This window comes from Quisquiliibacterium transsilvanicum, from assembly GCF_014202215.1.
GTDB lineage: Bacteria > Pseudomonadota > Gammaproteobacteria > Burkholderiales > Burkholderiaceae_E > Quisquiliibacterium > Quisquiliibacterium transsilvanicum.
In genome coordinates, this window is record NZ_JACHGB010000001.1 from 344,847 (window position 1) to 401,368 (window position 56,522).

Sequence of the window (56,522 nt, forward strand, 5' to 3'; positions counted from 1 at the left end):
AGCAGATCCGGGTGAGCACCACGCCCGTGGCGAGCTGCCCCAGGTCGAGGCGACCAGCACCTGGTCGACGCGTCCGTCACCGACGTGATGACCACCGCCTGGTCGACGCGCCCGTCACCGACGTGGTGATGCCCGAAGCAGATCCGGGTGAGCACCACGCCCGTGGCGAGCTGCCCCAGGTCGAGGCGACCAGCACCTGGTCGACGCGTCCGTCACCGACGTGATGACCACCACCTGGTCGAGGCACACAAGCCTCATGCCGCGGCCTTCGCGCGAGCCTTGCGCTTCTGCCCGATGGGGACGACGTTGCGCGCATCGGTGCCCGTCAGCCAGGAAGCCCAGGCGGTGAGGGCGGCGCTCTTCTCGTCCATGTAGTCGTATCGGTCGTAATGGCGCGCCTGGACGCCCCCGAGCCCGTGGGATTGCACCTGCGCGCGAAGATCCTTCGAGATGCCCAGCTTCGCCAGTTGCGTCTCGCAGGTGCGCCGCAGGTCCGCTAAGTCGAAGTCCTGGGCTTCCTTCTTGTCGAGCATCGCGGCGCGGACGTCCTGCAGGAACTTCGACACCGTTCGCACGGTCATCGGCACGCCACCACGCGCCGGGAACATCAGGCCCGTTTCGAGGATCGACGCGGACGCGATTTGCTTGTGGATGGTCTCCGCGGCCGCCTTCCCGACAGGCAGCACGTGGGCGCGTGGGACCTTGCGTCGACCCTTTGGGTCGTACAGGGTCAGAGTCCCGGCCTCCTGGTCGAAGTCCGCCACTTTCGCCCTCAGCAGTTGCGTGAACCTCTGGCCTCCGAGAAGCAGCGCGATCCGGATTGCCAGCGAGGAGGGCGTGTCGGTGGCTTCCAGCCGTTTCCAGAGCGCCCGCAGCTCGCCATCTGAGAGCGCGCGCTCCTTGACGCGATTGAACTGCGTCAGCGCCACCGTACCGGCGACCGGGTTTGTCTCCATGTCGAAACCGATCATCGCGGACGATGCGCTGGCGTCGCTCTCGGCGCGCAGGGCGAGCGCAAAGGCGGCGCGAAGGTAGGCGCGCAGCTTGCCGGCGGTGCGCCCCTTGCCGGCCTCGACCAGCTTGCGTAGGACTTCCGTCGCCTGCTTCCGGGTGAACTCGGCGGCCGGTGCCTTCGCGTAGTCCTGGAACTGCTCGGTCAAGTGCAGTCGGACCATGCCGCGAACATCCTGGGCGCTGTCCTTCTTGCCCTGGGATTCGAGCGCGACAGCATAGGCATCCATGAGGGCCTGCAGCGTGTGCCGGGGGGCTTCCACCACCGCCTGGACCTCCGCGCGATGCTCGCGCTCCTCCGTCGCCTCCTTGACCATCAGGTGCCCGCGCAGGTCGCCACCTGGCACGGTCGCGCGAAGGGCGTCAAGCCGGTTGCACTCGTCGCGTGCGGCGCGCAGCGGAATCTCGGGGGCCTCCTTGCCATAGGCGCCAATCGGGACGTACTGATGCTTCCGGTCCAGGCTGTAACGGAAGTACCAGTGCCCGCGACCTTGCGCGCTCGCCTTCAGCGACAGCGCACCGGCTCCGCGGCCTCTCGGTTCATGGTGCCATTCGGTCCGGTTCGACGCTTTCGCAGCCTTGAGGGCGGCCATCACCGCCGGATCGGTAAACTTCATGCCTTGCCCCTTGTGTAGACCAGCGCGCGCACCGGAAAACCGATTTGCGATTTCAGTCCGGTACGCCTGGGCGTCGGCTCCTGGTCTACACTCGGTCTACACTTCTTGCGCGGTTGCAGGCTCTAGCTTATCGGAGCCTGCCGAAGCCTAGCAAGAGATAAGTGCTTGATTGGAAAGGCGGATTATCTGATTGCGGCGGATTCTGCCGAATTCTGCGAAGTGCTAGAAAAGCCTGTCCCGACGGACTTAAAATCCGGAGGCCGCAAGGCCGTCCCGGTTCGATCCCGGGTCGGGGCACCATCAGCGAGAGAGCGAATGCAGCGTTTCACGGTTCCGGGCAAGGGCGGGCACATGGCCGCGCTGAACTTCGGCAGGGCGAGCGGGCCGATCGACATCGTCTTCCTGCACGCCACGGGGTTCTGCGCGCTGACCTACCGGCGCCTGCTCGAGACCCTCGGGCCGGAGCGCCGCGTGGTCGCCTTCGACCTGCGGGGCCACGGCCACAGCACGCTGCCGGCCCGTCCTGGGCGGCTGACGAGCTGGCACACCTACGCGGACGACGTGATCGGCGCCCTGAAGCATCTGTCCGCCGAGGGTCCGGCGCCGCGGCTGATCGCGGGGCATTCGATGGGCGGCACGGTGTCGCTGCTGGCGCTTGCGCGCGAGCCCGGACTGGCGCAGGCGCTGCTGCTGATCGACCCCGCGATGGTGCCGCAGCAGCTGCGCCGGCTGCTGCTGCTGCCCTTCGCGCCGCGGGTCTGGAGCCGGCGGATGCCGCTGGCCAGTGGCGCGGCGCGGCGTCGCGCGCAGTTCCCGGCCTCCGAGGCGGTGCTGGCCAGCTACTCGGGCAGGGGCGCGTTCCGCACCTGGCTGCCGGGCTTCCTCGAGGATTACGTCGAGGACGGTTTTGCGCGCCGCTCCGACGGCTCGGTGGCGCTGCGCTGCGCGCCCGCCTGGGAAAGCGCCACCTTCGCCGCCCAGCGCCATGACCTGCACGCGGCGATGCGCGCGCTGAAGGCACCCGCCCATCTGATCATGGCCGAGCGCGGCTCGACCTCGGCGCGCGCGCTGCCGGCGCTGCGCGAACACGCGCCGGCGGTCAGCTTCGAGACGGTCCCGGGGAGCACGCACTTCATTCCCATGGAGCGGCCCGAGCTGGTGCGCGAGCGTATGCTGGCGCTCCTCTGAACCCGTCTTGCCCAGGAGCCAAGCAATGAATCCGTACTGGAGCCCGGTCGTCCGCGCGCTCACGCCCTACGTGCCGGGCGAGCAGCCGGTGATCGCCGATCTCGTCAAGCTCAACACCAACGAGAACCCCTATCCGCCGTCGCCCCTGGCCATCGCCGCGATGCAGCGCGAGCTCGGCGACGGCCTGCGGCTCTACCCGGATCCGCAGTCGACGCGGCTTCGCCATGCGATCGCGGCAGCCAACGGTGTGGAGCCGGAGTGCGTGTTCGTCGGCAACGGCTCGGACGAGGTGCTCGCGCACGCCTTCCTGGGCCTGCTCAAGCACGAGGCGCCGCTGTGCTTCCCGGACGTCACCTACAGCTTCTATCCGGTCTACTGCGGCCTGTACGGGATCGCCCACCGGACGGTTCCGCTGCGCGAGGACTTCAGCGTCTGCGTCGACGATTACGCCGGGCCCTGCGGCGGCATCGTGCTCGCCAATCCGAACGCGCCCACCGGCCGCGCGCTGCCGCTCGCCGAGGTCGAACGCCTGGTCGCGGCTCATCCGGAGTGCGTGGTGCTGATCGACGAGGCCTACGTGGACTTCGGCGGCGAGAGCGCCGTGCCGCTGGTCGCGCGCCATCCCAATCTGCTGGTGGTGCAGACGCTGTCGAAGTCGCGCTCGCTGGCCGGGCTGAGGGTCGGTTTCGCGATCGGACAGCCGGGGCTGATCGAGGCGCTGGTGCGCGTGAAGGACAGCTTCAACTCCTACCCGCTGGACAAGGTGGCGATCGCCGGCGCGGTGGCGGCCTTCGAGGATGTGGAGCACTTCGAACGCACCCGCAGCGACGTGATCGCCAGCCGCGAGGCGCTTGCCGCGGAGCTCGCCTCGCTCGGCTTCCAGGTGCTGCCGTCGGCCGCCAACTTCCTCTTTGTGCGCCACGAGACCGAAGATGCCGCGCGGCTGCAGGCCGAGCTGCGCGCGCGCAGGGTGCTGGTGCGCCGCTTCGACAAGCCGCGCATCGAGCAGTTCCTGCGCATCACGGTGGGCGACGCCGCGCAATGCGCGGCGCTGGTTGCGGCGCTGCGCGCGATCCTCGTCAGAGCAGCTTGCTGAGGGCCGGCCAGACGTTCTCGAGCAGCCGTGGCTGGGCGCTCTCGTTGGGGTGGATGCGGTCGGACTGAAAGTACTCCATCCGGTCCGCGACTCCGTCGAGGAAGAAGGGCACCAGCGGCACTTTCTCGGCCTTTGCGAGCTTCGGGAACAGCGCCTGGAAGCGTTCGCCGTAGGCTCTGCCGTAGTTCGGCGGCAGCATCATCCCCAGCAGCAGCGGGCGGGCACCGACCTTACTGGCGGCGCGGATCATCTCGCGCAGGTTCGCCTCGGTGGCGGAGAGGTCGAGCCCGCGCAGCGCGTCATTGGCGCCGAGTTCGATCACCACGATCGCGGGCCGGTGGCGCTCGAGCAGGCTGGCGATGCGGGTGCGTCCGCCCGCGGTGGTTTCGCCGCTGACGCTGGCGTTGGCAACTGCGAAAGGCTTGCCGTTTCCCTTCAGCCGCTCGGTGAGCAGCTCGACCCAGCCCGAGCCGCGGCGCAGTCCGTACTCGGCCGACAGGCTGTCGCCGACGACCAGGATGGTGCGGCGGGCGGGTGAAGCGGCGGGTGAAGCGGCGGCGGGTGCGGCAGCGGGCGCCTCGGCGCGGGTTGCCGCGGATGCGGTGCGCGGCGCGAGCGCGGCGATCGCGATTAGACTTGCGGCGCCGCGCAGCATGCGGCGCCGGCCCTGGCCATCCGGTAGGGTTTCGTACATCGATGAATGGAGCTTCATGTCAGCGATTATCGTCGAGCATCTCACCAAGCGTGTCCGCGACGCGGACGGCTCCCTCACCATCCTCGACGACGTGTCTTTCGAGGTGGGCCAGGGGGCGACGGTTGCAGTGGTGGGTGCGTCGGGTTCGGGCAAGTCCACCTTGCTCGGGCTGATGGCGGGGCTCGACCTGCCCAGCGAGGGCAGGGTGCTGGCCTCCGGCAGCAGCCTGTTCGAGATGGACGAGGATGCGCGCGCCGCCTGGCGGGCGCGCCACGTGGGCTTCGTGTTCCAGACCTTCCAGCTGCTGCCGCAGATGACTGCGCTGGAGAACGTGATGCTGCCGCTGGAGCTGGCCGGCGACCCGCAGGCCGCTGCCAAGGCGCAGGCCCTGCTGGAGCGCGTGGGCCTGGGCGCGCGCCTGGGCCACTATCCGCGCACCCTGTCCGGCGGCGAGCAGCAGCGGGTGGCGCTGGCCAGGGCGTTCGCGCCTGCGCCGCCGCTGCTCTTCGCCGACGAGCCCACGGGCAGCCTGGACGCGGCCACCGGCGAGCGGATCATCGAGCTGCTCTTCGAGCTGAATCGGGAGGCGGGCGCGACGCTGGTGCTGGTGACGCATGACGAGGGCCTGGCGGGGCGCTGCGACCGCAGGCTGACCCTGAAGGCTGGCAGGCTCGCTGGCAAGGGCTGAACGCCGGTCCCGGGCGCGGGCGTTGCAGCCGGAGCAGCCCGCATCCCCCCGCGAAGGCCCCCGCCCGGCCCGAGCCTCAGCCGCGTCCCGACAGCACTCCGCGCAGCCGTTCGATGAGCGCAGCGGATGCCGGGTCGAGGCCGGGAGGCAGCGGGCCGTCGCCGCGCAGCAGCGCCTCGGAGTTCCGTGCCAGCTGCTTGCCCAGTTCCACGCCCCACTGGTCGAAGGAATTGACGTTCCAGAGCCAGCCCAGCACTGCGGTGCGGTGCTCGTAGAGGGCAAGCAGCGCGCCCAGTCGCTCGGGATCCAGGCGATCGAGCAGCAGGGTGGTCGAGGGCCGGTTGCCCGGATGCACCAGGTGAGGCGCCAGGCGCGCGGCTTGCGCCTCGTCCAGCCCCTGGGCGTGCAGGGAGGCGAGCGCCTCCGCGAGGTTGCGGCCGTGCATCAGCGCCTCGGCCTGGGCGATGGCGCTGGCGAGCAGGGCCAGGTCGCGGCCCTGCGGATCGGGCTGCGCCGGCACGGCGAGGACGAACTCCACCGGATGCACGCTGGCTCCCTGGTGCAGCGCCTGGAAGAAGGAATGCTGCGCGTCGGTGCCGGGCTCGCCCCAGGTGACGGCAGCCGTGGGGCCGCGCACCGGCCGGCCGTCGACGTCGACCGACTTGCCGTTGCTTTCCATCTGCAGCTGCTGCAGCCACGCCGGCAGGCGGCGCAGCGCGTCGCAGTAGGGCACCACCGCCTCGCTGCCGCCGTCCAGCACCAGGCGGTTCCACCAGGACAGCAGCGCCAGCAGCACCGGCGCGTTGCGCTCGAGCGGCGCTTCGGCGAAGTGGCGGTCCATGGCGCGCGCGCCGGTCAGCAGCCGGCGGAAGCCTTCGTGTCCGATCGACAGCATCACCGGCAGCCCGATCGCCGACCAGACCGAGAAGCGGCCGCCGACCCAGTCCTCGAAGCCGAAGATCGCTTCGTCGTGCAGTCCGAACACGCGCGCGCCGGCGGGATTCGCGGTGATGCCGACCAGGTGGCTGGCCAGCTGCCCGGCGGCCACGCCGCGCGCCAGCAGCCAGTCGCGCGCGGCCTCGGCGTTGCGGGCGGTCTCGGCGGTTCGCCAGGACTTGGACGCGATCACGAACAGCGTCGAGGCCGGATCGAGCTGCGGATGGAGCGCGGCCCACGCGCCCGGATCGACGTTGGACAGAAAATGCAGCCGCAGCCGGCGGTGCGCCTGCTCGCGCAGCGCCTCGCAGACGAGCTGGGGACCGAGGCTGGAGCCGCCGATGCCGATCGAGACGACGTCGGCGATCGGCCGGCCGGTGGCGCCGCGCCAGCGGCCGGCGCGCACCGCGTCGCTGAAGGCTTCCATCCGGTGCAGTTCGGCGTCGACCGCCGGCATCAGGTCCGCGCCGTCGACCACCAGCGCTTCGCCCGGATTCCTGCGCAGCGCCGTGTGCAGTGCTGCGCGATCCTCGGTGAGGTTGACCCGCTCGCCGCGCAGCATCGCGTCGCGCCGGCTGGCGATTCCCGCCGAGCGGGCAAGGCCCAGCAGCGCATCGAGCTCGGCGCCTGACACTGGCTGGCGGGCGAAGTCGACGCGGATGCCCGCCGCCTCGAGGACGAAGCGCGCGAGGCGTCCGGGGTCGTCGGTGAAGAGCGGGGCGAGGGGGCGTCCGCGCGCGGCCCGTGCCAGGGCCTCCACGCGCTCGAGAAGTTCGGCGTGCGTGTCCATGCGTCCTTATGCCGGCGCAAGCGCCGAGGTGACCAGTGCGGGAAGCTCGGCGGCCGACAATCCGGCCCCCGACGGATGGCTGCGCTGCCAGAGCTCGCCGGCGCTGCCGTGCGCCCAGGCCCCGAGACGCGCGGCGTCGGCGGCCGGCATCCGCTGCGCGAGCAGCGCTGCGATCACGCCTGCCAGCACGTCGCCGGTGCCGGCGGTGGCCAGCGCTGGACTGCCCGCGGCGAGGATGGAGAAGCACCCGTCGGGCAGGGCCATCACCGAGCCGGCGCCTTTGATCAGCGCAGTCGCGCCGGTCTGCGCCGCGAGCGCGAGCGCGTGGCCGATCCGGTCGGACTGGATTTCGCGCGAGGAGACGCCGAGCAGGCGCGCCGCCTCCAGCGGATGCGGCGTGAGCACCGTGGGCGCGGCGCGGGTTGCCAGCTGGCGGGCGAGTGCCGGGTCGTCGGCGACCAGGTTCAGGGCGTCGGCGTCGAGCACCAGCGGCAGCGCGGACCGCAGCGCCCGCTCCAGGGCGTCGCCGGCCTTGGCGGAGCGGCCCAGTCCGCAGCCGATGCAGATTGCGTCGATGCCCTCGTGCCCGGCCTCGAAGCCGCGGGTCATCAGCTGCGGCTGGCCGGGGTCGAAGACCGGTCCGTCCGGGGCGGCCACGAAGACCTTGCCAGCGCCGGCGGCCTGGGCGCCGCGCGCCGCCAGCAGCGCAGCGCCAGCAGTGCCGGCGGCGCCGCCGACGACCAGCACGCTGCCGAAGCTGCCCTTGTGGCTGTCGCGCGCCCGGGGGCGCAGCAGTTTCATTGCGAGCGCGCGTCCGAACAGTTCGCCGTCGGCTGCGGTCTCGTGCGCCAGGCCCAGCCCGGCGACCAGGACGGCGCCGGCGTGATCCAGCGCGGCCCCGGTGTGCAGCCCCGGCTTGTCGCCGATCATCGTCACGGTGAGATCGGCGCGGATCGCCGGCGCGTCCGGGCCGCCGACGATCGCGCCGGTGTCGGCGTCGACTCCCGAGGGGACGTCGATTGCGATCGTCTCGCACTGCGGCGCCTGGTCGAGCAGGCGGACGGCTTGCGCGGCTGCGCCTTCCAGCGCGCGGCCCAGGCCGATGCCGAACAGGCCGTCGAGCACCAGCGGCCGCCGTTCCAGCCAGGCGGGGAGCCCGTCGAGGGCGCCGACGGCGCCGCCGCGGGCGTGCCAGCGATGCCAGACCGCGCGCGCGTCGGCCGCGGACGGCTCGGTGCCGGAGAGCGCCAGCGCGTGGGCGGGAAAGCCTCGCTCGCGCAGTTTCGAGACCGCCAGCAGCGCGTCGCCGCCGTTGTTGCCGGGGCCGACCAGCGCGACGATCGGCGTGGCCCGCGGCAGGCGCCGCGCACTGCGCGCGGCCGCCTCGGCGACCGCCTCGGCGGCGCGCTCCATCAGCACGCCGCCGCCCAGCCGGTCGATACATTCACGTTCCAGGGCGCGGATGGTGGCGGTGCGGAACAGTGCGCTCATCGGGATCGGGCTGCTTTAGTATGCGTGGCACTCGCCGGCAGGCGCCGGCCCATCCAGGAAGCCCCGGTGCGGGGCGCGGACCGCGAGCCCAGCGATTATGACCACGAATCCCAGCCACGACCAAACCTGCGCCGGCCCCTGGCAGTTCTGGATCGACCGCGGCGGCACCTTCACCGACATCGTCGCGCGCCGGCCCGACGGCGGCCTCGAGACCGCCAAGCTGCTGTCCGAGGATCCGGGGCGCTACGAGGATGCCGCGGTCGAGGGCATCCGCCGGCTGCTGCGGCTGGCGCCGGGCGAGGCGATCGATCCTGCACGGGTTGAAGTCGTGAAGATGGGCACCACGGTGGCCACCAACGCGCTGCTCGAGCGCAAGGGCGAGCCGCTGCTGCTGGTGGTCACGCGGGGCTTCCGCGATGCGCTGCGCATCGCCTACCAGAACCGTCCGCGGATCTTCGACCGGAACATCGTGCTGCCCGAGCTGCTGTACCGCGAGGTGCTGGAGGTGGACGAGCGGGTCGGCGCCGACGGTAGCGTGCTGCAGCCGCTTGACGAGCAAGCCGCTGCTGCGGGGCTGCGGGCAGCCCGCGCGCGCGGCCTGGACGCGCTTGCGATCGTGCTGATGCACGGCTACGCGCATCCGGCGCACGAGCAGCGTCTGGCCGCGCTCGCCCGCGCCGCGGGCTTCACGCAGGTCTCGGTCTCGCACGAAGTCTCGCCGATGATCCGCTTCGTCGGGCGTGGCGACACGACGGTGGTCGACGCCTACCTGTCGCCGGTGCTGCGCCGCTACGTCGCCCGGGTGGCGCAGGCGATGCCCGGAGTGCGCCTGCAGTTCATGCAGTCCAGCGGCGGGCTCACCGACGCCGCAGCCTTCCAGGGCAAGGATTCCATCCTGTCGGGCCCGGCGGGCGGCATCGTCGGGATGGCGCGCGTGAGCCAGGCCGCGGGTTTCGACCGGGTGATCGGCTTCGACATGGGCGGCACCTCGACCGACGTGTCGCACTTCGCCGGCGAGTTCGAGCGCGCCTTCGACACCCAGGTGGCCGGGGTGCGCATGCGCGCGCCGATGATGAGCATCCACACGGTGGCGGCCGGCGGCGGTTCCATCCTCCACTTCGACGGCGCCCGGATGCGGGTCGGGCCGGACTCCGCGGGCGCCGACCCCGGTCCGGCCTGCTACCGGCGCGGCGGCCCGCTGACGGTGACCGACGCGAACGTGATGCTTGGCCGCATCCAGCCGCAATGGTTCCCGCACGTGTTCGGGCCGGACGGGGGGCAGCCGCTGGATGCGCAGGCGGTGCACCTGGGTTTCGAGCAGCTGGCGGGCGAGATCGCCGCGGCGACCGGGCGGTCGATGTCGCCGGAGGCGGTCGCCCAGGGCTTCATCGACATCGCGGTGGCGAACATGGCCAACGCGATCAAGAAGATCTCGGTGCAGCGCGGCTATGACGTCACCGAGTACACGCTCACCACCTTCGGCGGCGCCGGCGGCCAGCATGCCTGCCTGGTGGCGGATGCGCTGGCGATGCCGCGGGTGCTCGCGCATCCGCTCGCGGGAGTGCTCTCCGCCTACGGCATGGGGCTCGCCGAGCAGGCTGCGATGCGCGAGCGCTCGGTCGAACGCCGGCTGGACCCGGCAGGACTCGAGCATGCGCGGCGAGCACTGGACGAGCTGCAGGCGGCCGCCGAGGCCGAGTTGCTGGCGCAAGGCGAATCGCCTGCGGCGCTGCACGTGGAGCGCCGGCTGCTGCTTCGCTACGAGGGCACCGACACCGCGCTGCCGGTGGCGGACACTTCGGCCGACGACTGCTCCAGCCTGCAGCAGGCCTTCGAGCGGGCCTACCGCCAGCGCTTCGCTTTCCTGCTGGCCGGCCGGCCGCTGGTGATCGACTCCGCGGTGGCGGAGGTGCTCGGTGCGGCCGGCGAGGGCGGCGGCATGCCCGTCGCCCGCGAGGAGCGCGGCGCGGGCCTGTCCGAAGGCGCCCGGGTGCGGCTCTACGCCGAGGGCGGCTGGCGGGAGGTTCCGCTTTATCCGCGGGAGTCGCTGCGGCCCGGCGATGCGATCGACGGGCCGGCGGTGGTCGCCGAGCCGAACGCGACCACGGTGGTCGACGCCGGCTGGCGCGCGGTGATGAGCCCCGCAGGCGACCTCGTCCTTGCGCGGGCGCTGCCGCGACCGGCGCGGGTCGCCGCCGGCACCAGCGCCGACCCGGTGCTGCTCGAGATCTTCAACAACCTGTTCATGTCGATCGCCGAGCAGATGGGGTACCGGCTCCAGAACACCGCGCACTCGGTCAACATCAAGGAGCGTCTCGACTTCTCCTGCGCGGTGTTCGACGCGCAGGGCGGGCTGGTGGCCAACGCGCCGCACATGCCGGTGCACCTCGGCTCGATGGGGGCGAGCGTGCAGGCGGTGATCTGCGCTCATCCCGAGGGCCTCGCGCCGGGCGACGTCTGGGTGCTCAACGACCCCTACGCTGGCGGCACCCACCTGCCGGACATCACGGTGATCACGCCGGTATTCGACGCGGCGGGCGAGCGGCTGCTGTTCTTCGTGGGCTCGCGCGGCCACCATGCCGACATCGGCGGGATCACTCCGGGCTCGATGCCCCCGGACAGCCGCAGCATCGACGACGAGGGCGTGCTGATCACCGACTTCAGGCTGGTGGAGGCGGGCCGCTTCCGGGACACGGAGATGCGCGCGCTGCTCGAGGGCGCCGCTCACCCCGCGCGCAACCCGGAGCAGAACCTGGCCGACCTGCGCGCGCAGATCGCCGCCAACGAGAAGGGCCGCGAGGAGCTGCTGAAGATGGTTGGCCACTTCGGGCTCGGCACGGTGCAGGCCTACATGGGGCACGTGCAGGCCAACGCCGAGGAGTCCGTGCGCCGGGCGATCGCTGCGCTGCCCGGCGGCAGCTTCGAGCTGGCGCTCGACAACGGCGCGCGCATCCGGGTGGCGGTCAGCGTGGACCGGGCCGCGCGCAGCGCCAGGGTCGACTTCACCGGCACCAGCGCCCAGCAGCCGAACAACTTCAATGCGCCGCTGGCGGTGACCACGGCCGCGGTCCTCTATGTCTTCCGCACCCTGGTCGACGACGAGATCCCGATGAACGCCGGCTGCCTGGCGCCGATCGAGATCGTCGTGCCGGAAGGCTCGATGCTCAATCCGCGCGCGCCGGCCGCCGTGGTGGCGGGCAACGTCGAAACCTCGCAGTGCGTGACCAACTGCCTGTACGGCGCGCTGGGCGTGATGGCCTCGGGGCAGCCGACGATGAACAACTTCACCTTCGGCAATGCGCGCCACCAGTACTACGAGACCGTTTCCGGCGGCTCGGGGGCTGGCGGGATCTTCGATTCCGAGGGCCGGCTGACCGGCGGCTTCGACGGCGCCGCGGTGGTCCAGACCCACATGACCAACTCGCGGCTGACCGATCCGGAGGTGCTGGAGCTGCGCTTCCCGGTGCGGCTCGAGAGCTACGAGATCCGGGCCGGCTCCGGCGGCGCGGGCCGCTGGCGGGGCGGCGACGGCGGGGTGCGCCGGATCCGTTTCCTGGAGGCGATGACTGCGTCGATCCTGGCCAACGGCCGGATCCACCCGGCGTTCGGAGCTGCGGGCGGCGCGCCGGGCGCGCCCGGGCGCGACTACGTGCTGCGCGCGGACGGCAGCGTGCAGCCGCTCGCGCACGCGGACCGGGCGGAGCTGGCGGCGGGCGACGTGTTCGTGATCGAGACTCCGGGCGGCGGCGGCTTCGGGCGGGCGGAGGGCCCGGAAACCTAGTCGCGGCACGTGCCGCGAAGGTGCAACAATGCCGCATCGAACCTGCGGAGCCATCCATGTCCGAGCCCCTGTCCCCCGCCGAGCTGGCCCTGCGCGAGGCCGCACTCGACTATCACCGCGCTCCGACGCGCGGCAAGATCGCCGTCAACCCGACCAAACCCCTGGCAAACCAGCGCGACCTGTCGCTGGCCTACTCGCCGGGCGTGGCCTACGCCTGCACTGCGATCCACCAGGATCCCTCGCTGGCCGCCGAGTACACCTCGCGCGCCAACCTGGTGGGCGTGATCACCAATGGCACCGCGGTGCTGGGGCTCGGCGACATCGGTCCGCTGGCCGGCAAGCCGGTGATGGAAGGCAAGGGCTGCCTGTTCAAGAAGTTCGCCGGCATCGACGTGTTCGACCTGGAGCTCGCCGAGACCGACCCGGACCGCCTGGTGGAGATCGTCGCGGCGCTCGAGCCGACGCTGGGCGGCGTCAACCTCGAGGACATCAAGGCGCCCGAGTGCTTCTACGTCGAGCGCAAGCTGCGCGAGCGGCTGAAGATCCCGGTCTTCCACGACGACCAGCACGGCACCGCGATCATCTCGTCGGCGGCGCTGATCAACGGCCTGGAGCTGGTCGGCAAGCAGATCGGCTCGATCCGCATCGCGGTCTCCGGCGCGGGCGCCGCGGCGATCGCCTGCCTGGACCTGATGGTCGCGCTGGGGGCCGATCCGCAGAAGATCCTGGTCTGCGACTCGCGCGGCGTGATCCACGAGGGGCGCGAGGGCAGGCTGGACGAGTCGAAGACGCGCTATGCGCGGCGCACCGACGCGCGCACGCTGGCCGACGCGGTGCGCGGCGCTGACGTGTTCCTCGGCTGCTCGGCCGCCGGGGTGCTCAGCGGCCAGATGGTGGCCACGATGGCCGAGCGCCCCATCGTGCTGGCGCTGGCCAACCCGGAGCCCGAGATCCGTCCGGAGCTGGCGCTGGCCGCGCGTCCGGACTGCATCGTCGCCACCGGACGGTCGGACTATCCGAACCAGGTCAACAACGTCCTGTGCTTTCCCTACATCTTCCGCGGCGCGCTCGACAGCGGCGCCACCACGATCACCGAGGAGATGAAGCTGGCCTGCGTGCGCGAGATCGCGGCGCTGGCCAAGGCCGAGATCAGCGACGAGGTGGCGGCGGCCTACGCGGGGCAGGAGCTCAAGTTCGGGCCCGACTACCTGATCCCGAAGCCCTTCGACTCGCGGCTCATCCTGCGGATCGCGCCGGCAGTGGCGGAAGCGGCCGCGCGATCGGGCGTCGCGCAGCGCCCGATCGCCGACCTGGCCGCTTACCGGGCCTCGCTGGCGAGCTTCGTGACCCACACCGGCATGCTGATGCGCCCGCTCTTCGAGGTGGCGCGCGCCCGGCCGCGCCGCGTGGTCTATGCCGAGGGGGAGGACGAGCGGGTGCTGCGCGCCACGCAGGTGGTGGTCGACGAGGGGCTGGCGCGGCCGATCCTGATCGGGCACCCGGAGGCGATCGCCGCGCGGATCGCGCGGGCCAACCTGCGCATCGTTGCCGGCCGCGATTTCGAGCTGGTCGACCCCGAGAGCGATCCGCGCTTTCGAGACTACTGGATGGACTATCACCGGCTGATGGGCCGGGGAGGCGTGTCGCCCGAGCTGGCGAAGGCGACGCTGCGCCGCTCGATGACGACGATCGCCGCGATGATGGTGCGCCGCGGTGACGCCGAGGCGATGCTGTGCGGGCTGGTCGGCCGCTACGCCAACCACCTGGAGCGGATCGCCGACGTGATCGGGCTGGCGCAGGGCGCGCGCGGCTACGCCACGATGAACGCGCTGATGCTGCCCGAGCACACCCTGTTCATCACCGACACCTTCGTCAACGACGACCCCACCGCGGAACAGCTCGCCGAGATCGCGCTGCTGGCGGCCGAGGAGGTGCGCCGTTTCGGGCTGCAGCCCAAGGTGGCCTTCGTCTCGCACTCCACCTTCGGCTCCAGCGACCGGCCTTCGGCGCGCAAGATGCGCGCCGCCCGCGAGCTGTTCGCGGCCGCCGCGCCCGACGTCGAGTGCGAGGGCGAGCTGCAGGGCGACGCTGCGCTCTCGGAGGACGTGCGCCGCCGCTTCCTGCTCGAATCGAGGATGACGGGGGCGGCCAACCTGCTGGTGATGCCGAACCTCGACGCCGCCAACATCCTGTTCAACGTGCTGAAGATGACCGGCGGCAAGGGGATCACCGTGGGGCCGGTGCTGCTCGGCGCGGCCGAGGCAGTGCATATCCTCGAGCCCTCCTGCACCGTTCGACGGGTGGTGAACATGACGGCGCTGGCCTCGGCGGACGTGCGCCGAGGCGGGCGCTAGGGCCGGGGGCAGCGAGCCCCCGAGGGTGCGACCCCGTATAATGAGGGTTTGCCCGCGCGGGTCCCGCGCCAGCTTTTCCCCCGAGCCCCGATGCCCGCCTATCTCATTCTGCCGGGCCAACCGGCACATTCCGAGTTCCGCCGCCAGAGACTGCTCGATCGCCTGCAGGCGATCGACGAGCGGGTGGCCGCCGTCCATGCCCGTCACTTCCACGTGGTCTGGGCCGAGCGCGAGCTCACCGGCGACGAGCGGGCCCGCCTCGGCGCGCTGCTGGATTCGACCGCGCCGGGCGAAGGCGACGCGCAGGGCCAGGCGCTGTACGTGGTGCCGCGCATCGGCACCATCTCGCCGTGGGCCAGCAAGGCCACCGACATCGCCCACAGCTGCGGCATGGCGCACATCCACCGGATCGAGCGCGGGCTCGAGTACCGGGTGGCCTTGCGCACCGGCCTGATCGGCAGCCTGCTGGGCGGCGCGCGCGCCCTCGACACGACCGCGCTCGCGAGGCTGGGAGCGTCGCTGCACGACCGGATGACCGAATCCCTGCTGCTGGCGCCGCCGGACCCGGCAGCGATGTTCGCCTCGCTGCCAGGCAAGCCGATGCAGCGCATCGCGGTGGGCGCGCGCGGGCGTGCCGCGCTCGACGAGGCCAACGTCTCGCTGGGCCTGGCGCTGTCGGACGACGAGATCGAGTACCTGCTCGACGCCTTCCGCGAGGAGGGTCGCGACCCCACCGACGTCGAGCTGATGATGTTCGCGCAGGCCAACTCCGAGCACTGCCGGCACAAGATCTTCAACGCCACCTGGTCGGTCGACGGCGAGCGCCGCGACGACACGCTGTTCGGCATGGTGCGCAAGACCCATGCGGCGCATCCGATGGGCACGGTGGTGGCCTATTCGGACAATTCCGCCATCCTCGAGGGCGGTCCGGCGCAGCGCTTCTTCTCGCGCCAGCAGGGCGCCAACGGCCGCTACGAGGCCACGCCGCAGCTCACGCATGCGCTGCTGAAGGTCGAGACCCACAACCACCCGACCGCCATTGCGCCCTTTCCGGGCGCGGCCACCGGCTCGGGCGGCGAGATCCGCGACGAGGGCGCCACCGGCCGCGGCTCCAAGCCGAAGTTCGGCCTCACCGGCTTCACGGTGTCCAACCTGCGCATCCCCGGCTTCGAGCAGCCCTGGGAAACCGCGCAGGACGCCACCGAGCCGCTGGCGCTGCGCGATCCGCTCGCCGCGCCCTACGGAATCCCCGAGCGCATCGCCACGCCGCTGCAGATCATGCTCGACGGCCCGATCGGCGGCGCGGCGTTCAACAACGAGTTCGGCCGTCCCAACCTGCTGGGCTATTTCCGCACCTACGAGCAGAACGTGGGCGGCGCGGTGCGCGGTTATCACAAGCCGATCATGATCGCGGGCGGCGTCGGTTCGATCGACGCCAGCCACTGCGAGAAGCTCGACCTCCCGCCCGGCTCGCTGCTGATCCAGCTCGGCGGCCCCGGCATGCGCATCGGTCTGGGCGGCAGCGCTGCCTCCAGCATGGGCGCTGGCACCAACACCGAAGCGCTCGACTTCGACTCGGTCCAGCGCGGCAATCCGGAGATCCAGCGCCGAGCCCAGGAGGTTCTCGACCGCTGCTGGTCGGAGGGCGACGCCAACCCCATCCTGTCGATCCACGACGTGGGCGCGGGCGGGCTCTCCAACGCCTTCCCCGAGATCGTCCATGGCGCCGGCCGCGCGGCGCGCTTCGAGCTGGCGAGGATCCCGCTCGAGGAAACCGGCCTGTCGCCCGCCGAGATCTGGTGCAACGAGGCCCAGGAGCGCTACGTGCTGGCGATCGCGCCGGAGTCGCTGCCGCTCTTCCACGCCTTCTGCCAGCGTGAGCGCTGCCCCTACGCGGTGGTCGGCACCGTCAGCGCCGACCACCAGCTGATCGTCGAAGGCCCGGATGGCGAGCGTCCGGTGGACATGCCGATCGACGTGCTGCTGGGCAAGCCGCCGCGCATGCACCGCGAGGGCGTGCGGGCCAGCCGGAACCTGCCGCCGGTGGACGCCACCGGGCTCGACCTTGCCCAGGTCTGCCGCCATGTGCTGCGCCTGCCCGCGGTGGCCGGCAAGTCCTTCCTGATCACCATCGGCGACCGCACGGTCGGCGGGCTGTGCTCGCGTGACCAGATGGTCGGGCCCTGGCAGGTGCCGGTGGCCGACTGCGCCGTGGGACTGCGCGATTTCACCGGGCACGCCGGCGAGGCGCTCTCGATGGGCGAGCGCACCCCGCTCGCGGTGATCGACGCCGCCGCCTCGGCCCGCATGGCGGTCGCCGAGACAGTCACCAACATCGCCGGCGCCCCGATCGACGGCCTCGGCAGGCTAAAGCTCTCGGCCAACTGGATGGCGGCATGCGGCGAGGGCGCCGAGGACGCCGACCTGTTCGACGCGGTCGAGGCGGCCACCTCCCTTTGTGTGAAGCTGGGCATCAGCATCCCGGTCGGCAAGGACTCGCTGTCGATGCGCACCGTGTGGCGGGAGGAGGGCGCCGAGAAGCGGGTCACCTCGCCGCTGTCGCTGGTTGCCACCGCCTGGGCGCCGGTCACCGACGTGCGCCGCACGCTGACGCCGCAACTGCAGCGCGACGTCGATTCCACGCTGATCCTGATCGACCTTGGCCAGGGCAGGCAGCGGCTGGGCGCGTCGGCCTTCGCCCAGGTGACCGGACAGCTCGGCAACGATGCGCCCGACCTCGAGGACCCGGCGCTGCTGGCGCGCTTCTTCGATGCCATCCAGCAGCTCAACGCCGATGGCCGGCTGCTGGCCTATCACGACCGTTCCGACGGCGGACTGTTCGCAGCGGCCTGCGAGATGGCGTTCGCCGGCCGCTGCGGCGTTGCGCTCAACGTCGACCTGCTGACCATCGACCCGCACGCTGCCGACTGGGGCGACTACAAGATCCGCCCGGAGCAGGTCTCGGTGCAGCGCGACGAGCTTACGATCAAGGCGCTTTTCAACGAGGAGCTGGGCGCGCTGCTGCAGGTGCGCACCGCCGAGCGCGACCTGGTGATGGGCGTGCTGCGCGAGGCCGGCCTGTCGGCCTTCTCGCACGTGGTCGGCAAGCCGCAGGCGCGCGACCGCATCGAGGTGTACCGCGACGCGAAGTGCGTCTACGCCGAAGACCGGGCGGTGCTGCAGGCGATCTGGTCCGAGACCAGCTACCGGATGGCCGCGCTGCGCGACAACCCCGACTGCGCGCGCGAGGAGTACGAGCGTCTTGCGCTGCCGGACGACCCCGGACTGCGGGTGGCGCCGTGCTTCGATGTCGACGAGGACGTTGCCGCGCCCTTCATTGCGCGCGGTGCCCGGCCGAAGGTGGCGATCCTGCGCGAGCAGGGCGTCAACGGCCACGTCGAGATGGCCGCGGCCTTCGATCGCGCGGGCTTCGACGCCTACGACGTCCACATGACCGACCTCTTCGAGGAGCGTCACCGGTTGGCGGACTTCAAGGGACTGGTGGCCTGCGGCGGCTTCTCCTATGGCGACGTGCTGGGCGCGGGCGCCGGCTGGGCCCGTTCGGTGCTCTTTAACGCGAAGCTCGCCGAGCAGTTCGCGCTGTTCTTCCAGCGGCCGGACAGCTTCAGCCTGGGCGTGTGCAACGGCTGCCAGATGATGTCGGTGCTCAAGAGCATCATTCCGGGCGCCGAGCACTGGCCGCGCTTCCTGCGCAACCGTTCCGAGCAGTTCGAGGCGCGGCTGGCGATGGTCGAGGTGCTCGACTCGCCGTCGATCCTGTTCGCCGGGATGGCGGGCAGCCGGATGCCGGTGGCGGTGGCCCACGGCGAGGGGCGCGTCGAGTTCGCCGGGGAGTCGCAGCGCGCGGCGGCGATCGCTTCGATGCGCTTCGTCGACAACGATGGCAGCGTCGCGACTCAGTATCCGGCGAACCCCAACGGTTCCCCCGAGGGGCTCACCTCCTTCACCACGAAGGACGGCCGCGCCACCATCCTGATGCCCCATCCGGAGCGCGTCTTCCGGTCGGTGCAGATGAGCTGGCGCGACCCCTCGCTCGGCGAGTACACCCCATGGATGCGCATGTTCCGCAACGCCCGCGTCTGGGTGGGCTGAGCACCTGCAACTGAACCTTTCTTGCGCCGGCCCTCGCGGGCCGGCCTGCGGACACCAATGCTATCGACCGTCGGTCTGACCATGCAGTTCGGGGCCAAGCCCCTGTTCGAGAACGTCTCCGTGCGCTTCGGCGACGGCAACCGCTACGGCCTGATCGGGGCCAATGGCTCCGGCAAGTCGACCTTCATGAAGATCCTCGGCGGGGACCTCGAGTCGTCGGCGGGCCAGGTGATGCTCGACCCCAACGAGCGCCTGGGCAAGCTGCGCCAGGACCAGTTCGCCCACGAGGATCAGCGGGTGATCGACGTCGTCATGATGGGCCACGAGGAAATGTGGGCCGCGATGAACGAGCGCGACGCCATCTACGCCAACCCGGACGCGTCCGAGGAGGACTACATGCGCGCCGCCGACCTCGAGGCGCGCTTCGCGGAGTTCGGCGGTTATACGGCGGAGTCGCGCGCGGGCGAGCTGCTGCTCGGCGCGGGCATTCCCATCGACCAGCACGCCGGCCCGATGCGCGAGATCGCTCCGGGCTGGAAGCTGCGCGTGCTGCTCGCGCAGGCGCTGTTCGCCGACCCGGACGTGCTGCTGCTCGACGAACCGACCAACAACCTGGACATCAACACCATCCGCTGGCTGGAGGGCGTGCTCAACGAGCGCGACTCGACGATGGTGATCATCTCGCACGACCGGCACTTCCTGAACGCGGTCTGCACCCACATGGCCGACCTGGACTACGGCCAGCTGCGTGTCTATCCGGGCAGCTACGACGAATACATGTTCGCCGCCGCCGAGGCCCGGGCGCGGATCGCCGCCGCCAATGCGCGCTCGAAGGAGCGCGTGGCCGAGCTGCAGGAATTCGTCCAGCGCTTCGCGGCCAACAAGGCCAAGGCCCGCCAGGCCACCTCGCGCCAGAAGATGATCGTCAAGATCAAGTCCGAGGCGGTCGAGGTCAAGCCTTCGTCGCGGCAGAACCCCTACATCCGCTTCGAGGTGGCGCGGCCGCTGCACCGGGTGGCGGTGGAGGTCGAGGGCCTGGGGCACCGCTATCCGGACGCGCCGGCAGCCGTGTTCTCCGGCGTGTCGCTGATGGTCCAGGCGGGCGAGAAGATCGCCATCGTCGGCGACAGCGGCGCCGGCAAGACCACGTTGCTGCGCACGCTGATCGGCCCGGAGCGCGGCGGCCTCGCACCCAGCTTCGGCAGCGTCAAGTGGGCCGAGAACGCCGACGTGGGCGTGATGGCCCAGGACGTGCATCCGGACTTCGCGTCGGACGCCAACCTCACCGACTGGATCGGCCGCTACACGCAGGCGGGCGACGACGAGCAGGTGGTGCGCGGCGTGCTCGGCCGGCTGCTCTTCTCGGGCGACGAGGTGCGCAAGCCGGTCAAGGTGCTGTCCGGCGGCGAGATGCACCGGATGAGCTTCGGCCGGCTGATGCTGGGCAAGCACAACGTGCTGCTGATGGACGAGCCGACCAACCACCTGGACATGGAGTCGATCGAGTCGCTGCAGCTGGCGCTCGAGAAGTTCACCGGGACGCTGTTCATCGTTTCGCACGACCGCCAGTTCGTCAACGCGGTGGCCAACCGGGTCTGGATCGTCAAGGACGGCGCGATCTTCGACTGGCAGGGCACCTACGACGAGTACCTGGAGAGCCAGGGGCTTTCCTGACGGAGGCGTTCCGTTTCTGTCCGGCCGTGCAGTAGCGCGCGGCCGCGGGCAGCCCGCCGCCCTGCTGGCGTGCGCCTGCCGGCGCATCCGCGCGCCTTTCTCCGGACAAACGCCGATATCCCGCCCCCGCGCCTGCGTCTAATCTCGACCTGGCTCGAAACGAGGGCGCCGCTGGTGCGGCGCCCGCCAACAGGGGACGGGACATGCAACGCAGAAGCATTCTCCGCGCAGGCGCGGCACTGGCGGGCGCAGCGCTCGCCGCACCGGTCATCGGCCAGGCGAAGTGGCCGAGCCGCGAGATCACGCTGATCAATCCGAATGCGCCCGGCGCGTCCACCGATCTGACGGCGCGGATGCTCGCAGTGGCGCTCGAGAAGCGGCTGAACGCCACCGTCATCGTCAAGAACGTGGTGGGCGGCGCGGGAGCGCTCGGGCCCTCGACGCTTGCCGCGGCGGCGCCGGACGGCCACACGATGGGCCTGGTGGCGATCTCCAGCCACATCGCGGTGCCCAACATGATGGACGTCAAGTACAAGCCCTGGGAGGCCTTCGACGTCATCGGCCAGGTGGCGGCGCTGCGATACGGGATCGGCGTGGGCGCCGACTCGCCGATCAAGACGCTCCAGGACCTGATCGCCGAGAGCAAGAAGCGCACGGTCACCTACGCGTCCAATAACGTCACCAACGTGGTCGCGATGTACCAGCTGGCCAAGCTCACTGGCGGCAGCTTCCGCTGGGTGCGCTTCAGCGGCGGCGTCGAGTCGGTGACCGCCGCGATCGGCGGGCACGTCGACGCGGTGATCCAGACCATCGCCGAGATGCGTCCGCAGATGGAGCCCGGCAAGCTGCGCTTCCTCGCGGCGGCGGCGCTCGAGCGCTGGCCGGGCTACCCGGAGGTCAAGACCCTGCGCGAGCACGGCTACGACGCGGTCAGCCACGGGCCCTTCGGCTATGCGTTCCCGGCCGGCGTCGACAAGGGCATCCTCAAGACCATGGAGGCGGCGCTGGCCGACTGCATGAAGGACAAGACGGTGACCGACGGCATCGAGAAGCTCGGCATCATGGCGATCCACCGCGACGGCGCCTCCTACACCGCTTACCTCAAGGAGATCGAGGGCCAGCTGCTGCCGATCCTGCGCGAGACCGGCATGGTGAAGAAGCCCGCATGACCGGGCGGGACGCGAGCCGGCTGACTGCGCTGGGGCTGGCCGCGGTCGCCGGCATCGGGCTGTGGCAGGCGCTGAAACTCGATCGCTGGGGCTTCGACGGGCCCGATGCGGGTTTCTTCCCGCAGGTTATGGCGGGCGTCTGCGTGGTGCTGGCGCTGGTCGTTGCGGCCTGGCCCGGCCGCCCGAACGAAGGCGACGACGGCGAGGCCGACGCAGGCGACGAGGGCCGCGTCGTCACCCGCCGCAGCTTCGCGGTCTATGCGCTGGCGCTGGGCGTGATGGCGGCGGGTGCGATGGGCGTCGGCTTCGCGCCCACCGCGCTGCTCACCACCGTGCTCGTGATGCGCTTCGCCGAGGGTCGGGGATGGCGGGCGTCGCTGGGCTACGGCGTGGCGATGGTGGCGGTGTGCATGGTGCTGTTCGGCTGGCTGCTGCGGGTGGATCTGCCCGAAGGGCCGTTCGAGCGCTTCTTCTACTCTCTGGTGCGGTGAGACCGTGGAAGCACTGCTTGGTGGCTTTGCGGTCGTCCTGACCCCCGACAACCTGTTGTACTGCTTCATCGGCGTGCTGCTGGGCACGGTGGTCGGCATCCTGCCCGGCCTCGGGCCGCTGACCACGATCGCGATCCTGCTGCCGATCACGTTCAAGATGGACGTGACCCCGGCGATCATCATGCTGTCGGGCATCTACTACGGGGTCGCTTACGGCGGCACCGTGACCTCGGTGCTGATGCGCATCCCCGGCGAGGCCTCGTCGGTGGTCACCTGCCTCGACGGCTACGAGATGGCCCGCAAGGGCAGGGCGGGCGCGGCGCTGGGGATCGCAGCGATCGGCTCCTTCATCGCGGGCACCGCCGGCGTGCTGGCGCTGTCCTTCCTGTCGCCGCCGCTGGCGAAGCTGGTGTTCGCCTTCGGGCCGGCCGAGTACGCGATGCTGATGCTCGCCGGCCTGGCGATGGTCACCTACATGTCGGGCGGGTCGCTGTGGCGCGCGCTGCTGATGGCGGCCTTCGGGCTGCTGCTCGGCTCGGTGGGCAGCGACCCGATGAACATGACGCAGCGGATGACCTTCGGCCTGCTCACGCTGGGCGACGGCTTCAATTTGGTGCCGCTGGCGATCGGCCTGTTCGGCCTGTCCGAGGTGCTGTTCATGGCCTCGCGCGACCCCGAAAAAGTGGAGATGGTGGCGCCGCCCAAGGGGCTGCTCGGCTTCCTGCCAAACCGCGAGGAGGCCCGGCGTTCGGTGGGGCCGGTGGCCCGCGGCACGGTGCTCGGCTTCCTGATCGGGCTGCTGCCGGGCGGCGGCGCAGTGATCGCGTCCTTCATGTCGTACGCGGTCGAGCGCAAGCTCTCGAAGAACCCGGAGGAGTTCGGCAAGGGGGCGGTGGAGGGGCTGGCCGGGCCGGAGTCGGCCAACAACGCCGGCACTTCGGGCGCGTTCGTGCCGCTGCTGACCATGGGCATCCCGGCGAACGCAGTGACCGCGCTGCTGATCGGCGCGTTCATGATCCACGGCGTGACGCCGGGGCCGATGATCCTCGAGCGCCAGCCCGAGGTGTTCTGGGGCGTGGTGGCCAGCATGTACATCGGCAACCTGATGCTGCTGATCCTCAACCTGCCGCTGATCGGGCTGTTCGTGAAGATCCTGCTGATCCCGCGCGCCTACCTGGCGCCGCTGATCCTGGTGGTCTGCCTGATCGGCGTGTATTCGTCGAGCGGCAATCCGGCCGACGTGCTGCTCGCGGTGATCTTCGGTTTCGTCGGCTGGTGGCTGCGCCGCACCGGCTTCGACCTGGGGATCGTCATCCTCGCCTTCGTGCTGGGTCCGATCTTCGAGCGTTCGGTGCGCCAGGCACTGGCGATCTCCGACGGCGATCCGAGCATCTTCCTGCGCAGCGGCATCTCCACGGGCTTTGCGGTGGTCGCTGCGCTGATCCTGGTGGCCGGGCTCTGGCCGAAGCGCATCGGGCGGGGCTGAGTTCCGCGCAGGGCTGCGGATCGGCCGGCGCCCGCGGGTTCAGGTCAGCGGGATGAAGTCCGGGTTGTCCTGGTGCTTGCGCTCGAAGCGGATGAAGCTGTAATAGCCGCAGGTGGCGCCGTTAGGGTAGTCGCGGCAGACCGCGGGGCGCGCAGTGTAGACGGTGCAACGGCGCGCCTTGCGGTCGAAGAAGCGGCAGATGCTGCCGTAGATCTCGTCCTTGTGGTGGCGCAGGATGCGCTCGCGGCCGTCGTCGGATTCGTACCAGCGGGTGAACTTGCGCTCGGCTTCCTCGACTGGTACGGCGAAGTGCTTCGCCAGCCGGCGCAGGTCGGCGTCCTTGACCTCGATGCGCGGGTAGCTGCAGCAGTAGCCGGGGCATTTCGCGCAGTCGTACTGGAGGCGGGCGGGCTTGGCTGGCATCGCAGGAATTCAAGGGTTGGGCAGCACGCGAGTTTAGCGGTTCGCCGGGCATCGCGGCAGGAGATGTGCGCCGTGGGCCGGCGTGCAGCGGGGCCGCGCAGCCTGCATCGGCGCAACCTGCATCAGCGCAGCCTGCGCCGGCGCAACTGCTGGCGCAGGAAGCGCGCCGGGGCCAGTGCGGCGAGCAGGTCGGTTTCCACCGGCGCTGCGCCGCCGTCGATCTCGGCCGCCAGGATCTCCGCGGCCAGGCCGCTCCACAGCAGCCCGCGCGAGCCGAAGGCGAAGGCGCCGTACAGGCCTGAAAGCATCGGCAGCGGCAGGCGGTCGTTGCGGGCGAACTCGGCCGCGCGGGAGCGGATCGCGGCCTCGTCGGGCAGCTGTCCGACCAGCGGCAGGCGGTCCCGCGCGACGAAGCGGAAACCGCAGGCGCCTGGCCGGCTGGCGGCGAACAGCCGCTCCGGCTCCGCGTCCTCCGGCGCGAGCATCCGGGACAGCCGGCGCAGGTTGCTGAGGTCGGCCTGCGGGTCCGGCGCCAGCGTGTCGCCGTCATCGAAGCTTGAACCGACCAGCGCGCCGCCGCCGGGCAGCGGGCAGGCATAGGCGTCGCCGCCGAGCACCGCGCGCAAGCCCGGCAGCGCGTCCCGGGCCAGCAGGGTCGTCTGGCCGCGCACCCGGCGCAGCGCGATCGCACCCTGGCCGGCGAGCCGCACCGCGTCGCCGGCGTTGGCCAGCACGAGCACCGGCGCGCAGGCGAGCGTCCCGCCGTCGGTGGCCAGCGCGTGCCAGAGCCCGTCGCGCAGATCGATCCGCGCCACCTCGCAGCCGGGACGGAAGACGATCGCGCCGACATCGGACGGCTCGCTGCTGCCGGACCCGGCAGCGAGGTCGGTCCGTTGATCCTGGTCGGGCGGGGCGCCCGTGGCGGGAGTCGTCCGCGGCTGCAGCTGCGCCTGGCAGCGCGCGGCCGGGTCGGCCGCGTCGCACAGCGGCAGCCACAGGCCGCCGCGGCTGACCCGCATTCCCGTCGCGTCGGCGGCTGCTTCGGCGTCGAGCACCCGGACGAAGTGCTCGGGAAATCCGAGCGCGCGCATGCAGGCGGCCTGCTGCTCGTGCTCGGCGTCCGAGTCGGCCACCTGCAGCTTGCCGATCGGAGCCGGGCCGGGGAAGTGCGCGCGCTCCAGCAGCAGGGCTGCGCGCGACAGTCGCGCCAGCGGGTTGTCGTCGGGAGCGACGTGCAGGTGGTCGGCGACCAGCGGCTGCGCCGATCCTTCCGCACAGGGCGCCGAATGGCGGTCGAGCAGCGCGACGCGCCAGCCGCGCCGGGACAGGGCGGATGCGACCGCCGTGCCTGCGAGGCCGGCGCCCACCACCACCGCCTCGCGCCAGGGCCACGACAGCGGGCCGCTCGGTGGCGAATGTGTGCGCCAGCGCGGCGCGTACTCGGCGACGATCCGTTCGAGCTTGCCGCCGAAGCCGGGCGCCAGGCGTACCTCGAAGCCCGCCTGCACCAGGGCCTCGCGCACTGCGTGCGCAGCGCTGTAGGTGGCCAGGGTGGCGCCGGGCCGGGCGAGCCTGGCGAGCGATTTCATCAGCCCCGGGCTCCACATCCGCGGGTTTCGCGACGGCGCGAAGCCGTCGAGGTAGAAGGCGTCGGCGGCGACCGGCAGGCGGCCGGCCATTCGCTCCGCATCGCCGAAGGCGAGGGTCAGCGTGACGCCGCCGTCGGCGAACCGGATCCTGTGGAGGCCCGGCAGCGGCAGCGGCCAGGCGTCCAGCAGCCCTCGGACATCGTCCCCGTCGGCGCCGAAAGCCGCGAGCGCTTGCGCCAGGCTGTCGGCGTCGAGCGGGTGGAGCTCGACCGAGACGTAGTCCAGGCGCTGCGGCCGCTGGGGGTCGGCGCGCCATGCGGCCAGCGTCGCGAGGAAGTTGACCCCGAGCCCGAAACCGAGCTCGACGATCGCGAAACGGTCGCGGCCCCGCCAGCGTTCGCGCAGGCGGCAGCCGTCGATGAAGACTGCGCGGGCTTCGCCGGAGGCGCCGGCGCGGCTGCGATAGACGTCGCGGTAGCGGGGACTGTAGGGACGTCCGGCGTCGTCGAAGGCGAGGTCTGCGCAGTGCGATGCGGCGGCGAGGTTGGCGAGGTTGGCGGCGGACATGTCGGGGCGGGCCTCGGCCCGGCGCAGCAGCACCGCGGCGGAGCGTGGTTCAAGTCGTTCAGGCGTTCCCCGGGCATCCACGGGGCCGCCGGCCCTCTTATACTCGATCGCATGAACCTGCGCCGGGAGGGGCCATGGGCAACGACGAGGTGGACTTCGTGGTCGTCGGCGGCGGATCGGCCGGATGCGTGCTCGCAAACCGCCTGAGCGCCGACGGGGTGGCCTCGGTGAGGCTGCTCGAGGCTGGAGGCCGGGACGACACGCCCTTCGTCCAGGTGCCGGTCGGTGCGGTGGCCACGCTGCCGCGCAAGTTCCACAACTGGGGCTATCAGACGGTGCCGCAGCCGGGGCTGGGCGGGCGCCGCGGCTACCAGCCGCGTGGCAAGGTGCTCGGTGGCTCCAGCTCGATCAACGCGATGATCTACGCGCGCGGACATCCCAGCGACTATGACCGGTGGGCGGCCGCGGGCAATCCGGGCTGGGGCTGGGCGGACGTTCTTCCCCGCTTCCTGCGGTCGGAGGACAACCAGGTCTTCGGCGCGCCGCTGCACGGTCGTGGCGGTCCGCTGACGGTGTCGGCGCTGCGCACCGCCAACCCGGTCGCGGAAGCCTTCGTCCGCGCGGGTGAGGAGTGCGGGCATCGCCGCAACCCGGACTTCAACGGCGAGGAGCAGGAGGGCGTCGGGCACTACCAGGTCACCCAGCGTGACGGACTGCGCTGCAGCGCGGCCAAGGCCTACCTCGATCCTGTGCGGGGCCGCGCGAACCTGTCGATCGTCATCGACGCCCACGCGACGCGCGTGCTGTTCGAGGGCCGGCGCGCGGTGGGGGTCGAATACCTGCGCGGAGGTCGCCGGGAGGCCGTGCGCGCCCGCCGGGAGGTGGTGCTGAGCGCCGGGGCATTCGGCTCGCCGCAGCTGCTGATGCTCTCCGGCGTGGGTCCGGCCGCGGAGATCGCCCGGCATGGCATCGCGCTCGTGCATGACCTGCCGGGCGTCGGTGCCAACCTGCAGGACCATCCCGACTTCGTCTTCGGCTGGACGTCCGACTCGACCGAACTGATCGGCTTCGAGCCGCGCGGCGTCCTGCGGCTCTTCAGGGAGTTCGGCCGGTTCAGGCGCGAGCGCGCCGGCATGCTGACCAGCAACTTCGCCGAGGCCGGCGCTTTCCTGAAGTCCTCACCGGACGAGCCGGTGCCCGACCTGCAGCTCCACTTCGTCGTGGCCATCGTTGCCGACCACGCGCGGAAGCTGCACTTCTCGCTCGGCTTTTCCTGCCACGTCTGCGTGCTGCGGCCGCGCAGCCGCGGCAGCTTGCTCCTGGCCAGCGGCGACCCGATGGACGATCCGCTGATCGACCCGGCCTTCCTGGCCGACCCCGACGACCTGGAGCGGCTGGTGCGCGGCTTCCGCGTCACCCGCGCGATCCTGGAGGCGCCGGCGCTGGCACCCTACCGCAAGAAGGAGTTGTGGAGTGCCGGCGTGACCCGCGACGAGGACGTGCGTGCGCTGCTGCGCGCGCGCGTCGACACGGTCTATCACCCGGTCGGCAGTTGCCGCATGGGCAGCGACACGGCGGCGGTGGTGGACCCGGAGCTTCGGGTGAGCGGGCTCGAAGGCCTTCGCGTGATCGACGCCTCGGTGATGCCCGACCTGGTCGGCGGCAACACCAATGCGCCGACGATCATGATCGCGGAGAAGGGGGCCGACCTGCTGCTCGGACGGCGCGCCGCCTGAGGGCCGCAGGCCCGGCGTGGCGGCCGCGGTAGCGCCGCACGATCACCAGCCGCCAGAGCACCATCGTGGTCGCGTAACCGGCCGCGCTGAGCAGCGCTGCCGCCATGCAGAGGCCGATGGCCAACGGCTGCCCCAGTTCCTTCATCCAGCCCCAGACAGCGGCGACCGAGAACCAGTCGATGTCGGGCAGCGTGAGCGGCACGCCGGTGGCCAGCGAGCCGAGCTGCAGCGCCACCCACCAGATGGGCAGCGCCGTGATCGGATTGGTGAGCCAGGTGGCGGCGATCGCCGCGGGCACGTGGCCGTGCGCGGCGCCCGCCAGCACCGCGGCCAGCACCATCTGCGTCGGCAGGGGGATGACGCCGACCAGCAGCCCGCAGGCCACGCCCCGCGCGACCGCCCGCCGGTTCAGCGCCCAGAGCCAGGGGCGCGAGAACAGGAAGCCGGCCAGCCGCGCGAAGCGGGGATCGGTGGCGAGTTTTTCTCGGGTGGGAAGCCAGCGCATCTTGTGCCCGGTGGGAAGGAGGATCCTTGGCTGCACGGGTCCCTGGGGCATACCGGCGGCAAACCTGGGGATGGTACCCCGGCCGCGGCCATTGGCGCGGCCGGCGGGTGCCGAAAGGGGGCCGATCGTCGGGTGTGGAAGGCCCGGTGTTCTCATGGAAAAATACGAAAAGCGTTGTGGTTCGATAGGATGCGGTAACCGGATTCTCTGGAGGCTGGCCATGCAGGACCCCCGGATCGCCGCAGAGATCGAGGCGCTGCGCGCTCGATGCGGCAGCACCCGCGAACTGTATCGCGAGGCGTGCGCGCTGCTCTTCTTTCGTCACGGGATCACCCCGACGGCAAACCGGCTCTACCAGTACGTGCGCAAGGGCAGCATGTCGACTCCGGCGCAGGTGCTGTCGGCCTTCTGGGACGAGCTGCGCGATCGCAACAGCGTCCGGATCGACCAGCCGGAGCTGCCAGAGGATCTGCGCGAGGCGGCTGGAGGTCTGGTGGTGCAGCTATGGGGGCGGGCGCAGCGTGCGGCAGCGGAGGGACTCGCGGCGCGGGCTTCGGAAGTGGAGTGGCTGATGGCGCAGATGCGGGCCGAGGCCGACTCCGCCCATGCCCGGGCCGATGCGCTCGAGGCCGAACTCGAGGCGGCGCGCGCCGCGCTCGGACTGGCCGAGGCAGCTCTCGGGCGGGCGCGCGACGATGCGGTCGACGGCGGCCGCGAGCTTGCCACCATTCGGGGTCGGCTGGCCTCGATGGGTGAGATGCTGGTCGACCAGGGCGAGGAGATGCTGCGGCTGCGCGCCGAGCTCGCTGCAGCGCGCGCTGACGAGGGGCGCCGGGGCTGCGAGACCGCTGAGACCGCTGAGACCGCTGAGACCGCTGAGACCGCTGAGGGCGGCGAGGCTCGTAGCCCCACTCCGCGCGCCGCTCGCAGGAAGCGGCCGCTTACATCCTGATACAAAGCAGCGCATCCGCTTGCAGGAGACGGTGCACCGCGGGGCAGGCGGCGACGTTATTGTTTCTGTGATGCACCAAGAGCGGAGAGCGGAGATGAAGCGCAGCGCAGCCAGGCTTGCGATTGCAGTGGGTGTCCTGTCGCTGGGCGCCTGCGCGGTCGTCCCCGCGGATGGGATCTACGCCGAGGGCGTCTACAGGGATGGACCCTACGTCGATTCGTATCCGACCTACGTCGATTCCTATCCGGTATACGTGCGACCGGCGCCGCTGTACCTTCCGCCGCCGCGCTACGTCCGGCCCGGCCCGGTGTACGTGCATCCCGCGCCCTCGCGCGGCTGGTCGCGGCCTGGCTATGCGCCTGGCTATGCGCCGGGTTACGGCGGCCGTCCCTACGGCCATTCCTCGCCGGTACCGGGCGCCCGGCCGCCAGGCGGCTACCCGAGGCATGGAGCGGATGGCTTCGGGCCGGGCCGCGGTCCGGATGCAGGCTTGCCGGGTCGCCCGCCTGGAGCGGATCGTCCGGGCTGGCGCCCGCCGGGCGCCGACCGCCCCGGCGGACGCCCGCCGCCTCCGCACGGCGGGTTCCGGCCCGACGGCGGGCGGGGCCCGGGCGCCGGGGCGCCGGCGTATGGCGCCGGTCCGGGAGAGTCACGGGGCAGGCCGGATTTCGCGCCGAACCGTGGCGCACGCCCGGGTTCGGACGAGCCGCGCGGCGCGCGGCAGCAGCCCCCGGTGCGTCAGGACCGTACGATGCGCGGTGAGCGCCAGTCCAGGGACTAGGTTTCCGGGCGGCACTCTGCCTTCCGGTGTCCAGGCGCTGACGCGGGAGTTCCTTCGCCGGTGCCTGCCCGTGGAACGCGGATGGCAGCGGCTGAAGTCTTCGCGCGGTAGGATTGCAGGATGAACGCGATCCTCCAGCCTCCCCAATTGCAGCGCGCCGATTTCGGCCGCGTCTCGGTCCACTTCGGGCAGAAGAACGGCAAGTATCCGGACGGCAACCAGGTGATCGTGCGCGGCTCTGACACGCTCGCCGCCTTCGACACACCGATCGTCTCCAACTACATCGGCCCCGAGTTCGACGCCACCGAGCTGGTGCTGATGGGCCACGTCCACGAGGACCACATGGCGGGGCTGCACCGGCTGCCGAAGGCGCAGGTGCACGTGCACGAGCTCGACCTGGCGGCGGCGCGCAGCTGGGACGGGCTGGCGGCGCACTACGGCACGCCGGAGGCCCGCCGCGCCGAGATGCTGGCGAAGTTCCAGCGGGAGTTCTTCTACGCGCCGCGCCCCGACGCGGTGGGCTATGTCGATGGCGCCGTATGGGAGCTGGGCCGCTCGCGGGTGCGCGCCTTCCACATGCCGGGACACACCGCGGGCCACAACGTGCTGCTGGTGGAGCCCGAGGGCGTGGCCTTCATCGGCGACATCGACCTCAGCGGCTTCGGCCCCTACTACGGCGATGCGTCCTCCTGCCTGGCCGACTTCCGCCGCACGCTGGCGCGGCTGCCGGAGATTCCGGCGAAGGTCTGGGTCACCTCGCATCATCGCGGCGCCTACACCGACCGCGCGCTCTTCCTGCGCGACCTCGCTGCATTCGCCGCCAAGATCGACGAGCGCGAGCAGCGGCTGCTGCGGTTCCTCGCCGAGTCGCCGAAGACGCTGGAGCAGCTGGTGCGCTGCCGGCTGCTGTATCCGGCCGACTACCAGGAGCTGTGGGTCGACGACGCCGAGCGCCGCTCGATCAGCCAGCACCTCGAGGAGCTGCTGGCGGCCGGCGCGGTGCGCGAGGATGACGGCGGAGTGTTCCGCCTGGCCTGAACTGGCGCCTCAGCCCGCCTGGAAGTTGCCCATCGCGTGATGCGCGGCCAGGCGCACCACGTAGCCCAGCTTGAAGACTGCGGCCGACACCGGCAGCGCGAGGTGGGCGGCCACCTGGGTTCCCAGCGAGAAGCTGTCCGCGTACGGGTACGCGATCGCTGCGGAAGCGGCCATGCCGAGCGCGGAAAGTCCCATCGCGGCGCGGCCGATGCCCAGGTAATGCCGGGGTTGGCGTTGTGCTTGTTCCATGCCGCTCACCGCACCGTGAAGTCGATGACGATCTGGCCCGGCTCCCTGGCCACGTAGCGAACGCCCACGGAGTCGCCGAAGTGCTGCGCGATCTGGTTCAGCAGCGGAATCGGGTCGTGGTCGTTGACGAAGCGCATCGTCTCCCCGGGGGTCAGGGCGCCGAGGGCGCCGAAGATCGCCGCATGGCGGAAGCGCTTCGCGACGCCGCGGGCGTCGAAGCCGTGGATGTCCTGGCCGAGGATGGGGAGGCTGCAGTCGTGCATGGTTGCGTTCCTTCGTCGCGTTGGCACCGGCGGAGGCCGGATCTAAAGAGGAATATAAAATGCATCTTTAAAAGTGTCAAAGCAAATGCATCTTTATGTTCGCTCTCGGCGCGCCAGCCTGCATACTGGAAGCTTGGCCCTTTCGCCAGCCTGACCTCGTCCGACCAATGCACATCACCCAGCACACCGACTATGCCCTGCGCGTACTGCTCCACGTGGGCAGCAACCCCTCGCGCCGGGTCACCATCGCCGAGATCGCCGAGCGCTTCGACATCTCCAGAAGCCATCTGATGAAGGTGGTCAACCAGCTGGTGCGCGACGGCATCCTCGATGGCCAGCGCGGCAAGGGCGGGGGGCTGAGCCTGGCGGTGCCGGCCGCGAAGATCCGGGTGGGCGACGTGGTGCGCCGCATGGAGCCCGGGCTGGAACTGGTCGAGTGCTTCGGGACCAGTGGGCGCTGCCTGCTCAACCCCGGGTGCAAGCTCAAGAAGGCATTGAAGGAGGCCCTGGACGCCTTCCTGAAGGTTCTCGACGGCTACACGCTGGAGGACCTGCTGGACAACCCGGCCACGGTGCGCACCCTGCGGCTGGTGGCGGTGCCCGCGCGCTGAGCCGCCTCAGCGGGGCGGCGCGTCGTCCTGGGCCGGCGTGGCTGGCGGCGCAGGGCGCGCGGAAGGGTCGAGCTTCATCGCCGCCTTGATGACCAGGTGCGCGCTGACCGGAGCGGTGATGAACAGGAACAGCGTGATCGTCAGCTCATGCAGGCTGACGCCCGTGCCACTCATGCTGAAGTGCAGCGCCGACCCGATCAGGATGCAGCCCACCCCCAGGGTGCTGGCCTTCGTGGGGCCGTGCAGCCGGGTGTAGATCGTCGACAGCTTTGCCAGGCCGAAGGATCCGATGAGGGCGAACGCGGCGCCGGCCAGCACCAGCGCGGCGACGATGAAGTCTGTGACGGCGGCCATGGCGGGACTCCTATTCGACGATGTCGCCGCGCAGCAGGTACTTCGACATCGCCACCGTGCCGACGAAGCCGAGCATCGCGATGATCAGTGCGGTCTCGAACAGCAGCGCCGTGCGGAACTGGATGCCGAGCAGCACCAGCAGGGCGAGCGCGTTGATGTAGAGGGTATCCAGGGCCAGGATCCGGTCCGGGATGCCGGGGCCGCGCAGCAGCCGCCAGAGGGTCAGCAGCATCGCGACGGCCAGCATCGCGATCGCGAGGGGAAGCACCTGTGCGGTCATCCGTAGATCTCCATCAGGGGCGCCTCGTAACGGCGCTTGATCTCTTCGCACACCTGCTGCGGATCGCTGGCGTCCAGCGCGTGGACCAGCAGGTAGCGGCGGTCCGGCGTGAGGTCGGAGGAGAGGGTGCCTGGCGTCATCGTGATGATGCCGGCAAGCGCGGCGATGCCGTGCGGATCGCGGATGTCCAGCGGCAGCCAGAAGAAGCGGGGCGACAGCCGGCGCTCCGGCCCGAGGATCCGGATCGCCACCTGGAGATTGGCGACGACGATGTCCCAAAGCACCGTCAGGCCGAGCCGCACGATGGTCAGGGGGCGACGGATCCGCGGCTGATCGGGGCGCAGCCCGGCGGTCAGCCGCGGGATCGCCACCGCGAGCACCGCGCCGAGCAGGACCTGCCCGGGCGCGACGGTGTTGTTCAGCAGCAGCCACAGCAGCAGCACGGTGGCGCTGATCAGCGGCGAGGGGAGCAGGCGCTTCACGATCCGGCTCCTGGAGCGGGGATGGGCGGCTGGTCGCGCACGGCGCCGATGTAGCGTTCGGGCTGGAGCAGCTGCGCGGCCGCGGCCTCTGCATAGGCGAGCAATGGCCCGGCCAGCAGCGCGGCCAGCATCCCGGCGGCCAGCAGGGCGAGCACCGGCATCACCTGCCAGGCCCCGGCATGCCGCGCATGCGCGTCGGGTTCGGCCGCCGGCGTGTTCCAGAAGAAGCGGCTGCCGGTGCGCGAGAGCGCCACCACGGTCAGCAGCGCGCCGCCCAGGACCACGGCCCAGACCAGGCCCCAGGGAGCGGCCGCGGCGCCGCGCGGTGCGAGCAGCGTGGACTGCAGGATGGCCGCCTTGCCGACGAAGCCGGACAGCGGCGGCAGCCCGGCCACCGAAACCGCCGCGACAAAGAAGAGCGCGCCGAGCAGCGCCGGCTGGGCAACCGCAGGGCCGGACTCGATCCGGTCGCGGGCGGGCCCGCGCTGGTCGGACACCAGCTGCGCGAGCAGGAACAGGGCGCCCCCGATCAGCGTGCTGTGCACCAGGTAGTAGAGCGCTGCGGAGAGCGAGGCCTGTCCGGCCAGGCCGATCGCCGTCAGCAGGGTGGCGGCCGACGCGATCACCAGGTAGGCGGCCAGCTGGCGCATTCCGGTGGCAGCCACCGCGCCCAGGCTGGCGAGTGCCAGACTGGCGAGCGCGAGCGGCGCCAGCCACGGCTGGGCGATGTCGGCCGCGGCGCCGCCCTGCTCGCCGAAGATCAGCGTGGTCACGCGCAGCACCGCATAGACGCCGACCTTGGTCATGATGGCGAACAGCGCCGCCACCGGCGCGACCGCGGCGCCATAGGCGTCCGGCAGCCAGAAGTACAGCGGCAGCAGCGCCGCCTTGACGAAGAACACCACCAGCAGCATTCCCGCGGCGGCGCGCACCAGCGCGGCATCCTCGGGCGCCACTTTCGCCATCGCGCCCGCGAGGTCGGCCATGCCCAGCGACCCGGTCACGCCATACAGCAGGCTCACCGAGATCAGGAACAGCGCGGAGGCGGCCAGGTTGAAGACGACGTAGTGCAGTCCGGCGCGGGCGCGCAGCGCGCCGCCGCCGTGCAGCAGCAGTCCGTAGGATGCGATCAGCAGCACTTCGAAGAAGACGAAGAGGTTGAAGAGATCGCCGGTGAGGAAGGCCCCCGCGAGTCCCATCAGCTGGAACTGGAACAGTGCGTGGAAGTGCGGCGGCGGCGCCGGGGAGCGCTCGCGGGTGCCGAGCGCGAACGCGATGCAGGCGCAGGCCAGCACCGCGAGCAGCGCGACCATCAGCGCCGACAGCCGGTCGACCACCAGCACGATGGAGAAGGGTGCGGGCCAGTTGCCGAGCAGGTAGGCCTCGACGCCGCCGGCGGCCGCGCCCGCGAGCAGGCGCAATGCGACCAGCAGCAGCCCGGCACAGGCGAGGACGCTGACCGGCGCCAGCAGGCGCGGCGCACGCCGCTCGATCAGCAGCAGGAAAGCGCCCGCAAAGAGCGGCAGGACGACAGGCGCGACGATCCAGTGGTTCACGGCGTCTTCCTGGGGGGGGCGCCGGGCTCACGCGCATCCACATGGTCGCTGCCGCTCTCGTGGCGGTTGGCCAGCGCAAGCGCCAGGAGGATCGCGGTCATGCCGAAGCCGATCACGATCGCGGTCAGCACCAGCGCCTGCGGCAAGGGGTCGGCATGGTTTGCCAGCGTGGGGGCGAGCGCGCCGCCGGTGATCGGCGGCTTGCCGATCGTGAGGCGGCCCATCGTGAAGATGAACAGATTCACCGCGTAGGAGAGCAGCGTCAGCCCGAGCACCACGTCGAAGGTGCGGGCGCGCAAGGTCAGGTAGATGCCCGCTGCGGCGAGCAGTCCGATCCCAAGGGCGACCAGGAGTTCCATGCGTCGATTCCTCAGCGCGGCTGCGCGTGCGGGGCGCCGCCCGCCCGCAGCCGCGCGATGCTGGTGAGCGAGACCATGACCGAGCCGACGACCGTGAGGAACACGCCAAGGTCGAAGAACATCGCGCTGGCGATCGGCACCTCGCCGATCACCGGCAGGATCGGGTGCACGAAGCTGCTGGTCAGGAAGGGGTAGCCGAAGCCCCAGGCGGCGAGCCCGGTGAACCCGGCGGCCACCAGCCCCCAGCCGATCCAGGCGTGGAAGTCGGTGCGCATGCGCGCCATCGTCCAGTCCATTCCGCTGGCCACGTACTGCACCAGCAGCGCAACCCCGAGCACCAGTCCGGCGACGAAGCCGCCGCCAGGCAGGTTGTGACCGCGCATGAACAGGAACATCGACACGACCGCCGCCAGCGGCAGCAGCAGCCGGGCGATCAGCGCCAGCAGCAGCGGGTGGCGGTCCGCGGCCTGCGCGCCGAAAGGCTGTGGCAGCTCCGGCACCCGCAGCTGGCGCAGCAGCGCGTGGATGACCAGCCCCGCGATGCCGAGCACACTGATCTCGCCGAGCGTGTCGTAGCCGCGGAAGTCGACCAGGATCACGTTGACGACGTTGGTGCCTCCGCCTTCGGGCTGGGCCTTCTCGAGGAAGTAGCCGGAGATGGTCGTCAGCGGGCGGGTGAGCACCGCATAGACGATCGCGGCGATTCCCGCGCCGGCGAAGATCGCGATCGCGCCATCGGCGAGCCGGCGGCGTACCGGCTCGGGAGCGGATTCCTGGGGCAGGAAGCGAAGCGCGAGCATCATCAGCAGGATGCTGACGACCTCGACCAGCAGCTGCGTCAGCGCGAGGTCGGGCGCCGAGAACCAGACGAAGGCCAGGCTCACGATCAGTCCCGCCACGCCCATCGTCACCAGCGCGACGAAGCGGGAGCGATGCAGGATCACCGTGGCCACGGTGGCGACCGCGCCGATGCCCCAAACCGCGAGCACCACCGGACTGACGGCAGTGCCGGCGAGCGGACCCGTGCCGTACTGCCCGTGGACGAAGGGCCAGGCGCCGGCGAGCAGCGCCGCGAGTACGAACAGGCGCAGGTAGCGCTGCAGGCTGCCGTTCTGCAGGCCGAAGGTGAGGGCGCGCGACAGCGAGGTCAGGCGCAGCACCAGGTACTCGAAGGCGTCGCGGCCGCCCCTGCGCTCGTCGTCGACGGTGTGCAGGTCGAAGCGCCGGTAGAGGAAGGTGTAGAGGCCGATGCCGCCGAGCAGGGCGATGGCGCTCATCAGCAGCGGGACGTTCAGGCCGTGCCAGATGGCGAGGCTGTACTCGGGCAGCGGCCCGCCGATGGTGGCCTGGGCGCCGAGCGCCAGCAGTGGGCCGACCGTCCAGGCGGGCAGAATTCCGACGGCCAGGCAGATCAGCACCAGCACCTCGACCGGAACCCTCATCCAGCGCGGCGGCTCGTGCGGGGTGCGCTCCAGGCCCTTGGGTTCGCCGTTGAAGAAGGCGTCGTGGACGAAGCGGATCGAGTAAGTGACCGAGAACACCGCGGCCACGGTGGCGGCGACCGGGATCAGGCGTCCTGCCAGCTCGCCGCTCACGAAGAGCGTCTCGGCGAAGAACATCTCCTTCGAGAGGAAGCCGTTGAGCAGCGGAACGCCAGCCATCGCCGAGGCCGCCACCATCGCCAGCGTTGCGGTCCAGGGCATGTAGCGCCACAGGCCGTTCAACTTGCGCATGTCGCGGGTGCCGCACTCATGGTCGATGATTCCCGCCGCCATGAAGAGCGAGGCCTTGAACGTGGCGTGGTTGAGGATGTGGAAGACGCCGGCCACCGCGGCCAGCGGCGAATTCAGGCCGAAGAGCAGCGTGATCAGGCCCAGGTGGCTGATCGTCGAGTAAGCGAGCAGGCCCTTGAGGTCGTGCTTGAAGATGGCGATGAAGGCGCCGACGAGCAGCGTCGCCAGTCCGGCTCCGCTGACCAGCCAGAACCAGGCCTCGGTCCCCGAAAGTACCGGATACAGGCGCGCGAGCAGGAACACGCCCGCCTTCACCATGGTGGCCGAATGCAGGTAGGCCGACACCGGCGTGGGCGCCGCCATCGCGTGCGGCAGCCAGAAGTGGAAGGGGAACTGCGCCGACTTCGTGAAGGCGCCCAGCAGGACCAGCACCAGCGCGGGCAGGTAAAGCGGGCTCGCCTGCACCTGCTCCTTGGCGGCCAGCACCGCGTCCAGATCGTAGCTGCCGACGATGTGGCCCATTAGCAGCGCGCCGCCAAGCAGGCACAGGCCGCCCGCGCCGGTGATCGTCAGCGCCATCCGCGCGCCGCGGCGCGCATCCTGGCTGTGCTTCCAGAAGCCGATCAGCAGGAAGGAGGAGAGGCTGGTGATCTCCCAGAACACCACCAGCATGATCAGGTTGCCCGCAGTCACCACGCCGAGCATCGCGCCCATGAAGAGCAGCAGCATCGCGTAGAAGCGCGGCATCGAGTCTTCGGGCGACAGGTAGTAGCGCGCGTAGAGGACGATCATCGCCCCGATGCCGAGGATGAGCAGGCAGAACAGGAACGCGAGCCCGTCCAGCCGCAGCCCGAAGTCCACCCCGAGCGAGGGCAGCCACGCTACCGCGAAACGCTGCACCTCGCCCCGGGATACGGCCGCCGCCTGCGCGCCCAGCAGCGCGAGCGCGCACAGCGTGACCGCGCCGGCCAGCCAGGCCGACGGATTGCGGGCCTGGCGCGGCAGCATCGAGAGCAGCAGGCTGCCCGCGAAGGGCAGCAGGGTCATCGTGAGCAGTTGCATGTAGCCGCGGTGGTAAGGGGGGGCCTGCCTGCGTCGTGGGGTCGGGGGGTCGAGGCAAGTACCCAGGTTCCCTGCTGTCGCATCGAGGCGGCAAACCGGACTCTGTCCGCGCTGCCGTGGCGACCTTTCAGCCTTCAGGGTTCTGCGCCTGCCTGTTCCAGTAGGGTTCGCGCAGCAGTCGCTTGAGGACCTTGCCGAGCGCGTTGCGCGGGAACTCGTCGCGAAACTCCACGCGGGCCACCCGCTGGTGGCGGGCAAGCCGCTCGTTCGCCCAGGCGGCGATCTCGTCCGCGTCGGCGGTGACGCCCTCACGGCGCACCACCAGGGCCAGCGGCGTCTCGCCCCATTTTGGGTGCGGGATGCCGATCACGGTGACGTCGAGCACTGCCGGGTGCCCGGCGAGAACCTGCTCGATGTCAGCGGGGAAGACGTTGAAGCCGCCGGAGATCACCATGTCCTTCTTGCGGTCCAGAAGCACGATGAAGCCGTCCTCGTCGAGCCGGCCGATGTCTCCGGAGCGGATGAAGCTGCGGCCGCGCTCGTCGCGCCAGATGAGTTCTGCAGTCCGCTCCGGGCGACGGTGGTACTCCTTCATCATGCCGGCGCCGTAGGCGGCGATCTCGCCGACTTCGCCGCGGGGCAGGGCGCGGCCCGCGTCGTCCAGGATGCGCACTTCGAAGCCGAGCACCGGGGTGCCCACGGTGTCGAACTTCGCCGGGTCGTGGTGCGGTTTGAGCATGCTGGCGAAGCCCTCGCTGAAGCCGTAAAGCTCGTAGAGCCGCTCGCCGAAGCGGCGGATGACCTCGCGCTTGGTTTCCCGGCGCAGCGGGGAGCCGGCGCACAGCAGCACCTGCAGGCTGGAGGTGTCCGCGCTGTCGAGCGCGGGCGAGCCGAGCACGGCGCCGTACTGGGAGGGCACCATGAACGCATGGCTGATGCGCTCGCGCGCCACGTGCTCCAGGAAACCTGCCGGGTCGAAAGCTGGCATCACCACGCAGGTGCTCCCAGCGAACAGCGCCGGCAGCATCATCAGCCAGGTGCCGTTCGAATACAGCGAAGTCGTCGTCAGCGCGCGCGAGCGGTCGGTGAAGCCCATCTCGATTGCGTTCGAGAAGGCCCAGTGGGTGCGCGCCCGGTGGGTCTGAACGATGCCCTTGGGCAGGCCGGTGGTGCCGGAGCTGTAAATGATGTTGAACGCGTCGGCGGGGGTGCAGACCGGCAGCGGGTCGGTGCTCGCCTCGCCGCCGGCGAGGAAGGCGTCGAAGCCCGTCCAGCCGGGCTCGTCGCCGAACACCGCGATCCAGGCGCCGGGCCGGATGCCGGCCAGCCGCCCGCGTTCGGGCTCCAGCCTGGCGCGGAAGTCGGCGGTGGCGAAGGCCAGCACGGCTTCGCTGTCGTCGAGCAGGGTGGCCAGCTGCGCTCCGGTAAGCATCCCGGAAAGCGGTACCACGCAGGCCCCGGCCCGCACGACGCCGAAGATGATCTCGAGCATCTCCACCGAGTTGCCCATCATCACCGCGACCTTGTCGCCGCGGCCCACGCCGCGCGCCTGCAGCGCGCGCGCCACCCGGTCGATGCCGGCGCCGAACTCGCCCCAGCTGCGCCGCACCGCCCCGCACACCACCGCCTCGCGGCGCGGATGGAAGGCGGCGTGGCTGGCCAGGATGTCGGGAATCAGGACATGGGGGTCGTCGATGCGTTCCATGGCCGTCACCGTCGCGCTCGCCGTCGATCAGACGGGCTTGCCCGTTGCTCCCCGGCCCACGCCCTTGCCGGCGTCGACGCGCAGCAGCTGCCCGGTCACCTTGGCCATCGAGGTGACGCCCACGATGGCCTCGGCGACGTCGTCCGGGCTCATCACTGCCTCGAGCGCACTCATGGCGCGATAGCCGTCATAGGCCTTCTGGTAGCCCTCGCCCAGCCCGTTGCGCAGCCACTCGGTCTCGATGAAGCCCGGCAGCACTGCGTTGACCCGGACCTCCGGGCCCAGCGCGCGGGCCAGCGCGATGGTCATCGCGTTCAGTGCGCCCTTCGACGCCATGTAGGCGATCGACGAGCCCATGCCGTCCTGACCGGCGATCGAGGACACGTTGACCACGGCGCCGCGCGAGGCGCGCAGCGCGGCCTCGCAGGCCCGCACCATCTGGAACACGCCGATCGTGTTCACCGCGTAGATCGAGTGGAAGTCCTCGGCGGACAGTCCGGCCAGGTTCTGCAGCGCAACGAACTTCGTGGTGCCCGCGTTGTTCACGAGCACGTCGATGCGTCCCCAGCGCTCCATGGCCGCGGCGGCCAGCGCCCGGCAGTCCTCGTCCCGCGAGACGTCGGCGCGCACCACCAGCGCGTCGGCGCCCGCCTCGCGGCACTGGGCGGCCACCGCCTCGGCAGGCGCGGCGCTGCGGCTGTAATTGATCACCACCGAGGCGCCCATGCGGGCCAGCGACAGCGCGGTGGCGGCGCCGACGCCTGCGGAGGAACCGGTGACGATGCAGACCTTGCCCTTGAAATCCATGGACGAACCTCTCGATCGGAATGTGGTTGGGGAATGGGGACCGATGCTACACAAGCGCCCGTGCGGGGCGTTCCGCTATCGGCGGCGGCGCATGCGGCGCCTGAGCCTTGGCGGGACGCAAGCAGGGCTGTAACCCGGTATCCTGTCGGCCGCGCCCGGCAACGCGCGACCGGGGCCGCCTATGCGCGGCGGGGCGCGCAGGCCGGCAAGAACGAGACCGCACCTGGGGAGCCACCCGCTTGAATCGCCTGAACGAACGCCTGAGCGCGCTGACGCCCCGAGACCTGGGCGGAATGATGCGCGGCATCGAAAAGGAAAGCCTGCGATCGCGCCCCGATGGCGCGCTTGCCGACACCCCGCATCCTCCGGCCCTGGGCTCCGCGCTCACGCACCCCAACATCACGACCGACTTCAGCGAGTCGCAGATCGAACTGATCACCGGGGTGCACCCGACGCCCGGCGCCTGCCTGGCCGAGCTCACCGAGATCCACCAGTTCGTCCATCGCAACATCGACGGCGAGGTGCTCTGGGCGTCGAGCATGCCCTGCGGACTGCCGGAGGACGAGCGCATCCCGATCGGCCGCTACGGCAGCTCCAACGTCGGGCGTGCCAAGACCGTCTACCGCCAGGGGCTGTCCTGGCGCTATGGCCGGCGCATGCAGACCATTTCCGGCATCCACTACAACTTCTCGCTGCCGCCGGGCGCGTGGGAAACGCTGGGTCCGGTCTGCGGTTTCCCCGGCGACGCGCGCGCCCGCCAGACCGACGCGTATTTCGCGCTGATCCGGAATTTCCGGCGCCATTCCTGGCTGCTGCTCTACCTGTTCGGCGCCTCGCCCGCGGTGTGCGGCAGCTTCCTCGAAGGCCATGCCCACGGGCTGCAGCCGCTGGATTCCGGCAGCCTCTACCTGCCCCACGCCACCTCGCTTCGGATGGGCCCGCTGGGCTACCAGAGCGACGCCCAGGCAGCGCTGGCGGTGAGCTTCAACAGCCTGGAGAGCTATTCGAGCTCGCTGTCGCGCGCGCTGACCGAGCCGTATCCGGCCTACGAGGCGATCGGCGTGCGGGAAGGCGACGAGTACCGGCAGCTCGCCACCTCGCTGCTGCAGATCGAGAACGAGTTCTACGGCACCATCCGCCCGAAGCGCTCGATCCGTCCCGGCGAGCGTCCGCTGCGCGCGCTCGCCGAGCGGGGCGTCGAGTACGTGGAGGTGCGCTGCCTGGACCTCGACCCGTTCCTGGCGGTCGGCATCGACGAAGGAACCTTGCGCTTCCTCGACGTCTTCCTGCTGCACTGCCTGCTCAGCGACAGCCCGCCGGACACCCCCGACGAGATCGCCGGGATGTCGCGCAACCAGCACCTGGTGGCGCAGCGCGGGCGCGAGCCCGGGCTGGCCCTGCATCGCGGCGGCGGCCAGGCCGGACTGCGGGAATGGGGCAGGGAACTGCTGCGCGAGTGCGAGCCGATCGCCGAAGCGCTCGACGCGGGTGCGGGAGCCGGTGCGGGCGGCGATGCCGGAAGTCCCCACCGCGATGCGCTCGAGCGTGCGGCAGCGCTGCTCGACGACGCCTCGCTGACGCCGTCGGCGCGGGTGCTGCGGGAGATGGCCGCAGCGCACGGGAACTCGTTCCGCGCGTTCGGGCTGGCCTGCTCGCTGCAGCATCGCGATCAGCTGCTGGCGATGCCCTTTCCCGAAGAGGTCGCCGCGCGCCATGCGCGGATGGCGCAGGAGTCGATCGCCGCACAGCGCCGAATCGAGGCCGCCGACGTGCTGCCCTTCGAGGAGTACCGCCGGCGCTACATCGCAGGCGAGCTGGTCGCCGGAGATTGACCTTCCCGGGGCTCAGCCGGCCGGGTTCGGGTAGCGGGCCTGGACGCTGGCGATCTCCGCCAGCGTTTCGGCGTCCAGCTCGAACTGCGCGCCGGCGATGTCCTCGCGCAGCTGCTCCATCGTGGTCGCACCGATGATCGACGCGCCCAGGTGCCAGCGGCTGCGCACGTAGCCCAGCGCGAGCTGCACCAGGCTGATGCCGCGCGCGCGGGCCAGCGCGGCGTAGGCCTCGATCGCCTCGGTGACCATCGGCTTGCGGAAACGCTGGCCCAGCGTGTCGAACAGCGCAAAGCGCGAGCCGGCGGGCAGGGCGCCGCCCAGGTACTTGCCCGACAGCATCCCGCCGGCGAGCGGACTGTAGGCCAGCAGCGACATCTGCTCGCGGAACAGCGCCTCGGCCAGGTCGCCGTCCGCGCTGCGCGAGACCAGGCTGTAGCTGTTCTGCAGCGTGACCGGGCCCGGCATGCCGAGCTCCTTGGCGATGCGATGAAACTGGCAGACGCCCCAGCTGGTCTCGTTGGACAGCCCGTAGTGGCGGATCTTGCCGGCACGGATCATGGCGGCCATGCCCTCGACCTGCTCGCGGATCGAGGGGCCGCCACGCTCCTTCGAGGGGTCGAAGTCGACCGCCCCGAACATCGGCACGTTCCGCTGCGGCCAGTGGATCTGGTAGATGTCGATGCAGTCGACGCCCAGGCGTGCCAGGCTGGTGTCGACCGCCTCCGCGATCACTTCCCGGGTGAGGTCGGTGCGACCGCCGCGGATCCAGTCGCGCCGGCCCGGGCCGGCCACCTTGGTGGCGATGACCAGGTCGCCGAGCGGCCGGCGCGCCAGCCATTCGCCCAGGATGGACTCGGTGCGCCCCTGCGTGCGGGCGTTGGGCGGCACCGGGTACATCTCCGCGGTGTCGATGAAGTTGATGCCTTGCGCGATCGCGTAGTCGAGCTGCTCATGGGCCTGGGCCGCGGTGTTCTGCTCGCCCCAGGTCATGGTGCCGAGGCAGACCTCGGAGACGGACAGGCCGGTGCCTGGCAGGATTCGGCGTTTCATCGGTACGGGGGCCTGATTGCGTCGTCAGTCGCGTGGCGTGAGCAGGAAGTGCGCGCGCGCCACGGCGATCGGATAGTCGGGGCTGCGCTGCCACAGGCGCACGTGGACCAGCGCGACCCGGGCGCCCACGCGCACCACTTCGCACATCGCATAGGTTTCTTCGGGGCGGCCTGCGCGCAGGTAGTCGAGCGAGAAGTCGATGCCCTTGGGCAGCTTGGCTCCCTGCAGGGTCTGGGCCAGGTGCAGGATGGCCGCGGTCTCGGCGAAGCCGGCGACCACGCCGCCGTGCAGCGCGGGCAGGAAGGGGTTGCCGATCAGCTTGGGATCGAAGGGCATGCGGAACAGCGGCCGCAGCGGATCCGGGGCGACGCGGATGCCGAGGTAGTCCAGATAGGGGATCACGCCGGCGGGCCGCGCCGGCTCGCTGGGCGACGGCGGCTGCCAACGGTCGGAGGCGCCGCGCGCCGGCGCGGCAGGCCGGCCCGACGGCGACAGCGCGGCCACCGCGGCGGCTGCGGCTGTGGTGAAGGTTTCGGAGGCCTGCGGCGCATCGCTGCCGCTGGGCACCTCGGGCCGCGCGCCGGCGGGCGTGGAGAGCATGAAGGCCGCCTGCGCGGTGGCGACCGGCTGTGCGGCATCGCCCTGGTAGGCCTCGGCGCGCACGAAGGCGACGCTGCGGGTCAGGCGGTAGCAGTGCGCGTCGCAGTGCACTTCCTGGTCGGGCGTCGCCGGGCGCAGGTAGTCCATCCGCAGGTCGAGCGTGGCGTAGGTGGTGTCCTGCTCGAGCGCCGCGCCCACCGCGAGTCCGCAGCAGGAGTCAGCGAGCACCGTGATGGCGCCCGGATGCATCAGTCCGCGCGCCGGGTCGCCCATCCAGTCGGCCCGCGCGGGCAGGACCATCGAGCCGCGCGCGCGTTCGATCGCAGTGACGCGGGTGCCTATCTCGCGCATGTGGGGCGTGCGCTGCACGAAGGTGCTCTTGAGGAACTCGAGGATGTCGGACATGGCGGAAGATGATCGGCACAGAGAGGGTCGAGACTGAAATTAGCACAGCGGCCCGGCGCTGCGGATCGGACAGCGGGCGGCCCGTGGGCCGGCCGTGGGCATGGCGCTTTCCGGGACGGGCTTATCCGGAACGGGCGCCGCGCCTGCGCCGGGCCGGATCGACTAGCCTTGCCGCTGGAGACCGGGGGCGCTGCGCGGGCGCGCGTCCCCAGACAGAGGACAAAGGAGCGAGAACCCCATGAGGTCCAGGACCCCGATCGCGCCCGAGGCCTTCGTGCACACCGGCCATGTGCTCGAAGACCACGTGCTGACGATCACGCTGAACCGGCCGGAGCGGCGCAACGCTCTGAACTGGCGTGCCTACGACGAGCTGGAGTCGGCGTTCCGGGCGGCGGATGCCGATCCCGAGGTGCGCTGCGTGATCGTGACCGGCGCCGATCCGGCCTTCTGCTCGGGCGACGACGTCGGCGAGATCATGGCCGGGCCCGACGGCGGCATCGGCCAGCGCAAGGACTCGGTGATTCATCGGCCGGCGAACCCCACCGCGATGGCCGCGCTGGAGTGTTCCAAGCCGGTGATCGCCGCGGTCAACGGCGCGGCGATCGGCTGGGGCGTGGAGCTGGCGCTGTTCGCTGACCTGCGGATCGCATCCGAGCAGGCGAAGTTCTCGGAGATGTTCGTCAAGCGCGGGCTGTCCTGCGACGTCGGCGGCTTCTACCGGCTGCCGGCGCTGGTCGGCGCCGAGAAGGCCGCGGAACTGCTCTTCACCGGCGATCTCATCGATGCCGCGGAGGCGCTGCGCATCGGACTGGTCGGCCGCGTGGCGCCGCACGCCGAGCTGATGACCCAGGCGCGTGCGCTGGCGGCGCGGATCGCCGGCAATCCGCCGCTGGCAGTGCAGGCGCTGAAGGCCGGGCTCAGACGCAGCGCCTTCGGCGATCCGCGCGAGATCGGCGGCTGGGCGATGGACACCATCTACCGCCTGGCGCGCACCGAAGACCACAAGGAAGGCGTCGCGAGCTTCCTCGAGAAGCGCGCGCCGGTCTTCAAGGGACGCTAGTCCCGCAATCCATACCAACCACGAGGAGACAGTACCGATGAAGAGAATCTGGAAACTGGCCGTCGGCGCATTCGTCGTCGCGGCCTCGCTGCAGGCTGCGCACGCGCAGAAGAAGTACGGCCCGGGCGTCACCGACACCGAGATCAAGCTCGGCCAGACCATGCCCTACAGCGGACCTGCTTCCGCCTACGGCTCGCAGGGCAAGGCGACGCTCGCCTACTTCAAGATGGTCAACGCCAAGGGCGGCATCAACGGCCGCAAGATCAATCTGCTGTCGATGGACGACGGCTACAGCCCGCCCAAGACCATCGAGCAGACCCGCAAGCTGGTCGAGCAGGAAGAAGTGCTGGCGGTGATGAACTCGCTGGGCACGCCGACCAACAGCGCGATCCACAAGTACCTGAACCAGAAGAAGGTGCCGCACCTGCTGGTGTCGACCGGCGCCTCGAAGTGGAACGATCCCAAGAACTTCCCGTGGACCACGCCCTTCTATCCGCCCTACGTCGAGGAAGGGATCATCTACGGCAAGCACGTCGTCGCCAACCACCCGAACGCGAAGATCGCGATCGTCTCGCAGAACGACGACTCGGGCCGCGACTACGTCAAGGGCTTCAAGATCGGCCTGGGCGCCAAGGTGAGCCAGGTGGTCAAGGAAGTGACCTACGAGGTGACCGACGCCACCGTCGATTCGCAGGTCATCGACCTGAAGGGCACCGGCGCCGACACGCTGTTCACGATGGCCACGCCGAAGTTCGGCGCGCAAGTGATCCGCAAGGTCGCTGATCTGGGCTGGAAGCCCAACCACTACATCGTGTCCGTGTCCAGCTCGCAGGGCGGAGTCCTCGAGCCGGCCGGCCTGCAGAACGCAGTCGGCCTGATCACCGCAATGGCGCTCAAGCTCGCCGGTGACCCCACCTGGGAGAACGACCAGGGCATGAAGGACTTCCTGAAGTTCATGAAGGAATGGTTCCCCGACGGCAACCCGGTGGACTCCAGCGTGGTGCTGGGCTACACCACGGCCCAGATGATCGAGCTGATCCTGACCCGCGCCGGCGACAACCTGACCCGCGAGAACATCCTGAAGGTGGCCACCAACATCCAGAAGCAGACCTTCCCGCTGCTGCTGCCGGGTGTGACCGTGAACGTCGCGCCCGACAACTACGCGACCTTCACCACCTTCCGCACCGCGCGCTTCGACGGCAAGCGCTGGGGAATCTTCGGCGACCCGATCGACGCAAGCGCGAAGTGATGCGCCCGGGCGGTCGGCGCATCCGCGCCCGCCGCCCGTGACCGACCTCGAGGGCCGGCGACGCGGATGCGTCCCCAGCCCTCGTTGCCTCGGGCGCCGTTACCGGGAACAATGGATCGACGGCTCCGCAGAGAGCCGCAAAAACGTGGTTTCAAGTGGAATCAAAGGAGACAAGGGATGATGCGATTCCGGAGCATTGCATTCGCGGCCGCGCTCGGCCTTTCGGTGGCTGGTGCCGCGCATGCGCAGAAGAAGTACGACCCGGGTGCCAGCGACACAGAGATCAAGCTGGGGCAGACGATGCCGTACAGCGGCCCCGCTTCGGCCTACGGCGCTCAGGGCAAGTCCGAGACCGCCTACTTCAAGATGGTGAACGCGCGCGGCGGAATCAACGGGCGCAAGATCACCTTCATTTCTCTCGATGACGGCTACAGCCCGCCCAAGACCGTCGAGCAGACCCGCAAGCTGGTCGAGGAGGACCAGGTGCTGGCGCTGGTGAACTCCATCGGCACGCCGACCAACACGGCGGTGCACAAGTACCTGAACCAGAAGAAGGTCCCGCAGCTGCTGGTGTCCACCGGTGCGGCGAAGTGGAACGATGCGAAGAACTTCCCCTGGACCACGCCGGGCTACCCGCCCTACGAGGCGGAAGCGAGGGTGTACGCCAAGCACATCCTGGCGAGCCATCCCGACGCGAAGATCGGCCTCATCTACCAGAACGACGACTTCGGGAAGGACTATCTCAAGGGCTTCAAGGAGGCCCTCGGACCCGGGATGAGCAAGATCGTCAAGGAGGTCTCCTACGAGATCTCCGATCCCACGGTCGACTCGCAGATCATTGCGCTCAAGAGCTCGGGCGCCAACGTGCTCTTCACCATGACGACGCCCAAGTTCGGCGCCCAGGTGATCCGCAGGGTGGCCGAGCTCGGCTGGAAGCCGGCGCATTACATCGTGTCGGTCTCTGCCTCGCAGTCGCAGGCGCTCGAGCCGGCCGGCCTGCAGAATGCCGTGGGCCTGATCACCGCGTCGACGCTGAAGGAGCCCAGCGACCCCACCTGGGACAACGATCCCGGCATGCTCGAGTACCGGAAGTTCATGAAGGAGTGGTTCCCGGACGGCGATCCGAACAACACCGGGATCGTGCTGGGCTTCGTGGTCGGCCAGCTGCTCGAGCACATCCTCAAGGGCGCCGGCGACAACCTGACCCGCGAGAACCTGATGAAGCAGGCGACCGACATCCGGGATCTCTCGCTGCCCCTGCTGCTCCCCGGGGTGACGCTCACGGTCACGCCCCAGGACCTCAACCCCTTCCACACCTTCCGCACGATGCGCTTCGACGGCAAGCGCTGGGTGCTGTTCGGCGATCCGATCGCCGTCGGCCGCTGATCCCGACCGCCCGGCCCGGCACGCGGGCCGGGCGCTGCCGGCCGGGCCCGTCGGGCGCCGCGCCGGTGGCATCCCTATAATTCCTTCTGTTTTCCACAGTTCCGAACACTGCCCCTGACGACCCGAATCCTCCGGGGAACGAACCCGGCGCTGCAGGGTGCGCACCGCCCGCCTTCACGGAGTCACGATGTCCAACGAAACCCCCAAGCTGCCGCTCGACGGCGTCCGAGTGCTCGACCTGTCCCGCGTGCTGGCGGGCCCCATGTGCGCGATGGCGCTTGCGGATCTCGGCGCCGAGGTCATCAAGGTGGAGCATCCGGGGCGGGGTGACGACACCCGCGACTGGGGGCTGCGGATCGGCAAGACCGAGACCGCCTACTTCAACAGCGCCAACCGCAACAAGGAGTCGATCTGCCTGGACCTCGGCACTGCCGACGGGCAGGCGATCGCGCGGGATCTCGCCGCCAGGAGCGACATCGTCATCCAGAACTTCAAGTTCGGCGGCGCGGAGAAGTTCGGCGTGGGCTACGAGCAGCTGCGCGAGGCCAATCCGAAGCTGATCTACTGCTCGATCTCCGGCTACGACCGCACCGGGCCCGAGGCGGCCCGGCCCGGCTACGACCTCGTCATCCAGGGCGAGGCCGGCCTCACCGCGCTCAACGGCGAGCGGGGCCAGGCGCCGCTGAAGTTCGGAGTGGCCGCCGTCGACATGTTCACCGGGATGTACGCCACGCAGGCAATCCTCGCGGCGCTGTTCGACCGGCAGCGCGGCGGCCCGGGCCGGCACATCGAGATGGCGCTGTTCGACTGCGGCCTGATGATCACCGCCTACTACGGCCTCGAGGCGCTGCTGCTCAACGAAGATCCGCCGAAGTACGGCAACGCCCATCCGTCGATCATTCCCTACGGCATCTTCGATGCCGAAGACGGCCCGATGGTGGTGGCGGTCGGCAACAACGCGCAGTTCGACCGCTTCTGCCGCGGCGTGATCGACCGGCCGGATCTCGCCGACGACGAGCGCTTCAAGACCAATCTCGGTCGCGGCAAGAATCGCGACGCGCTGGTGCCGGAGATCCATGCGGAGCTCAAGCGCCGCAAACGCAAGGACCTGCTCGAGCGGCTTTCCGCCGCGGGCATCCCCTGCGGCGAGGTGCTGGGACTGCTAGAGGCGCTGAAGTCGGAGCGTGCAATCGAGGGCGGGCTGGTCACCGAGCAGCCGCATCCGCTGGCGGGCAGCGCGCACGTGCTGGCGCCGCCCTACCGCTTCGACGGCCAGCGCCCGCCGGTGCGCCTGCCGCCGCCCCAGCTCGGGCAGCATACCGAGGCGGTGCTGAAGCAGGTGCTCGGCCTGTCGCCGGAGCGCCTGTCGGAGCTGCGCGCCAAGGGCGTTCTCTGACCCGGGCTCGCTGCGTTCCTTCTCTTCCACGAGTCAAAGGCGACGATCATGAAACGGATCTCCTCCCTGACCTCCCTCGGCGCGACGCGCCGCTCGCTGCTCGGCCTGGCGCTGGCGCTGCCCGCGACCGCGGCGCTGGGCGCCGGCTGGCCTGACAAGCTCGTGCGCCTGGTGGTGCCTTATCCGCCGGGCGGGCCGACCGACACCGCGGCGCGAATCGTCGCCGACCGGCTGTCGAAGCGGCTCGGCCAGCAGGTCATCGTCGACAACCGCTCCGGCGCTTCGGGCACCATCGGCGCCTCCGCGGTGGCCAAGAGCCCCGCTGACGGCTACACGCTGCTGATGCTCGCCACGCCGACGCTGCTGGCGGCGCACCTGTACGGCGCGCGCGACTACGACATCGTCAAGAGCTTCGCCCCGGTGGCGACGATGTACGACCTGCCGATCGTGCTGGTGGTGAATCCGAAGTCGCTGCCCGACGTGACCGACCTGCCGCAGCTGATCGCGAAGGCGAAAGCAGAGAAGGGCGGGATGAACTACACCAGCGCGGGCGCCGGCAGCTTTGGCCACCTCACCACCGAGCTGCTGCAGGGCCAGGGCCAGTTCGACATGCAGCACGTGCCCTACCGGGGCACCGCGCCCGCGGTGGCGGACCTGCTGGGCGGCCAGGTGCCGGTGATGTTCTCGGACATGGTCGGCGTGCTGCCGCACATCCAGGCGGGCAAGCTGCGCGCGATCGCGGTCGGCTCGAGCAAGCGCGTGGCGATGCTGCCCGAGGTCAAGACCGTGGCCGAGCAGGGCTTCCCAGGCTTCGACGCCACCTCGTGGGGCGGCATGCTGGCGCCTGCGGGCACCCCGGCCGACGTGCTCAAGCGGCTGAGCGACGAGCTGCGCCAGGTGCTGGCCGAGAAGGACGTGCAGGACAGGATGCGCACCGCCGGCGCGATCGCGCTGTGGCAGTCGCCGTCCGAGATGGGCGAGCGGATGCGCAGCGACTTCGACAAATGGGGCAAGCTGATCCGCGACAAGAAAATCTCGATGAACTGAGCAAGGAGCAGTCATGCAGCCCGGGTCCGAACAGCAGGTGGCGAACTTCCGCATCGACGTCGTCTCGGATGTGTCCTGTCCGTGGTGCGCGGTTGGACTGGGTGCGCTGGAACAGGCGCTCGAGAACCTGAAGGGGGAGGTGGGCGCGTCGATCCACTTCCAGCCCTTCGAGCTCAATCCGGACATGCCGCCCGGCGGACAGGACGTCACCGAGCACCTGACGCAGAAGTACGGCTCGAGCCCGCAGGCCCAGGCCCGGTTTCGCGAGCAGATCCGCGAGCGCGGGCTCGCGGTCGGCTTCGAGTTCCGCCAGCAGGGACGCAGCCGGATCTGGAACACCTTCGATGCGCATCGGCTGCTGCACTGGGCCGGCGAGGAGGGCAGGCCCGAAGGCGCGGACGGAGCGCCTGGCCAGCAGCGGCTGCTCAAGAAGGCGCTGTTCAAGGCCTACTTCACCCGCGACGAGAGCCCCGAGTCCCACGAGGTTCTGCTGCGCGCGGTGGCCGAGGCAGGTATGGACGAGGAGCGTGCGCGCGCAATCCTGGCCGGTGACGATTATTCGGCGGAGGTCCGCGAGCGCGAGGCCTTCTACCGGGAGCAGGACATCCACTCGGTGCCGGCGATCATCATCGACGGGCGCCATCTGATTCCCGGCGCGCAGCCCGCGGACGTCTTCGAGCGGGTGCTGCGCAAGCTCGCGAGCCGGGGGCCCGAACTGGCCTGAGCCGGCCCGGGCGGGCTGCCGGCGCGACCCCGCGCGCCGGCAGCGTCGCTCAGTCCTCGACGAACACGGTTTCGCGCTTCTTCCTGACTGCCGGCAGCACTACCACCACCAGCAGCAGCACGGCGATCGCCAGCAGGGTCGCGCTCAGCGGCCGCGTGAGGAACACCGTGGCGTCACCCTGCGCGAAGCGCATCGCGCGGCGCAGGTTCTCTTCCATCAGCGGACCGAGCACGAAGCCGAGCAGCAGCGGGGTGGGCTCGAAGCCGAGCTTCATCAGCGCGTAGCCCATCAGCCCGAAGAAGGCCGCCATGAACACCTCAAAGGTGGAGCCGTTCAGGGTGTAGACACCGATGCAGCAGAACAGCAGGATCGCCGGCGCCATCAGCCGGTAGGGCACCTTCAGCAGCGAGACCCACATCCCGATCATCGGCAGGTTGATGATCAGCAGCATCAGGTTGCCCGCCCACATGCTGACCACCATGCCCCAGAAGAGATCGGGCCGCTTGGTCATCACCTCGGGGCCGGGCTCGATTCCCTGGATGATCATTGCGCCGACCATCAGCGCCATCACCGCGTTTGACGGGATGCCCAGCGTGAGCATGGGAATGAACGAGGTCTGCGCGCCGGCGTTGTTGGCGGATTCCGGCCCGGCCACACCCTCGATGGCGCCCTGGCCGAAGCGCGACGGATCCTTGGCGATCTTCTTCTCGAGGGTGTAGGAGGCGAAGGATGCGAGCACCGCACCGCCGCCGGGCAGCAGCCCCAGCACCGACCCCAGGCCGGTGCCGCGCAGCACCGCAGGCATCGCCTGGCGGATGACGCTCCACTTGGGCCACAGACCGGTCACCCTGGTCTCGAGCACCGAACGATCCTCGACGCCTGCGCTCAGGTTGCGCAGGATCTCGGCGATGCCAAACAGGCCCATCGCCAGCGCGACGAAGCTGATGCCCTCGGTGAGTTCGGGAATGCCGAAGGTGTAGCGGTAGGCGCCGGTGTCGACGTCGGTGCCGATCAGGCCCAGCGCCAGCCCGAAGAAGATCATCGCGAAGGATTTCAGCACCGAGCCGTGCGCCATCACCACCGCGGCGACCAGGCCGAGCGCCATCAGCGAGAAGTATTCGGCGGGGCCGAATTTCTGCGCCATCTGCGCCAGCGGCGGGCCGAAGCCGGCGATCAGCAGCGTGCCGAAGCAGCCGGCGATGAAGGAGCCGATCGCCGCGATCGCCAGCGCCTCGCCGGCGCGACCCCGCCGGGCCATCTGGTAGCCGTCGAGCGTGGTGACGATCGAGGACGCTTCACCAGGCAGGTTGACGAGGATGGCGGTGGTCGAGCCGCCGTACTGGCTGCCGTAGTAGATGCCGGCCAGCATGATCAGCGCGCTGGTGGGCTCGAGCTGAAAGGTAATCGGCAGCAGGATCGCGATCGTGGTCACCGGGCCGATGCCTGGCAGCACCCCGATCAGCGTGCCCAGCAGCGCGCCGATCAGGCAGTAGAGGAGGTTCTGCTAGGTGAAGGCCACCTCGAACCCCAGTGCGAGGTTCGAGAAAATGTCGAAATCGGTCATGGGAAGATGCGCAGGGAGAGGTTCAGGGCCACGGGGAAGAGCAGCACGGAGCCGACGGCCAGCGCGCTCGCCAGCAGCAGCACTTCGCGCAGGCGGAAGCCCGGCGCGGCAATGCCGGAGACGAACACTGCGAGCGTGGAGGCAACCAGCAGGCCGAGCGATTCGATGGTGAGGCCGAACAGGGCCATCGCGCCCAGCACCAGCACCATCGGCTTGAGGCGCCAGCCCTCGAGCGCCGGGCCCCGGTGCAGCAGACCCATCGCGATCAGCCCGATGCCGAAGGCGCCCAGCGCCCATGTCAGCAGCATGGGCACGAAGCCCGGCCCCATGCGAAAGGCAGTGCCGATCTTCAGCGGCTGACCGAACCACCAGGCAAGGCCAGCGAAGACGAGCAGGAAGACTCCCGCGACGAGGTCCACTTCGCCGCGCGCCCAGGGGCGGCCGGCGTGCGGGTGATGCTCGACAGACAGCGAGGAATCGCTCCCCACTGCGTCCGTGTGATGGTGCTCTCCAGCCTTGCTCAAGGCCGCCTCCGTCGTTCGTTCATGGCTTCGTTCATTACCGTTCATCGTGGAACGCGGTGGTGTGACAGCGCGTCCGGCTTGTCGGTAGGATCGCACGCTGAGGATCGGACTCTGGTGCACGGGTCGCGACGATCGAAACCAGGCAAGACAAACTGAGGAGATTCGGAATGCATTACTCGAGCAGCCGCCGCAAGGCACTGATGATGGCCGGTGGCGCCGCCGCCGCGGCGATGGTGGGCCGCCCCGCGTTCGCGCAATCCATTCCTAAAGGCACCATCCGGATCCTGGTCGGCTATCCGGCCGGCGGCGGCACCGACGTCATGGCGCGCCTGATGGCCGACCGGCTCAAGGATCGCCTCGGCGCCAACGTGATCGTCGAGAACAAGGCCGGCGCCAGCGGCACGCTCGCCGGCGCAGTGCTGCGCGACTCTCCGGCCGACGGCTCGGTGATCATGTACGCGCCCAGCGCAGCGACGGTCGCGCAGCGCGTCACCAAGAAGGAAATGGTCTTCGACCTGCTGAAGGACGTGCAGACCATCGGCCTGACCGGCACCGTGTCCACCGCCTACGTGGTGTCGCCGACCATCGGCGTCAACACCTTCGCCGAGTACGTGGCGTGGCTCAAGCAGAACCCGAAGAAGCACAGCTTCGGGTCCACCGCGATGGGCAGCTCCACCCACTTCTTCGGCGTCGAGATCGGCCAGGCCATCGGCATTCCGCTCGAGCCGGTCGCCTACAAGGGGGCCGGCCCGCTGATCGCCGATCTCTCCGCCGGCCATGCGCCTGCGGGCTGCGGCGGCCTGACCGACTTCCTCACCCATCACCGCGGCGGCAAGCTGAAGATCCTCGCGATCTCGGCGCCCAAGCGCGCGTCGTCCGCGCCGGACATCCCGACGATCACCGAGATCGGCTACCCGAAGCTCGCCAGCGAGGGCTTCTACGGCTTCTACGCCTCGGCCAAGATGAGCCCCGGACTGGTCGACGCCTGGAACAAGGAGCTCACCGCGCTGGTGCAGACGCCCGAGCTGAAGGAGCGACTGACGGGCCTGGGCCTGGAGGTGCAGACCTCCTCGCCGAAGGAGTTCGCCGAGCGCCAGCTGCGCGACATCGAATCCTTCACCAAGTCGATGAAGGCTGCCGGCTACACGCCGGAGTGATCCTGGCGGGCCGCAAGGCCCGCTTCCGATGCCGACACGCCGGTCGGCCCGTCCCCGGCGGGCCCTCCGGCGTTTCTCATTGGTCCGCCGGGGACAAGGAGGATCGCAATGGTGACCCCGTTCGAACGGCGTTCGGTGCTGCGGCTTGCGTGCGGCGCGGCCCTGGCGCCCCTGCTGGGCCCTGTCTGGGCCCAGTCGATTCCCCGCGGCGGTCCGATCCTCATCCTGGTCGGCTACCCGGCCGGCGGCGGCACCGACGTAATGGCACGGCTCATCGCCGACCGTCTGAAGGATCGACTTGGCACACAGGTGCTGGTGGAAAACAAGGCCGGTGCCGGGGGCGCGCTTGCCGGCGCGGCGCTGCGCGATGCGCCCGCCGACGGTTCGGTAATCATGTACGCGCCGAGCTCGGCCACCATCGCCCAGAAGGCGATGAAGAAGTCGATGCCCTTCGACCTCGACAAGGACCTGGCCACGATAGCGCTGGTGGGCACGGTCTGCTCCGTGTTCGCGGTATCGCCGACGCTCGGCGTGCGCAGCCTGCCCGAGTACGTGGAGTGGCTGCGGCGCAATCCCGCCAGGGCGAGCTTCGGCACCTCGGCGATTGGCAGCGCCAATCACTTCTTCGGCATGGAGCTGGGCCGGGCGATCGGCATCCCGCTCGAGCCGGTGGGCTACAAGGGCGCCGCGCCGCTGGTGGCAGACCTCTCGGCGGGGCACGCGCCGGCCGGCACCGGCGGGCTCACCGACTACCTGGCGCATCACCGCAACGACAAGCTGCGCATCATCGCGATCTCCGCACCGAAGCGGGCGGCCGCGGCGCCCGAGCTGCCGTCGATCGCGGAGCTCGGCCATCCGAATCTCGCGAAGGAGAGCTTCTACGGCTTCTACGCGTCGTCGCAGATGAGTCCGGCCCTTGTCGAAGCCTGGAACCGCGAGCTGCGCGCGGTGGTCGAAGAGCCCGACATGCGCCAGCGCCTGACCGGCCTCGGCCTCGAGGTGCAGACATCGACGCCGCAGGAGTTCGCCGAGCGACAGGCGCGCGACTATCTCGCTTTTGTCGCGTCAATGAAGGCTGCCGGAATCGAGCCGGAGTGAGCCCGCCGCAGCGATCGCTTGCCGGATTCCGGAACCGCGCGTGGGCAATCGCTGCCGCGGCGCTCTCGTGCGGCGACCCGGAGACGGATCGGCGGGTCGGCAAGCTGCGTATCATCGAGGTTTTGCCTGCCTAGAGGAACAATCGCATGAAACTGAATTCCGCCGTTTCCGCAGTGATCACCGGTGGCGCGTCGGGCCTGGGCCTGGCCACTGCGCAGCGCCTGGCCGCGCAGGGCGTGAAGGTCGCGATCTTCGACTTCAACGAGGAGGCCGGCGAGGCCGCCGCCAAGGAACTCGGCGGCGTGTTCTGCAAGGTCGACGTGACCAACGAAGCGCAGGTCGATGCCGGCTTCGCGAAGGCCCGCGCCGCCATCGGCCAGGAGCGCATCCTGGTGAACTGCGCCGGCACCGGCATCGCGATCAAGACCGCGAGCCGCGACAAGCAGACCGGCGAGATCAAGCCCTTCCCGACCGATGCCTTCGACCGCATCATTCAGATCAACCTGGTGGGCACCTTCCGCTGCATCGCCAAGTCGGCTGCCGGCATGATGACGCTCGAGAAGCTGGAAGACGGCGAGCGCGGCGCGATCGTCAACACCGCGTCGGTGGCGGCGCAGGACGGCCAGATCGGCCAGGCCGCCTACTCGGCCTCGAAGGCGGGCGTCGTCGGCATGACCCTGCCGATCGCGCGTGACCTGATGGGCGACGGCATCCGCTGCAACACCATCCTGCCGGGCATCTTCAACACGCCGCTGCTGGCGCGTGCTCCCGAGAACGTCAAGGCTGCGCTGGCCGCCTC

At 70.4% G+C, this 56,522-nt stretch carries 46 protein-coding genes (1 of these 46 only partly in view); 25 read left to right on the top strand and 21 right to left on the bottom strand.

The genetic code is table 11. The features are described 5' to 3' along the window. Positions 1 to 224 (top strand): hypothetical protein (locus tag HNQ70_RS19875; protein WP_221302590.1); only part of this gene is annotated, 224 nt, incomplete at its 5' end. Between the two features lie 30 nt (positions 225 to 254). Here the strand turns inward: HNQ70_RS19875 and HNQ70_RS01615 are convergent. After that, a complete protein-coding gene (locus HNQ70_RS01615; protein ID WP_183963615.1) occupies positions 255 to 1,628 on the bottom strand; it encodes a site-specific integrase in 1,374 nt (457 codons plus the stop codon). A 315-nt stretch (positions 1,629 to 1,943) separates the two neighbouring features. Between HNQ70_RS01615 and HNQ70_RS01620 the strand changes: the two genes are divergently transcribed. Then, positions 1,944 to 2,816: an alpha/beta fold hydrolase gene (locus HNQ70_RS01620; RefSeq protein WP_183963617.1), complete on the top strand. Its 873-nt coding sequence runs from the start codon at positions 1,944 to 1,946 to the stop codon at positions 2,814 to 2,816. Positions 2,817 to 2,841: 25 nt separating this feature from the next. Beyond that, entirely contained in the window at positions 2,842 to 3,912 is a 1,071-nt protein-coding gene (gene hisC / locus HNQ70_RS01625; protein WP_183963619.1) for a histidinol-phosphate transaminase, read from the top strand. Here hisC and HNQ70_RS01630 read toward each other — a convergent pair. Next, complete coding sequence (locus tag HNQ70_RS01630; protein ID WP_246434541.1) at positions 3,896 to 4,624, bottom strand: arylesterase; 729 nt, start codon at positions 4,622 to 4,624, stop codon at positions 3,896 to 3,898. The two genes, hisC and HNQ70_RS01630, sit on opposite strands and share 17 nt — an antisense overlap. Between HNQ70_RS01630 and HNQ70_RS01635 the strand changes: the two genes are divergently transcribed. After that, entirely contained in the window at positions 4,623 to 5,294 is a 672-nt protein-coding gene (locus HNQ70_RS01635) for an ABC transporter ATP-binding protein (protein ID WP_183963621.1), read from the top strand. The two genes, HNQ70_RS01630 and HNQ70_RS01635, sit on opposite strands and share 2 nt — an antisense overlap. 76 nt (positions 5,295 to 5,370) lie before the next feature. Here the strand turns inward: HNQ70_RS01635 and pgi are convergent, their stop codons facing one another. Both pgi and HNQ70_RS01645 read right to left on the bottom strand, forming a co-directional pair. Then, a complete protein-coding gene (pgi, locus tag HNQ70_RS01640) occupies positions 5,371 to 7,020 on the bottom strand; it encodes a glucose-6-phosphate isomerase (protein WP_183963623.1) in 1,650 nt (549 codons plus the stop codon). A 6-nt stretch (positions 7,021 to 7,026) separates the two neighbouring features. Next, positions 7,027 to 8,511: an NAD(P)H-hydrate dehydratase gene (locus HNQ70_RS01645; protein WP_183963626.1), complete on the bottom strand. Its 1,485-nt coding sequence runs from the start codon at positions 8,509 to 8,511 to the stop codon at positions 7,027 to 7,029. 97 nt (positions 8,512 to 8,608) lie between these two features. Between HNQ70_RS01645 and HNQ70_RS01650 the strand changes: the two genes are divergently transcribed. The 7 genes from HNQ70_RS01650 to HNQ70_RS01680 all read left to right on the top strand — a co-directional run bounded on the left by HNQ70_RS01650 (position 8,609) and on the right by HNQ70_RS01680 (position 23,579). Beyond that, positions 8,609 to 12,292 carry a hydantoinase B/oxoprolinase family protein gene (locus HNQ70_RS01650; RefSeq protein ID WP_183963628.1) on the top strand — a complete coding sequence of 1,228 codons (3,684 nt, stop codon included), beginning with the start codon at positions 8,609 to 8,611 and terminating at the stop codon, positions 12,290 to 12,292. Positions 12,293 to 12,348: 56 nt separating this feature from the next. Then, positions 12,349 to 14,646 (top strand): NADP-dependent malic enzyme, encoded by a 2,298-nt coding sequence (locus tag HNQ70_RS01655; RefSeq protein ID WP_183963630.1) that lies wholly within the window; start codon positions 12,349 to 12,351, stop codon positions 14,644 to 14,646. A 90-nt stretch (positions 14,647 to 14,736) separates the two neighbouring features. After that, positions 14,737 to 18,759, top strand: coding sequence for a phosphoribosylformylglycinamidine synthase (gene purL / locus HNQ70_RS01660; RefSeq protein ID WP_183963632.1), 4,023 nt, complete (start codon positions 14,737 to 14,739; stop codon positions 18,757 to 18,759). A 57-nt stretch (positions 18,760 to 18,816) separates the two neighbouring features. Further along, positions 18,817 to 20,433 carry an ABC-F family ATPase gene (locus HNQ70_RS01665; RefSeq protein WP_183963634.1) on the top strand — a complete coding sequence of 539 codons (1,617 nt, stop codon included), beginning with the start codon at positions 18,817 to 18,819 and terminating at the stop codon, positions 20,431 to 20,433. 203 nt (positions 20,434 to 20,636) lie between these two features. Beyond that, complete coding sequence (locus tag HNQ70_RS01670; protein WP_183963636.1) at positions 20,637 to 21,602, top strand: tripartite tricarboxylate transporter substrate binding protein; 966 nt, start codon at positions 20,637 to 20,639, stop codon at positions 21,600 to 21,602. Then, entirely contained in the window at positions 21,599 to 22,093 is a 495-nt protein-coding gene (locus tag HNQ70_RS01675; protein WP_183963638.1) for a tripartite tricarboxylate transporter TctB family protein, read from the top strand. Before HNQ70_RS01670 ends, HNQ70_RS01675 begins: the two co-directional genes overlap by 4 nt. 4 nt (positions 22,094 to 22,097) lie before the next feature. After that, complete coding sequence (locus HNQ70_RS01680) at positions 22,098 to 23,579, top strand: tripartite tricarboxylate transporter permease (RefSeq protein WP_343060583.1); 1,482 nt, start codon at positions 22,098 to 22,100, stop codon at positions 23,577 to 23,579. Between the two features lie 39 nt (positions 23,580 to 23,618). Here the strand turns inward: HNQ70_RS01680 and HNQ70_RS01685 are convergent, their stop codons facing one another. Together HNQ70_RS01685 and mnmC2 are read right to left on the bottom strand one after the other, a co-directional pair. Then, positions 23,619 to 24,002 (bottom strand): YkgJ family cysteine cluster protein, encoded by a 384-nt coding sequence (locus tag HNQ70_RS01685; protein WP_183963640.1) that lies wholly within the window; start codon positions 24,000 to 24,002, stop codon positions 23,619 to 23,621. A 122-nt stretch (positions 24,003 to 24,124) separates the two neighbouring features. Then, a complete protein-coding gene (mnmC2, locus tag HNQ70_RS01690) occupies positions 24,125 to 26,158 on the bottom strand; it encodes a tRNA (5-methylaminomethyl-2-thiouridine)(34)-methyltransferase MnmC2 (protein ID WP_183963642.1) in 2,034 nt (677 codons plus the stop codon). 134 nt (positions 26,159 to 26,292) lie between these two features. On the opposite strand from mnmC2, the gene HNQ70_RS01695 reads away from it, so the two are divergent. Continuing rightward, on the top strand, positions 26,293 to 27,894 hold the full coding sequence (locus HNQ70_RS01695) for a GMC family oxidoreductase (RefSeq protein ID WP_183963644.1): 1,602 nt from the start codon (positions 26,293 to 26,295) through the stop codon (positions 27,892 to 27,894). Here the strand turns inward: HNQ70_RS01695 and HNQ70_RS01700 are convergent. Continuing rightward, positions 27,842 to 28,450, bottom strand: coding sequence for a DUF2062 domain-containing protein (locus tag HNQ70_RS01700; RefSeq protein WP_183963646.1), 609 nt, complete (start codon positions 28,448 to 28,450; stop codon positions 27,842 to 27,844). The two genes, HNQ70_RS01695 and HNQ70_RS01700, sit on opposite strands and share 53 nt — an antisense overlap. A 169-nt stretch (positions 28,451 to 28,619) precedes the next feature. Here HNQ70_RS01700 and HNQ70_RS01705 point away from each other — a divergent pair, with 169 nt between their 5' ends. Both HNQ70_RS01705 and HNQ70_RS01710 read left to right on the top strand, forming a co-directional pair. Continuing rightward, on the top strand, positions 28,620 to 29,351 hold the full coding sequence (locus tag HNQ70_RS01705) for a DNA-binding protein (RefSeq protein ID WP_246434543.1): 732 nt from the start codon (positions 28,620 to 28,622) through the stop codon (positions 29,349 to 29,351). 901 nt (positions 29,352 to 30,252) lie between these two features. After that, positions 30,253 to 31,170: an MBL fold metallo-hydrolase gene (locus HNQ70_RS01710; RefSeq protein ID WP_183963650.1), complete on the top strand. Its 918-nt coding sequence runs from the start codon at positions 30,253 to 30,255 to the stop codon at positions 31,168 to 31,170. Between the two features lie 9 nt (positions 31,171 to 31,179). Here the strand turns inward: HNQ70_RS01710 and HNQ70_RS01715 are convergent, their stop codons facing one another. Together HNQ70_RS01715 and HNQ70_RS01720 are read right to left on the bottom strand one after the other, a co-directional pair. Next, entirely contained in the window at positions 31,180 to 31,419 is a 240-nt protein-coding gene (locus HNQ70_RS01715) for a hypothetical protein (protein WP_183963652.1), read from the bottom strand. 5 nt (positions 31,420 to 31,424) lie between these two features. After that, positions 31,425 to 31,682, bottom strand: a complete 258-nt coding sequence (locus HNQ70_RS01720; protein ID WP_183963654.1) for a DUF2249 domain-containing protein — start codon at positions 31,680 to 31,682, stop codon at positions 31,425 to 31,427. Positions 31,683 to 31,849: 167 nt separating this feature from the next. On the opposite strand from HNQ70_RS01720, the gene HNQ70_RS01725 reads away from it, so the two are divergent. After that, positions 31,850 to 32,293 (top strand): RrF2 family transcriptional regulator, encoded by a 444-nt coding sequence (locus tag HNQ70_RS01725; RefSeq protein ID WP_183963656.1) that lies wholly within the window; start codon positions 31,850 to 31,852, stop codon positions 32,291 to 32,293. Positions 32,294 to 32,299: 6 nt separating this feature from the next. Here HNQ70_RS01725 and HNQ70_RS01730 read toward each other — a convergent pair whose 3' ends face one another. The 8 genes from HNQ70_RS01730 to HNQ70_RS01765 all read right to left on the bottom strand — a co-directional run bounded on the left by HNQ70_RS01730 (position 32,300) and on the right by HNQ70_RS01765 (position 40,631). Then, the gene (locus tag HNQ70_RS01730) at positions 32,300 to 32,647 is read right to left on the bottom strand and encodes a Na+/H+ antiporter subunit G (protein WP_183963658.1); all 348 of its coding nucleotides are present in this window, start codon (positions 32,645 to 32,647) and stop codon (positions 32,300 to 32,302) included. A 10-nt stretch (positions 32,648 to 32,657) separates the two neighbouring features. Continuing rightward, complete coding sequence (locus HNQ70_RS01735) at positions 32,658 to 32,927, bottom strand: K+/H+ antiporter subunit F (protein WP_183963660.1); 270 nt, start codon at positions 32,925 to 32,927, stop codon at positions 32,658 to 32,660. Then, positions 32,924 to 33,409, bottom strand: coding sequence for a Na+/H+ antiporter subunit E (locus HNQ70_RS01740; RefSeq protein WP_183963662.1), 486 nt, complete (start codon positions 33,407 to 33,409; stop codon positions 32,924 to 32,926). The genes HNQ70_RS01735 and HNQ70_RS01740 overlap by 4 nt, the downstream gene beginning before the upstream one ends. Next, positions 33,406 to 34,965, bottom strand: a complete 1,560-nt coding sequence (locus tag HNQ70_RS01745; RefSeq protein WP_183963664.1) for a monovalent cation/H+ antiporter subunit D — start codon at positions 34,963 to 34,965, stop codon at positions 33,406 to 33,408. Before HNQ70_RS01745 ends, HNQ70_RS01740 begins: the two co-directional genes overlap by 4 nt. Next, positions 34,962 to 35,324: a Na+/H+ antiporter subunit C gene (locus HNQ70_RS01750; RefSeq protein WP_183963666.1), complete on the bottom strand. Its 363-nt coding sequence runs from the start codon at positions 35,322 to 35,324 to the stop codon at positions 34,962 to 34,964. Before HNQ70_RS01750 ends, HNQ70_RS01745 begins: the two co-directional genes overlap by 4 nt. An 11-nt stretch (positions 35,325 to 35,335) precedes the next feature. Then, positions 35,336 to 38,119 (bottom strand): monovalent cation/H+ antiporter subunit A, encoded by a 2,784-nt coding sequence (locus HNQ70_RS01755; RefSeq protein WP_183963668.1) that lies wholly within the window; start codon positions 38,117 to 38,119, stop codon positions 35,336 to 35,338. A gap of 127 nt (positions 38,120 to 38,246) precedes the next feature. After that, a complete protein-coding gene (locus HNQ70_RS01760; RefSeq protein WP_183963670.1) occupies positions 38,247 to 39,824 on the bottom strand; it encodes a class I adenylate-forming enzyme family protein in 1,578 nt (525 codons plus the stop codon). 27 nt (positions 39,825 to 39,851) lie between these two features. Further along, complete coding sequence (locus HNQ70_RS01765) at positions 39,852 to 40,631, bottom strand: SDR family NAD(P)-dependent oxidoreductase (RefSeq protein ID WP_183963672.1); 780 nt, start codon at positions 40,629 to 40,631, stop codon at positions 39,852 to 39,854. 239 nt (positions 40,632 to 40,870) lie between these two features. Between HNQ70_RS01765 and gshA the strand changes: the two genes are divergently transcribed. Beyond that, positions 40,871 to 42,463, top strand: coding sequence for a glutamate--cysteine ligase (gene gshA, locus HNQ70_RS01770; RefSeq protein ID WP_183963674.1), 1,593 nt, complete (start codon positions 40,871 to 40,873; stop codon positions 42,461 to 42,463). 12 nt (positions 42,464 to 42,475) lie between these two features. Here gshA and HNQ70_RS01775 read toward each other — a convergent pair whose 3' ends face one another. Together HNQ70_RS01775 and HNQ70_RS01780 are read right to left on the bottom strand one after the other, a co-directional pair. Next, complete coding sequence (locus tag HNQ70_RS01775; protein ID WP_183963676.1) at positions 42,476 to 43,513, bottom strand: aldo/keto reductase; 1,038 nt, start codon at positions 43,511 to 43,513, stop codon at positions 42,476 to 42,478. 24 nt (positions 43,514 to 43,537) lie between these two features. Then, positions 43,538 to 44,518 carry a PaaI family thioesterase gene (locus HNQ70_RS01780; protein WP_183963678.1) on the bottom strand — a complete coding sequence of 327 codons (981 nt, stop codon included), beginning with the start codon at positions 44,516 to 44,518 and terminating at the stop codon, positions 43,538 to 43,540. Positions 44,519 to 44,756: 238 nt separating this feature from the next. Between HNQ70_RS01780 and HNQ70_RS01785 the strand changes: the two genes are divergently transcribed. The 6 genes from HNQ70_RS01785 (at position 44,757) to HNQ70_RS01810 (ending at position 51,380) form a co-directional block, all read left to right on the top strand. Then, entirely contained in the window at positions 44,757 to 45,578 is an 822-nt protein-coding gene (locus tag HNQ70_RS01785) for an enoyl-CoA hydratase/isomerase family protein (RefSeq protein ID WP_183963680.1), read from the top strand. Between the two features lie 37 nt (positions 45,579 to 45,615). Further along, complete coding sequence (locus HNQ70_RS01790; protein WP_183963682.1) at positions 45,616 to 46,827, top strand: ABC transporter substrate-binding protein; 1,212 nt, start codon at positions 45,616 to 45,618, stop codon at positions 46,825 to 46,827. A gap of 177 nt (positions 46,828 to 47,004) precedes the next feature. Continuing rightward, a complete protein-coding gene (locus HNQ70_RS01795) occupies positions 47,005 to 48,213 on the top strand; it encodes an ABC transporter substrate-binding protein (protein ID WP_183963684.1) in 1,209 nt (402 codons plus the stop codon). Positions 48,214 to 48,400: 187 nt separating this feature from the next. Continuing rightward, on the top strand, positions 48,401 to 49,609 hold the full coding sequence (locus tag HNQ70_RS01800; RefSeq protein ID WP_183963686.1) for a CaiB/BaiF CoA transferase family protein: 1,209 nt from the start codon (positions 48,401 to 48,403) through the stop codon (positions 49,607 to 49,609). Between the two features lie 48 nt (positions 49,610 to 49,657). Continuing rightward, positions 49,658 to 50,656: a tripartite tricarboxylate transporter substrate binding protein gene (locus HNQ70_RS01805; RefSeq protein ID WP_183963688.1), complete on the top strand. Its 999-nt coding sequence runs from the start codon at positions 49,658 to 49,660 to the stop codon at positions 50,654 to 50,656. A 13-nt stretch (positions 50,657 to 50,669) separates the two neighbouring features. Further along, the gene (locus HNQ70_RS01810; RefSeq protein ID WP_183963690.1) at positions 50,670 to 51,380 is read left to right on the top strand and encodes a DsbA family oxidoreductase; all 711 of its coding nucleotides are present in this window, start codon (positions 50,670 to 50,672) and stop codon (positions 51,378 to 51,380) included. 49 nt (positions 51,381 to 51,429) lie between these two features. Here HNQ70_RS01810 and HNQ70_RS01815 read toward each other — a convergent pair whose 3' ends face one another. Continuing rightward, entirely contained in the window at positions 51,430 to 52,866 is a 1,437-nt protein-coding gene (locus tag HNQ70_RS01815; RefSeq protein ID WP_246434620.1) for a tripartite tricarboxylate transporter permease, read from the bottom strand. 74 nt (positions 52,867 to 52,940) lie between these two features. Continuing rightward, positions 52,941 to 53,468, bottom strand: a complete 528-nt coding sequence (locus HNQ70_RS01820) for a tripartite tricarboxylate transporter TctB family protein (protein ID WP_183963692.1) — start codon at positions 53,466 to 53,468, stop codon at positions 52,941 to 52,943. 167 nt (positions 53,469 to 53,635) lie between these two features. On the opposite strand from HNQ70_RS01820, the gene HNQ70_RS01825 reads away from it, so the two are divergent. From HNQ70_RS01825 to HNQ70_RS01835, 3 genes are all read left to right on the top strand, one after another. After that, on the top strand, positions 53,636 to 54,625 hold the full coding sequence (locus HNQ70_RS01825) for a Bug family tripartite tricarboxylate transporter substrate binding protein (RefSeq protein ID WP_183963694.1): 990 nt from the start codon (positions 53,636 to 53,638) through the stop codon (positions 54,623 to 54,625). Between the two features lie 108 nt (positions 54,626 to 54,733). After that, positions 54,734 to 55,723 (top strand): Bug family tripartite tricarboxylate transporter substrate binding protein, encoded by a 990-nt coding sequence (locus tag HNQ70_RS01830; RefSeq protein ID WP_183963696.1) that lies wholly within the window; start codon positions 54,734 to 54,736, stop codon positions 55,721 to 55,723. Between the two features lie 146 nt (positions 55,724 to 55,869). Continuing rightward, positions 55,870 to 56,522: the 5' portion of an SDR family NAD(P)-dependent oxidoreductase gene (locus HNQ70_RS01835; RefSeq protein ID WP_183963698.1), read on the top strand. It continues 130 nt past the right edge of the window; only the first 653 of its 783 coding nucleotides appear in the window; its start codon is at positions 55,870 to 55,872; its stop codon lies beyond the right edge, outside the window.

What these genes read in the sequence shown, in the direction of transcription:
- HNQ70_RS01795 (WP_183963684.1), top strand. Translation starts at nt 47,005, where the DNA reads ATGATGCGATTCCGGAGCATTGCATTCGCGGCCGCGCTCGGCCTTTCG.
- HNQ70_RS01830 (WP_183963696.1), top strand. Translation starts at nt 54,734, where the DNA reads ATGGTGACCCCGTTCGAACGGCGTTCGGTGCTGCGGCTTGCGTGCGGC.
- HNQ70_RS01675 (WP_183963638.1), top strand. Translation starts at nt 21,599, where the DNA reads ATGACCGGGCGGGACGCGAGCCGGCTGACTGCGCTGGGGCTGGCCGCG.
- HNQ70_RS01700 (WP_183963646.1), bottom strand. Translation starts at nt 28,450, where the DNA reads ATGCCCCAGGGACCCGTGCAGCCAAGGATCCTCCTTCCCACCGGGCAC.
- HNQ70_RS01825 (WP_183963694.1), top strand. Translation starts at nt 53,636, where the DNA reads ATGCATTACTCGAGCAGCCGCCGCAAGGCACTGATGATGGCCGGTGGC.
- HNQ70_RS01655 (WP_183963630.1), top strand. Translation starts at nt 12,349, where the DNA reads ATGTCCGAGCCCCTGTCCCCCGCCGAGCTGGCCCTGCGCGAGGCCGCA.
- HNQ70_RS01780 (WP_183963678.1), bottom strand. Translation starts at nt 44,518, where the DNA reads ATGTCCGACATCCTCGAGTTCCTCAAGAGCACCTTCGTGCAGCGCACG.
- HNQ70_RS01620 (WP_183963617.1), top strand. Translation starts at nt 1,944, where the DNA reads ATGCAGCGTTTCACGGTTCCGGGCAAGGGCGGGCACATGGCCGCGCTG.
- HNQ70_RS01725 (WP_183963656.1), top strand. Translation starts at nt 31,850, where the DNA reads ATGCACATCACCCAGCACACCGACTATGCCCTGCGCGTACTGCTCCAC.
- HNQ70_RS01685 (WP_183963640.1), bottom strand. Translation starts at nt 24,002, where the DNA reads ATGCCAGCCAAGCCCGCCCGCCTCCAGTACGACTGCGCGAAATGCCCC.
- HNQ70_RS01635 (WP_183963621.1), top strand. Translation starts at nt 4,623, where the DNA reads ATGTCAGCGATTATCGTCGAGCATCTCACCAAGCGTGTCCGCGACGCG.
- HNQ70_RS01760 (WP_183963670.1), bottom strand. Translation starts at nt 39,824, where the DNA reads ATGGAACGCATCGACGACCCCCATGTCCTGATTCCCGACATCCTGGCC.
- HNQ70_RS01645 (WP_183963626.1), bottom strand. Translation starts at nt 8,511, where the DNA reads ATGAGCGCACTGTTCCGCACCGCCACCATCCGCGCCCTGGAACGTGAA.
- HNQ70_RS01630 (WP_246434541.1), bottom strand. Translation starts at nt 4,624, where the DNA reads ATGAAGCTCCATTCATCGATGTACGAAACCCTACCGGATGGCCAGGGC.
- HNQ70_RS01750 (WP_183963666.1), bottom strand. Translation starts at nt 35,324, where the DNA reads ATGGAACTCCTGGTCGCCCTTGGGATCGGACTGCTCGCCGCAGCGGGC.
- HNQ70_RS01715 (WP_183963652.1), bottom strand. Translation starts at nt 31,419, where the DNA reads ATGGAACAAGCACAACGCCAACCCCGGCATTACCTGGGCATCGGCCGC.
- HNQ70_RS01670 (WP_183963636.1), top strand. Translation starts at nt 20,637, where the DNA reads ATGCAACGCAGAAGCATTCTCCGCGCAGGCGCGGCACTGGCGGGCGCA.
- mnmC2 (WP_183963642.1), bottom strand. Translation starts at nt 26,158, where the DNA reads ATGTCCGCCGCCAACCTCGCCAACCTCGCCGCCGCATCGCACTGCGCA.
- purL (WP_183963632.1), top strand. Translation starts at nt 14,737, where the DNA reads ATGCCCGCCTATCTCATTCTGCCGGGCCAACCGGCACATTCCGAGTTC.
- HNQ70_RS01720 (WP_183963654.1), bottom strand. Translation starts at nt 31,682, where the DNA reads ATGCACGACTGCAGCCTCCCCATCCTCGGCCAGGACATCCACGGCTTC.
- HNQ70_RS01705 (WP_246434543.1), top strand. Translation starts at nt 28,620, where the DNA reads ATGCAGGACCCCCGGATCGCCGCAGAGATCGAGGCGCTGCGCGCTCGA.
- HNQ70_RS01805 (WP_183963688.1), top strand. Translation starts at nt 49,658, where the DNA reads ATGAAACGGATCTCCTCCCTGACCTCCCTCGGCGCGACGCGCCGCTCG.
- HNQ70_RS01615 (WP_183963615.1), bottom strand. Translation starts at nt 1,628, where the DNA reads ATGAAGTTTACCGATCCGGCGGTGATGGCCGCCCTCAAGGCTGCGAAA.
- HNQ70_RS01790 (WP_183963682.1), top strand. Translation starts at nt 45,616, where the DNA reads ATGAAGAGAATCTGGAAACTGGCCGTCGGCGCATTCGTCGTCGCGGCC.
- HNQ70_RS01775 (WP_183963676.1), bottom strand. Translation starts at nt 43,513, where the DNA reads ATGAAACGCCGAATCCTGCCAGGCACCGGCCTGTCCGTCTCCGAGGTC.
- HNQ70_RS01730 (WP_183963658.1), bottom strand. Translation starts at nt 32,647, where the DNA reads ATGGCCGCCGTCACAGACTTCATCGTCGCCGCGCTGGTGCTGGCCGGC.
- HNQ70_RS01695 (WP_183963644.1), top strand. Translation starts at nt 26,293, where the DNA reads ATGGGCAACGACGAGGTGGACTTCGTGGTCGTCGGCGGCGGATCGGCC.
- pgi (WP_183963623.1), bottom strand. Translation starts at nt 7,020, where the DNA reads ATGGACACGCACGCCGAACTTCTCGAGCGCGTGGAGGCCCTGGCACGG.
- hisC (WP_183963619.1), top strand. Translation starts at nt 2,842, where the DNA reads ATGAATCCGTACTGGAGCCCGGTCGTCCGCGCGCTCACGCCCTACGTG.
- HNQ70_RS01755 (WP_183963668.1), bottom strand. Translation starts at nt 38,119, where the DNA reads ATGCAACTGCTCACGATGACCCTGCTGCCCTTCGCGGGCAGCCTGCTG.
- HNQ70_RS01785 (WP_183963680.1), top strand. Translation starts at nt 44,757, where the DNA reads ATGAGGTCCAGGACCCCGATCGCGCCCGAGGCCTTCGTGCACACCGGC.
- HNQ70_RS01800 (WP_183963686.1), top strand. Translation starts at nt 48,401, where the DNA reads ATGTCCAACGAAACCCCCAAGCTGCCGCTCGACGGCGTCCGAGTGCTC.
- HNQ70_RS01650 (WP_183963628.1), top strand. Translation starts at nt 8,609, where the DNA reads ATGACCACGAATCCCAGCCACGACCAAACCTGCGCCGGCCCCTGGCAG.
- HNQ70_RS01735 (WP_183963660.1), bottom strand. Translation starts at nt 32,927, where the DNA reads ATGACCGCACAGGTGCTTCCCCTCGCGATCGCGATGCTGGCCGTCGCG.
- HNQ70_RS01710 (WP_183963650.1), top strand. Translation starts at nt 30,253, where the DNA reads ATGAACGCGATCCTCCAGCCTCCCCAATTGCAGCGCGCCGATTTCGGC.
- HNQ70_RS01765 (WP_183963672.1), bottom strand. Translation starts at nt 40,631, where the DNA reads ATGGATTTCAAGGGCAAGGTCTGCATCGTCACCGGTTCCTCCGCAGGC.
- HNQ70_RS01810 (WP_183963690.1), top strand. Translation starts at nt 50,670, where the DNA reads ATGCAGCCCGGGTCCGAACAGCAGGTGGCGAACTTCCGCATCGACGTC.
- HNQ70_RS01665 (WP_183963634.1), top strand. Translation starts at nt 18,817, where the DNA reads ATGCTATCGACCGTCGGTCTGACCATGCAGTTCGGGGCCAAGCCCCTG.